The organism is Ectothiorhodospira variabilis, assembly GCF_022227625.1.
Classification (GTDB): domain Bacteria; phylum Pseudomonadota; class Gammaproteobacteria; order Ectothiorhodospirales; family Ectothiorhodospiraceae; genus Ectothiorhodospira; species Ectothiorhodospira haloalkaliphila.
On the sequence record NZ_JAJNAO010000011.1, the window covers coordinates 1 to 57671 of the forward strand.

Below are 57671 nucleotides of genomic sequence, written 5' to 3' on the forward strand. Positions count from 1 at the left end.
GTCGGGGAGAAGGGCCGGGGATGAGGGGGAACGGCGGGCACCACGCCTCACTTCACCTGCCGCTCCAACGCCCACACCACATGCTCCCGCACCATCGCCGAAGGATGCCCCGCCCGGGCTTCCAGGGCGGCCACCACCTCCCCGGAAGGTCCGGCATTCCCCAGGGCCACGGCCAGGTTGCGCAGCCAGCGCTCATGGCCGATGCGGCGGATCGCGGAGCCTTCGGTGCGCTTGAGGAATGTGGCCTCATCCCAAGCGAATAGATCCACCAGCGAGACATCATCCAGCCCGTGGCGAGCCTCGAAGTCCGGTTCCACCCCCAGCGCGGCGCGGCGGTTCCACGGGCAGACCAGCTGGCAGTCATCGCAACCATAGATGCGGTTGCCCAGGAGTGGTCGCAGGGGCTCGGGGATCGACCCTGAGTGCTCGATGGTCAGGTAGGAGATGCACAGCCGCGCATCCAGTTCAAAGGGCGCCACGATGGCGCCGGTGGGGCAGGCGTCCATGCAGGCGCGGCAGCGGCCACAGTGCTCGGATCCCGGCGGGTCCACCGGTAGCGGCAGGTCGGTATAGAGTTCCCCCAAAAAGAACCAGGAGCCCGCCTCGCGACTGAGCAGGTTGGTGTGTTTGCCAATCCATCCCAGGCCGGCCTTCTCGGCCAGGGCCTTCTCCAGCACCGGGGCACTGTCCACGAAGGCGCGGTAACCAAAGGGGCCGATGGCCTCTTCGATGCGTGTGGCCAGGGTCTGCAGACGCCGGCGCATCAGCTTGTGATAATCCCGCCCCAGGGCATAGCGGGTGATGAAGGCCGCCTCGGGTTGTTCCAGCACCTCCCAGGCATCCCGGGCCCTGGCCGGCAGGTACTGCATCCGTACCGAGATGATTCGCAGGGTGCCCGGCACCAGTTCCGCAGGGCGCGAACGCAGGGTACCGTGGCGCTGCATGTAGTCCATGGTGCCGTGACGACCGCGTTCGAGCCAGTTGATCAGATGCGTTTCGTGTTCACCCAGAGCCGTGTCACTGATGCCCACGGCATCGAAGCCCAGTGCCTGGCCCCAGTTCCTGATCTGATTGGCGAGGCTCTGGGGAGAGATGTGAGGGGGCAGGGGCATGGCGCAGGCCGGGCGAAACGACTGTACGCACAGGATACGCCATGAGAGAACCCGCGATACAGTTGGTTTGCGGCGTGGCGCTCGCCGGCCCTACCATTGAGCCCGTGCCCACGAGAGTCATCCCGATGCTTCCCATAGCCTTGTACACCGCCGAACAGGTGCGCGACATGGACCGCTGCGCCATCCAGGATCATGGCATTGCCGGTTATACCCTGATGGAGCGCGCTGGTGCCGCCAGCCTGTCGGTGCTGCGTGCGCAATGGCCAGCGGCCCATGTGATCACCGTGGTCTGCGGCCCCGGCAACAACGGAGGGGATGGCTATGTGGTGGCCCGCCTGGCCCAGGAGGCGGGGCTGGGAGTGCGCGTGGTGGCGGCCACGGATCCCAAGGCCCTTAAAGGCGATGCCGCGCGGGCCTGGCAGGACTGGCAGGCCTGTGGCACTCCCCTTGCGGCAGATGCGGCGGGAGCCTTGCGGGGAACCGATGTGATTGTGGATGCCTTGCTGGGTACGGGGCTGGGGCGACCCGTGGAGGGGGGCATGGCGGAGCTGATCGAGGCCATGAATGCCTCCGCAGTCCCGGTGCTGGCCCTGGATATCCCCTCGGGCCTGAACGCGGACACCGGTGCGGTGATGGGCTGTGCCGTCGAGGCGCAGGCCACCGTGACCTTCATCGGATTGAAGCAGGGCCTGTTCACCGGTTCAGGCCCCGAGCAATGCGGACGCATTCATTACAGTGACCTGGATGTGCCCGCCGCCGTGCACCAGTCCCAGGTTCCCGGCGCCTGGCACCGGGATGAGGGCACCCTGAGATGCCTGGGCCCGCGTCGCCGTGGTGCCCACAAGGGGCACTTCGGTCACGTGCTGTTGGTGGGCGGCGATGCGGGCATGCCGGGCGCGGTGCGCCTGGCGGCCGAAGCGGCGGCGCGGGTTGGGGCGGGGCTGGTGAGCGTGGCCACCCATCCGGCCCACGCGGCCCTGATTCCCATGGCGCGCCCGGAACTCATGTGCCATGGCATCGAGAATGTCCCGGACCTGGATGCCCTCCTGGACAGGGCTTCGGTGGTGGCCGTGGGCCCGGGTCTGGGGCAGGGGGTCTGGGGGCGCGCCCTGTGGCAACGGGTATCGCAATGGGGCGGTCCCTTGGTGGTGGACGCCGATGCCCTGAACCTGCTGGCGGCCGGACCGCTGCGCAGGGACGACTGGGTGCTGACGCCCCACCCAGGGGAGGCGGGCCGACTTCTTGGCCTGGACAGCGCCCGGGTACAGGGCGATCGTCCCGCCGCCGCCGCCTTGCTGGGCCAGCGCTACGGGGGCACCTGTGTACTCAAGGGTGCCGGTACCCTGGTCCACGGGTCAGCCGGCCTGCAGATCTGTGATGCGGGCAACCCGGGCATGGCCAGTGGCGGCATGGGCGACGTGCTGACCGGGGTCATCGCCGGTCTGGTGGCCCAGGCACTCCCTGAGGCGGGCATGTCTCAAGGCGGGGCCTTGTCACATCTGGAAGCTGCGGCCACCCTGGGCGTGTGTGTCCATGCCGCCGCGGCGGATCGGGCTGCCGTGGCGGGCGAACGGGGCCTGCTGGCGACAGATCTTCTGGATGCTCTTCGATTCACGGTGAACCCATGATGCAGGAACTACCCGATGAACAGGCTACCCGGGCCTTCGGTGCCCGCCTGGCCGCCACCTGCCCGCTGCGGGGGCTGGTCTTTCTCCAGGGGGATCTGGGGGCCGGCAAGACCACCCTGGTGCGTGCCTTCCTGCGGGCCCTGGGGCATGTCGGCCCGGTGAAGAGCCCCACTTACACCCTGGTGGAACCTTATGAGATCGGCGGGCGTCGTATCCTGCACTTCGATCTGTATCGTCTGGCCGATCCGGAAGAACTGGAGTACCTGGGGGTGCGGGAGGACATGGACGACGCCACCCTCAATCTGGTGGAGTGGCCCAGCCAGGGAGAGGGTTGGCTGCCTGTCCCGGATCTGGTGCTGAGCCTGTCGGCCAGCGGCGAGGGTCGGCGCCTTGAACTGTCGTCCGGTACCGATGCCGGCAGGGAATGGGTGGCACGCATCCTGGAGAATCCACCCGAAAATGAACGCTTATCTGGCTAATATTGCAGATCTTTCGGGCTTGCAATCGGCCCTGTTTCAGCCACACTATAGTGTGGAAGTGTTTCCTCATGGGGGTCAGGGTTGTGACCGGTTCGATCAATCAGGCCAGACGGCGGCGGTTCTTGCAGTGCCTTTTGTACGCCTCGGGTGCGACCATCGCCGGTGGGTGGTGGCCGGCCACCGTGCTGGCCAGCAGCCAGACGCGTGTCCAGGCCCTGCGCACTTCCATGGATGGCGAAGTCACGCGGCTGGTGTTTGACCTCTCGGGGCCGGTGGACCATGCCCTGTTCACCTTGAGCGACCCGGATCGGGTGGTCATCGACCTGCGTCAGGCCCGTCTGACCGGGGAGTTGCGTTTGCGGGACGAGGCCAAGGGCCCCCTGGAGGGCTTGCGTCATGCCACCCGCAATGACGAGGATCTGCGTGTGGTGCTGGATCTGAGCCGCCCTGCCAACCCCCGCAGTTTTCTGCTCCGCCCCACCGATGACAGCGGTCATCGCCTGGTGATCGACCTGCAACAGGAGGGAGCGGGCACGCCCGATGCCTCTCCAGCCGTGGGCGAGGAGAGGCCACGGTCCCGGGAAGTGATCGTGGCGATCGATGCCGGTCACGGGGGCAAGGATCCCGGCGCCATCGGTCCGGGAGGCACCTACGAGAAGGACGTGGTGCTGGCCATCGCCAAGCGGCTTGAAAAGCTGGTGGAAAAAGAGCCGGGTATGAAGCCGGTGATGATCCGCACCGGTGACTATTTCCTGCCCCTGCGGGAGCGTATTCGCCGCGCCCGCCAGAATCATGCCGACGTGTTCATTTCCATCCACGCGGATGCGGCGCCGGATTCCCGGGCCCAGGGTTCCTCCGTGTACATGCTCTCCGAACGAGGCGCCACCAGTGAGGCGGCCCGCTGGCTGGCTCAGCGGGAGAACGAGGCCGACAGCCGGCTGGGTGCCGTGCCCATCAGCGACAAGGACGACGTTCTGGCTTCGGTGCTGCTGGATCTCTCCCAGACCGCCACCCTGGAGGCCAGCAATACCCTGGCGGACTCCCTCATCGGTGAGATGCATCGGGTAGGCAAGGTGCGTCGTGCCCGCGTGGAACGGGCCGGTTTTGCCGTCCTGCGCTCCCCGGATGTGCCCTCCGTGCTGGTGGAGGCGGCCTTCATCTCCAACCCCCAGGAGGAACGCAAGCTCAAGACGGCGGCGTTCCAGCAGTCCATGGCCGAGGCCCTGCTGGGTGGCTTGAGGGATTATTTTTCCAGCCACGCGCCGCCCGGGACGATCCTGGCGGAGAACCGCCGTGGCCGCCATGTGATCCAGAGCGGCGAGACCCTGTCGGCCATTGCCAGTCGTTACCAGGTGTCGCTGACGCAGCTGCGCCGCCATAACAACCTGAACAGTGATGTGATCCGCGTCGGGCAGGTGCTGGAGATCCCGCGAGGGGGCTGAAGGGATCATGCCCATCCATGAACTCCCCCCGCAACTGATCAATCAGATCGCCGCCGGTGAAGTGGTGGAGCGTCCGGCGTCCGTGGTCAAGGAATTGCTGGAGAACAGTCTCGATGCCGGAGCGCGGCGCATTCAGTTGGACGTGGAGCAGGGTGGGGCGCGGCGTATCCGGGTGCGGGATGATGGCTGCGGTATCCCCCGGGAACAATTGTGCCTGGCCCTGTCACGCCACGCCACCAGCAAGATCGCCAGCCTGGATGACCTGGAACGGGTGGGCAGCCTGGGCTTCCGGGGCGAGGCGCTGCCCAGCATCGCCTCGGTATCGCGACTGACCCTCACTTCCTCCGTGGCGGGCGAGGACAGCGGCTGGGCCCTGCAGGGGGATGGCGGCGACCGCTTCGAGGCCCCCGAGCCAGCACCCCATCCGGTGGGTACCACCATCGATGTGCGGGAGTTGTTCTTCAATGTTCCGGCCCGGCGCAAGTTCCTGCGCACCGAACGCACCGAATACGGCCACCTGGAAGAGGTGGTTCGCCGCCTGGCCCTGTCCCGCTTCGACGTGGGGTTTGATCTCAACCACAATCGCAAGTCCACCCTGCGCCTGCCCGCGGCCGAGGATGCCGCGACCCGGGATCGCCGTGTGGGGCAGATCTGCGGTGAGGCCTTCCTGGAACAGGCGGCCTTCATGGAACAGGAGGGGGCCGGGCTGCGTCTGTGGGGCTGGATGGGGTTGCCCACCTTTTCCCGCAGTCAGGCCGATCTGCAGTATTTCTACGTGAACGGCCGCATGGTGCGGGATCGGCTGGTCACCCATGCGGTGCGCCAGGCCTATCAGGATGTCCTCTACCACGGTCGGCATCCGGCCTATGTGCTGTTTCTGGAGCTGGACCCGGCCCTGGTGGATGTGAATGCCCACCCGGCCAAGCATGAGGTGCGGTTTCGCGAGTCCCGCCTGGTGCACGACTTTCTCTTTCGCAGCCTGCATCGGGCCCTGGGGGAATTGCGACCCGGTGCATCGTCGGCACCCACCGGGCCCGCCGCGGAAGCGGAAGCAGTTTTATCCACCGGGGTATCGGGCGTCGACCAGGCCGGACAAGCGGGCCAGGCCCAGGTGCCCGGGGCCCATGGCCTCGACGAGACACCGGCCCCTGCCGGGTCTCGGACGGATCATGTCCGGCCCTCTGGGGCGGCGCCCGCCTGGGCGGGGCGGCAGGCTCGCCTGCCGCTGAATGTGGCCGAGTCCATGGAGGCCTACCGCCGCCTGCATCCGGATGGGCCGGTCATCGACCCCGCCATGAACGCCGTAACCGGGTCAGAAACGGACGATACGGCCACCGGCACGGAGAAATCCCCCGCCGATGAGCCACCCATGGGCTTCGCCCTGGCCCAGCTCCACGGGGTGTACATCCTGGCCCGTAACCGGGAGGGGCTGGTGCTGGTGGACATGCATGCCGCCCATGAACGCATCACCTACGAGCGCCTGAAAAAGGCCTATTGGGGGGAGGGCGTCAGGTCCCAGCCACTTTTGATACCCGAAACCCTTCAGGTGAGTCGTGCCGAGGCAGATCTGGCCGAGGCCCATCAGGAGGATTTTCGCACCCTGGGGCTGGAGATCGACCGCAGTGGGCCGGAGCAGTTACGTCTGCGGGCGATCCCCAGCCTGCTGGTGGGTGGGGATGCCGCCTCCCTGGTTCGGGATGTGATTGCTGATCTGCACGCCCACGGCCAGTCATCGCGGGTGGAGGAACACATCAATGCCCTGCTGGGTACCATGGCCTGTCATGGGTCGGTGCGCGCCAACCGCACGCTCACCCTGCCGGAGATGAATGCCCTGCTGCGGGACATGGAGGCCACCGAACGCAGCGGACAGTGCAATCATGGCCGCCCCACCTGGGTGGCCCTGTCCATGGGTGAACTGGATCGTCTGTTCATGCGGGGTCGATAGGTGACAGGGACACTGTCTCCCGCCGCACCGCCGGCGATCTTTCTCATGGGCCCCACCGCCACCGGGAAGACGGAGCTGGCGGTGGAGTGGGCGCAACGCCTGCCCTGCGAGATCATCAGCGTGGACTCGGCCATGATCTACCGTGGCATGAACGTGGGCACGGCCAAGCCCTCGCCGGACATCCTGCGGACAGCACCGCATCACCTGGTGGATATCCTGGACCCGTCCGAGACCTATTCCGCGGCGCGCTTTCGCGAGGATGCCCTGACGCTCATGGCGGATATCACCGCCCGTGGGCGAGTGCCCCTGCTGGTGGGGGGCACCATGCTGTATTTCCGGGCCCTGGATTTCGGCCTGGATACCCTGCCCGATGCCGATCCAGTGGTGCGTGCCCGCATTGATGCCCTGGCTGCCGACGCGGGTTGGGAGGGTGTGCATCTGGCCCTGGCCCGGGTGGATCCGGTTTCGGCGGCACGCATCCACCCCAATGACCCGCAGCGACTGCAGCGCGCCCTGGAGGTGTTCGAACTCACCGGGCAGCCCCTGTCCTCGTTTCATGCCCAGCCGCGGGCCTCGCAACTCCCCTATGATGTCCTGCGCCTGGCGCTCATGCCGGCGGATCGCACCCAGTTGCGGGAACGTATCGCCCGGCGCTTTCATGCCATGCTGGAGGCCGGCTTCATGGATGAAGTGCGTGCCCTCAAGGCCCGCGGTGACCTGAACCCGCAGATGCCATCCATACGGGCCGTGGGCTACCGCCAGGCATGGGCCTGTCTGGAGGGTGAACTGGATGACGAGGCCATGGTCTCAAAGGCGATCACTGCCACCCGTCAACTGGCCAAGCGGCAGATGACCTGGCTGCGAAGTTACCCCCAGACCCGTCAGTACGATCCTGAGACGCTGGACCATGAGGGGATCTTTCAGGCAGTGACCGCGCATGTGAACGACCCACGATAACCGTGGGGAGGCGTGTGCTAGAATCAGGGCTCCGACGCTTCGTCGGGCCGACGGCCCGATTGTCGGAACAACAACAAAAGATGACCCAACCCGGGAGCAAGCCATGTCAAAAGGGCAGACATTACAAGAACCCTTTCTCAACACCCTGCGCAAGGAGCGCATTCCGGTGTCCATCTACCTGGTGAATGGCATCAAGCTGCAGGGTCAGATCGATTCCTTCGATCAATTCGTGGTGCTCCTCAAGAACAGTGTGAGCCAGATGGTCTACAAGCATGCCATCTCCACCATCGTGCCATCCCGACCGGTCAAGATGGCCATGGCCGATGATGCCGAACAGGACAGCCCGTCCTGATCACGTTCCGACGGCCTCCTGTGGTGGCCGTTGCCTCCTTTATTGTACTGAGGTTTCAGCGACATCTTGTTTGAAAGACCCCGCAGCGGCGAGCGCGCCGTACTGGTGCACCTGAATCTGCCCACCCAGGATGATGACGAGGACTGCCAGGAGTTCATGGAACTGGTGCGCTCCGCCGGCGCCGAGCCCGTCGGCCTGATCACCGGGAGTCGCAAGTCACCGGATCCGCGCTACTTCGTGGGCAGCGGCAAGGCAGAGGAGGTTCGCGACCTGGTGAAGAGCGAAGAGGCCGAGGTGGCCATCTTCGATCACCCGCTCTCCCCAAGCCAGGAACGAAACCTGGAAAAACTCCTGCAATGCCGCGTGCTGGATCGTGCCGGGCTGATCCTGGATATCTTCGCCCAGCGTGCGCGCTCCCACGAGGGCAAACTGCAGGTGGAACTGGCACAGTTGCGCCATATGTCCACGCGGCTGGTGCGTGGCTGGACTCACCTGGAACGCCAGAAAGGGGGGATCGGCCTGCGCGGTCCCGGTGAGACCCAGCTCGAGACCGACCGGCGCCTGCTGGGTGTGCGCATCAAGCAGATCACCCGTCGCCTGGAGAAGGTGGAGCAGCAGCGGGAGCAGGGCAGACGCTCGCGACTGAGGGCCGAGGTGCCCACCATCTCCCTGGTGGGGTACACCAATGCCGGCAAGTCCACCCTGTTCAACCGGCTTACCCAGGCGGGGGTCTATGCTGCGGATCAGCTCTTCGCCACCCTGGACCCAACCCTGCGGCGTGTGGAGCTTCCCTCGCAACAGGCCATGATCCTCGCCGATACGGTGGGGTTCGTGCGGCAACTTCCCCATGATCTGGTGGCGGCCTTTCGGGCCACCCTGACCGAGACCCGGGAAGCCTCGTTGCTGCTGCATGTGGTGGATGCCCACGACGCCCAGCGGGATGTGTACATGGAGCAGGTGAATCAGGTGCTCGAAGAGATTGGCGCTCGCGAAGTGCCGCAGATCCTGGTGTTCAACAAGATTGACCTCATTCCTGGCGCAACCCCGCGCATCGAGCCGGCCGACCATGGAGAGCCCGCCCGGGTGTGGCTATCGGCCCAGACCGGCGCAGGGGTGGATGCCTTGCTGGAGATGCTGGCCGATCACTATGCCGAGTCCATCGTGGGCGGCTGGCTTGAACTGCCGCCCACGGCGGGTCGCGAACGGGCCGGGTTGTTCGAGATGGATGCGGTGGAGCAGGAAGAGGTCACCGAAAGCGGCGGCTGGCGGCTGCGGATCCGTCTGCCGCAGCGCCGCCTGGATGAACTTTTTCGGGATGCAGGGTTCACACCGAAACTGTCTCAAGACTAGAATGGGCCGCTTGCGTGGCTGGCCGGGGTAGGGACGCCAGGGCCACTCAACCTTTCAGACGAATGATCGCGTTTTCGACGGAGTCAGCACATGCCCTGGAATGAACCAGGAAACAACGGCAAGGATCCCTGGGGCGGCGGTGGTAACCGCGGCGGCGGGAATCAGGGCCCTCCGGATCTCGATGAGGTCCTCAAGAAACTCTCTTCCAAATTCAACGCCCTGTTCGGCGGTGGTAGTGGCGGGGAAGGCGGCGGCGGTGGCGGTCTGGGCAAGCATGCCTCGGCCGGGATCAGCCTTGCGGTCATCCTGGCCCTGGTCATCTGGCTGGCTTCGGGCTTTTTCATCGTGAGTGAAGGGGAGCGCGGCGTGGTGCTGCGCTTTGGTTCCTTCACCTCCGTGGCCACCCCGGGCCCCAACTGGCATCTGCCCTATCCCATCGAACGGGTGGAAATCGTGGATGTGGATAACATCCGTTCCATCCAGCACCGCGCCCTGATGCTCACCGGCGATGAGAACATCATCGACGTGGACATCGCCGTGCAATACCGGGTGATGGATCCGGTGGACTTCCTCTTCAACGTGCGTAACCCGGACTCCACCGCCCGCCAGGTGATGGAATCGGCCATCCGCGAGCGGATTGGCAAGAACCGCCTGGATTTCATCCTGGGTGAGGGGCGCGCGGAAGTGGCCACCTCCGCGCGAGTGGTGATCCAGGATGCCCTGGATTCCTACGGCACCGGCATTGCGGTCACGGCTGTCAGCATGCAGCAGGCTCAGCCGCCTGAGCCGGTGCAGGAGGCCTTCGCAGATGCCATCCGTGCCCGTGAGGACGAGGTGCGTTTCCGTAACGAGGCGGAGGCCTACGCCAACACCATCCTGCCTCAGGCGCGTGGTGAGGCTGCCCGACTGACCGAGCAGGCCGAGGCCTATCGGGAACAGGTGATCGCTCAGTCCGAGGGTGATGCGTCACGCTTCACCCAGTTGCTGGCCGAATACCAGAATGCCCCGGAGGTGACCCGCGAACGTCTGTTCATCGAGACCACCGAGGTGGTGCTGGGCTCCACGGGCAAGGTCTTTCTTGATGTGAGCAGCAGCAACAATCTGATGATGCTGCCCCTGGACAAGATCCTGCGGGGTGAGATGTCCGCCGGACAGGCGGAAGGGGGTTCCCGCTCGGGCGCGTCCAGCTTGTCTACCCGACCGACGACGCCGTTGCCAAGCCTTGGCCAGCGGTCTGGTCCTGATCCCCGTTCACGGGAGGTGCGTTGATGTTTAGGATCGCAGCGATTGTCTTAGCCGTTGCGGCCGTGATTGTGGCCCTGTCCACCTTTACCGTGGATGAACGAGAGCGGGTCATCGTCTTCAGCCTGGGTGAAATCAAGCGTGTGGACCCGGAGCCGGGGCTGCATTTGAAGTTTCCCATCGTCAACAACGTGCGCAAGTTCGATGCCCGTGTACTGACCCTGGATATCCCGCCGGACCGTTTTCTGACCAGTGAGGCCAAGAACGTCATCGTCGACTTCTATGCCAAATGGCGCATCGATGACGTGGGTCAGTTCTTCCGGGCCACCCGGGGGGACGAGCGCAATGCGCAGGAACGCATGACCCAGATCCTTCGGGACGGCATGCGTAACGAGTTTGCCAAGTACACACTGGAAGAAGTGGTCTCCGGTGAGCGCATCACCATCATGGGTGCCGTGCGTCAGCAGGCGCTGGATACTGCAGCGGAGCTGGGTGTGGTGCTGGTGGATGTGCGCATCCGGCGCATGGACCTCCCTGACGAGGTGAGCGAATCCGTGTTTGCCCGCATGCGAGCCGAGCGTGAACGTATCGCCCAGGACTTCCGTGCCCGCGGCCGTGAAGAGGGCGAGCGCATCCGGGCTCGTGCCGACCGTGATCGCACGGTGATCATCGCCAACGCCTATCGGGATGCGGAACGCATCCGGGGTGAGGGTGATGCCGGTGCCGCGGCCACCTTTGCGGAGGCCTATGAGCAGGATGAGGAGTTCTTCGCCTTCTACCGGAGCCTGCTGGCCTACCGCAACACCATGGCGGGCCCGGAGAATGTCTTCGTGCTGGAGCCGGACTCCCAGTTCTTCCGTTACTTCCGGGATCCCTTGGGGAACCAGGCGCGAGCTGGGGATTAATCACGACCCGATCTGACTCGACCTCCCATGTGGTCTGATCTGCTGGCGGCCCTCGCATTGCTGATGGTGATCGAGGGCCTGCTTCCGTTTATCAACCCCGCCGGGCTGCGCCGCACCCTGCTTGAGGTGGCGCAGCTGCCCGATTCGGTGCTGCGCGGCGTGGGTCTCGCCAGTCTGGTACTGGGGGCCTTGTTGCTTTGGTGGGTGCGTGGCTGAACGTCATCCCCAATGCCGCACGCACCCGGAATTTCAAATGACCTTGATTGAGTGACATGACCGATTCCAATCGCTGGCTGCTTCCCGAAGGTGTGGAAGAGGCCCTGCCGCCCCTGGCGGAACGCCTTGAAACCTGCCGACGTCAACTGCTGGATCTCTACCATGGCTGGGGCTACCAGCTGGTCATGCCGCCCTTCATCGAATACCTGGAATCGTTACTGACCGGGACGGGACGGGGCCTGGATCTGCAAACCTTCAAACTCACCGACCAACTCAACGGTCGGCTGATGGGTGTGCGGGCAGACATGACGCCCCAGGTGGCCCGGATTGATGCCCACCGGCTCAAGTGTGAAGCCCCCTCTCGCCTGTGCTACATGGGCACGGTGCTGCACACTCGACCCGACGGCTTTGCCGGTTCCCGCAGCCTGCTGCAGGTGGGCGCTGAGCTGTACGGCCACTCGGGCCTGGACTCGGATCTGGAGATCCTCAGCCTCATGCTGGAGACCCTGGATGTCTGCCAGGTGGATACACCTCTGGTGGACCTGGGGCATGTGGGGATTTATCGGGCACTGGCAGTCCAGGCAGGTATGGACCCGGACCAGGAAATAACCCTGTTTGACATGCTCCAACGCAAGGCACTGCCGGAGATTCGGGAGTATCTTGGCGGACTGGCCATGGAGGATGCGCCGCGCCGTCGCCTCTCGGCCCTCGCGGAACTCAATGGGGGCGACGAGACCCTGGCGCGTGCTCGTGAGGTGCTGGCCGGGGCAGGGGATCTCGTGAGCCGTGCCCTGGACGACCTGGAGCAACTGGCCGAGGGTCTGCGCGCCCGATATCCGGCCGTCCTGCTGCATTTCGATCTGGCCGAATTGCGGGGCTATCATTATCACACCGGCCTGGTATTCGCCGCTTACAGGCCGGGTAACGGTCAGGAAGTGGCACGGGGTGGGCGTTATGACGATATTGGCCGGGTGTTCGGTCGAGCCCGCCCGGCCACCGGTTTCAGTGCCGATCTCAAGACGCTGGTGCGGCTCTCCGGGCAGCCGGAGAGTACCCCGGCACGGGCCATCTTCGCACCGGCAGACCCGGATACCTCCCTGGCAGCGACGGTCACCCGTCTGCGCCGGGAGGGGGAACGGGTGATTCAGGGCTTATCAGGTCAGACGGCGGATGCCGCCGCCATGGGCTGTGACCGGGTGCTGGTCAAATCCAATAATCAGTGGACAGTGGTGGACGCTTGAACATGAGTAAATTCGTGGTGGTCCTGGGCAGTCAGTGGGGCGATGAAGGCAAGGGCAAGGTGGTGGATCTGCTCACCGAGGAAGCCGCTGCCGTGGTGCGTTTTCAGGGTGGGCACAATGCCGGCCATACCCTGGTGATCGACGGTCGCAAGACGGTGCTGCACCTCATCCCCTCGGGCATCCTGCGCGACAATGTGCAGTGCCTGATCGGCAATGGCGTGGTGCTCTCCCCCGAGGCGCTGATGAAGGAAATGGCCATGCTGGAGAAGAACGGCGTGCCGGTGCGTGAGCGCCTGCGCCTGTCCGAATCCTGCCAGTTGATCCTGCCCTACCATGTCATGCTGGACCAGGCTCGTGAAAAAGCCCGTGGCAATGCCGCCATCGGTACCACTGGTCGGGGCATCGGCCCGGCCTACGAGGACAAGGTGGCGCGCCGCGGTCTGCGCCTGGGGGATCTGTTCCACCGGGAGCGCTTCGCCGCCAAGCTGGGTGAGGTGCTCGACTATCATAACTTTGTGCTCAAGCACTATTTCAAGGCCGAGACCCTGGACTTCCAGGCGGTGCTGGAACACTCCCTGGCAGTGGCCGAAGAGCTGGCCCCGATGATCATGGATGTGCCCGAGCGCCTGCGCCAGCTGCGCGAGCAGGGGGCATCGGTCATGTTCGAGGGGGCCCAGGGCACCCTGCTGGACATCGACCATGGCACCTATCCCTTCGTGACCTCTTCCAACACCACTGCCGGTGGCGTGTGCACCGGCAGTGGCGTGGGTCCCCTGGATCTGGATTACGTGCTTGGCATCACCAAGGCCTATACCACCCGTGTGGGCGCCGGTCCGTTCCCCACCGAACTGTTCGATGCCATGGGCGAGCACCTGGCCCATCGTGGCCATGAATTCGGTTCCACTACGGGTCGGCCACGTCGTTGTGGCTGGTTCGATGCCGTGGCCCTCAAGCGCGCGGTGGCCATCAACAGCATCAGTGGCCTGTGCGTCACCAAGCTGGACGTGCTGGATGGTCTGGAAACCCTGCAGGTCTGCGTGGGCTACCGCTGTGGTGACGTCGTGCATACCGAGCCGCCAGCAGGCGCCGATGCCTACGCCGAATGCGAGGCCATCTACGAGGAACTGCCGGGCTGGCAGGAGTCCACCGTCGGGGTCACCGACTATGACCAATTGCCCGCCAACGCCCGGACCTATCTGGAGCGTATCCAGGAGGTGTCAGGGGTTCCCGTGGACATGATCTCCACTGGCCCGGACCGCGGTCAGACCATCCTCAAGCGCCATCCGTTCGCTTAACTCCTTCGTATAGTCCCACGCCTCCCGGGGTGTCATGCCCCGGGAGGTCGTGTGGGTGCGGCCCTGGGCCGCCCATTCTCAAAAGAGTCCCGCCATGTCCGAGGAACAGGAATCCCCCGAGCAGCGCTCCTGGCATCATCTGGAGCCGGAAGACGTCCTGAAGACACTGGAGACACCCGAAGAGGGTCTCGCTGAAGACGAGGTGGAGCGGCGACGCGAGGTCCATGGGTCCAACCGTCTCCCGTCGCCCCGCACCCGGGGTCCGCTGCGCCGTTTCCTGGCGCAGTTCCATAACCTGCTGATCTACGTGCTCATGGGTGCCGCCCTGGTCACGGCGTTGCTGGGCCACTGGGTGGACACCGGCGTGATCCTGGCGGTGGTGCTGCTCAACTCCATCATCGGGTTCGTGCAGGAGGGCAAGGCGGAAAAGGCCCTGGACGCCATCCGCGACATGCTCTCCCCCCATGCCTCGGTGCGTCGCGCAGGTCATCGTTCCACGGTGCCGGCCGAGGAGCTGGTGCCCGGCGATCTGGTGCTGATCGAGCCGGGTGACAAGGTGCCGGCGGACCTGCGCCTGATCAAGGTCAAGGGCCTTCAGGTGCAGGAGGCAGTGCTGACCGGCGAGTCCGTGCCCGTGGACAAGGGCGTCGATCCGGTGGAGTCTGAGGCAGAACTGGGTGACCGGCTGTCCATGGCCTTTTCCGGCACCCTGGTCACGGCCGGACAAGCCACCGGCGTTGTTGTGGAGACGGGCGCTCGCACCCAGATCGGTCGCATCAGCGGCATGCTCTCTGAGGTGCAGACCCTCACCACCCCCTTGATCAAGGCCATGAACACCTTCGCCCGCTGGCTCACCCTGGCCATCGTCATGCTGGCGGCCATGGTGTTCAGCTTCGGTCTGCTGGTGCGCGATTACAGCGCCGTGGAGATGTTCATGGCCGCCGTGGCCCTGGCGGTGGCCGCCATCCCCGAGGGGCTGCCGGCCATCCTCACCGTGACCCTGGCCATTGGCGTGCAGCTCATGGCCTCACGCAATGCCATCATCCGGCGACTGCCTGCGGTGGAGACCCTGGGCTCGGTGTCCATCATCTGTTCCGACAAGACCGGCACGCTCACCCGTAACGAGATGACGGTGCGCTCCCTGGCCCTGGCGGGGGGCTTTTACGAAGTCACGGGTGTGGGTTACGACCCCCATGGGGCCTTTGAGCGAGACGGTGCAGAGGTGGACCCGGATGATGACGCTGCCCTGGGCGAGGTCATCCGCGCCATGGTCCTGTGCAACGACTCCAGTCTGTACAAGCGCGATGACCAGTGGGTGGTGGAAGGCGATCCCATGGAGGGGGCCTTGCTCACCGCCGGCATGAAGGCCGGCCTGAACATGGAACAGCTCAACAAGCACTGGCCGCGCACGGACGTGGTGCCCTTTGAATCCGAACACCGCTTCATGGCCACCCTGAACCATGATCATGACGGCAACGGCATGATCTATGTGAAGGGGGCCCCGGAGCAGATTCTGGAGATGTGTTCCCGGGTGTCCGGAGAAGAATCGCTTGACAAGGATCACTGGCTGGCCAAGGTGGACGAACTGGCCAATCGGGGGGAACGGATCCTGGCGGTGGCGCGGCGCAAGAGTGATAACGGTCAGCGGGAAATCAAGTTCGACGAGCTGGGCTCTGAATTCGAATTCCTGGGACTGTTCGGCTTGATCGATCCGCCCCGCGAGGAGGCCATCACCTCGGTGGCAGAGTGCCAGCAGGCGGGTATCCGGGTGAAGATGATCACCGGTGACCACGCCGGCACGGCCCAGGCCATCGCCCGGCAGTTGGGCCTGGCCCATGCCGATGAGGTGCTCACCGGCCGGGATATCGACAGCATGGACGACGAGGCCCTGCGCGAGGCCGTGCCTCGGGTGGATGTGTTCGCCCGAGCGGCGCCCGAGCACAAGCTGCGCCTGGTTCGCGCCCTGCAGTGGCATGGCTACGTGGTGGCCATGACCGGCGATGGAGTCAATGACGCCCCGGCCCTCAAGCAGGCGGATGTGGGCGTGGCCATGGGGCGCAACGGCACCGAAACGGCCAAGGAGGCCTCGGAGATGGTGCTGGCGGATGACAATTTTGCCTCCATCGCCCATGCGGTGCGCGAAGGGCGGCGGGTCTACGACAATCTCAAGAAGGCCATCACCTTCCTGCTGCCCATCAACGGCGGAGAGTCGGGTTCCATCATTGCTGCCATCATGCTGGGCATGGCCCTGCCCATCACGCCCCTGCAGGTGCTGTGGGTGAACATGGTCAGTTCGGTGGGCCTGGCCATGGCCCTGGCCTTCGAGCCGGCCGAGAAGGATGTGATGAGCCGGCCGCCGCGCAAACCCGGGGAGCCGATACTCTCCCTGTTCCTGGTGTGGCGCATCCTGTTCGTCTCGGTCCTGTTTCTGGCCGGTATCTTCGGCATGTACCTGTGGTCCATCCAGGCCGGCTACAGCATCGATGCGGCCCGCACCCATGCAGTGAACACTCTGGTGATCATGGAGGTGTTCTACCTGCTCAGCGTTCGCTCCCTGAAGGTGCGCTCCCTCACCCTCAAGGGGCTCATCGGTACCCGTGCCGTGGCCATCGCGATCCTGGTGGTGGTGACCCTGCAGATGATCTTCACCTACGCGCCGTTCATGCAGTTCTTCTTCGACAGCACGGCGGTGGGTCTGTACGCCTGGGGCATCATGCTCGGCGTGGGTGTGGTGCTCTTCATCATCCTGGAACTGGAGAAGGCGGTGCGCAACCGTATCGCCCAATCCAGAAGCTAGGTGTTGCCTCCCGCAATGGACGATTTCCGACTGCCTCCTGGACCCCATTCCGGGTCCGGGGCGTTCGGGAACGTGGCGGATACCCAGGGTGGCGTCTGAAGTGTATGGTTCGGAGAGGAAGGGCAGGGGGGTGCGCCGGCACGGGCATGCCCCGCATGGCGCTGGGAATTACCGGACAAAAGGCGTACAATTCGCCCCTTCAAACGAAAACGGCCCGCTTTCGCGGGCCGTTTCATCACAAAGATGGTGCCGAGGAGAGGACTTGAACCTCCACGGGGTCTCCCCCACTAATACCTGAAACTAGCGCGTCTACCAATTCCGCCACCTCGGCCTGAGGCAGGTGTGTCCTGCATTTCAGATGAGCGCGCATTCTAAACGATCGGGGATGTTTGTCAACACCCCAGCTTAAAATTATTTGGCGACTACATGACAAGAAAGAAAAAAACGATTCCCCAGGACCCCAACTTCGACAGAGAGGCCAGGAAGTACGAACGCCCCATCCCCAGCCGTGAACTGATCCTCCAGGTGATCGAGGATGCGGATGGGCCCATCAACTTCGAACCCCTGGCCGAGCGGCTGCAGCTCCAGGAAGACGTGGATCTCGAGGCCCTGACGCGTCGTCTGCGTGCCATGGAGCGGGATGGCCAGCTGGTGTGCAACCGGGCTGGCGGCTGGCTGCCGGTGAACCAGTGCGATCTGGTACGTGGTCGGGTCTCCGCTCACCCGGACGGCTTCGGCTTTCTGATCCCTGACGAAGGCAAGGACGATCTGTTCCTCTCTCCCCGGCAGATGCGGGCCCTGATGCATGGTGACCGGGCCGTGGCCCGGGTGATCGGCATCGACCGCCGCGGCCGCCGGGAAGGGGCTGTGATCGAAGTGCTGGAGCGCAACACCCAGCAGATCGTCGGGCGTCTCACGGTGGAAGGGGGTATCGGCTTTGTGGACCCGGACAACAAGCGACTGCCTCAGGATGTCCTGATACCGCCGGAATGCCTGGGCGGTGCCGAGCCGGGTCAGATTGTCGTGGTGCATATCCGCGAACAGCCTTCCAAGCGCACCCGTCCCATTGGCCAGATCGTTCAGGTGCTGGGCGAGCACATGGCGCCGGGGATGGAGATCGACATTGCCGTGCGCAACTACGGTCTGCCCTTTGAATGGCCGGAAGAGGTGACCGAGGCAGCCGATGCCTTCGGCGCCCAGGTGGCGGAATCCGCCAAGAAGGCTCGTCTGGATCTGCGCGAGATGCCGTTGGTCACCATCGACGGCGAGGACTCCCGGGACTTTGACGATGCCGTGTATTGCGAATCCCTTGGGCGACGCGGCTACAAGCTGTGGGTGGCCATCGCCGATGTCTCTCACTACGTGCAGGCAGAGGATGCCCTGGACAAGGAGGCCTATAACCGGGGCACTTCCGTGTACTTCCCGGATCGGGTCATTCCCATGTTGCCGGAAGTGCTCTCCAACGGCCTGTGTTCCCTGAATCCGGATGTGGATCGTCTCTGCATGGTCTGCGAAATGACCATCAATTCCCGAGGCCGCATCACGGACTACGATTTTCACGAGGCGGTGATGCGCTCCCATGCCCGGCTCACCTATACCGACGTGGCCCGGGTGCTGGTGGATCGTGACCCCAAGGCGGTGGAGCGTCATGAGGCCGTGGTGCCGCACCTGGAAAACCTCTACGGCCTCTACAAGCTGCTGCGCAAGGCTAGGGACAACCGGGGCACCATCGACTTCGAGAGCACCGAGACCCGCATCATCTTCGGTGAGGATCGCAAGATCGAGCGCATCGTGCCCTACGAGCGCAACGACGCCCACAAGATCATCGAGGAGTGCATGATCGCGGCCAACGTGGCCACGGCGAAGTTCCTGCGGCGGCATCGCATGCCCACACTTTTCCGGGTGCACGAAGGGCCGCGCGCCCAGAAGCTCAACGATCTGCGTGAATACCTGGGTGGCCTGGGTCTGTCCCTGGGCGGGGGTGATGAACCCAGCCCGGCAGACTTTGCCGAACTGCTGGACTCGGTGAAGGAGCGGCCCGATGCCCACCTGGTGCAGATGGCGCTGCTGCGCTCTCTGTCTCAGGCCGTGTACAGCCCGGAGCGGCTGGGTCACTTCGGTCTGGCCCACGAGGATTATCTGCACTTCACCTCGCCGATTCGCCGGTATCCGGACCTGCTGGTGCACCGGGGTATCCGCCATGTGCTTCAGGGCGGCAAGCCCAAGGAGTTCACCTATACCAAGGCGGATATGGTCGCCATGGGTGAGCACTGCTCCATGGCAGAGCGTCGTGCCGACGAAGCCTCCTGGGACGTGGAGGCCTGGCTCAAGTGCGAGTACATGCAGGACCGTGTGGGCGAGGCGTTCGATGGCGTGGTCAAGACCGTCACCTCATTTGGTCTGTTCGTGGAGCTCAAGGACATCTACGTGGAGGGCCTGGTGCACGTGACGAGCCTCTCCAACGACTATTACCACTTCGACCCGGCCACCCACTGTCTCAAGGGTGAACGCAGCGGCCGTCGTTACCGCATGGGTGATCCCATTCGTGTGCAACTGGCCCAGGTCAATCTGGATGACCGCAAGATCGACTTCATCCCCGCGCCGGGTGAGGAAGAGCCCGGAGATGGCAAGGGAGGCGGCAAAGGCGGCAAGAGTCGTGGCCGCAGGAAGGACAAGGCCGAAAAGGCGGCTGCCACGGCCCACGAGGAGGGTAAGTCGAAGGACAAGGATAAGGGCAAAAGCAAGAGTCGTTCCGGTCGGCGCCGCAGCCGCAAGCGCAGCGAGGCCTAAGGTCATGGCGGCTCATGACGAGGTCTTCGGGCTTCACGCGGTGGAGGCCCTGCTGCGCCAGTCCCCCGGGCGGGTGGAATCCCTGCGGGTGCAGTCGGGGCGCGTGGATGCCCGCATGCAGGCCATCCTGGATCAGGCGGACCGGGCGGGCATCCCGGTCACGCGCCTGCCCCGTCGGGATCTGGATGCCCAGGCCGGCGGCGCCACTCACCAGGGGGTGATCGCCCGGGCGCAGCCCGTGGCCTCCCTGGGGGAGAAGGATCTGCCGGATGTGGTCATGGCCCCCCGGGAAGGGGCCCCCGTGCTCCTGCTGGTGCTGGATGGCGTGACCGATCCCCATAACCTGGGGGCCTGCCTGCGCACCGCCGATGCCGCCGGCGTGACCGCGGTCATCGCCCCCCGGGACCGGGCCGTGGGCCTCACCCCGGTGGTGCGCAAGGTGGCCTGCGGGGCGGCCGAATCGGTGCCCTTCATCCAGGTGACCAACCTGGCGCGCACCCTGGATCTGCTCAAGGATCTGGGGGTGTGGACGGTGGGCACCACGGGCGAGGCCGACACGGGCTTGTATGACGCGGACCTGACGGGCCCCACGGCCCTGGTGCTGGGTGCCGAGGGCAAGGGCATGCGCCGCCTCACCGCCGAGCGTTGCGACGCGCTGGTGCGTCTGCCCATGCGTGGGAAGGTGGAGAGCCTGAACGTGTCGGTGGCGGCGGGGGTATGCCTGTACGAGGCGGTCCGGCAGCGGGGGTGAGGGGTGAGGGTCGCCGCGCCCCGGATCATTGCAGCAGCCGGACATCCCGCCGCTTGAACACGAACAGCAGCGCCACGCCGGCGGCAAACCCGGCCACGTGGGCCAGAAAGGCCACCCCAGGCTGATCCGGCGGTGTGAGCAGCGCCTGAAACAGCTGGATCACGAACCACAGCACCAGCACGGCCGCCGCCGGCAATCGCGCCGGATACAGGATCAGGCCCAGTGGGATCAGCACCGTGATCCGCGATGACGGATGCAGCAGCAGATAGGCCCCCAGCACCGCCGAGATGGCGCCGCTGGCGCCGATCATGGGCACCTCCGAACCGGGGGCGAACAGGCCGTGCCCCAGGGCCGCCACCGCGCCGCCCAGCAGATAGAACACCAGAAAACGTCCGTGACCCATGGCGTCTTCCACGTTGTTGGCAAACACATACAGAAACAGCATGTTGCTGATCAGGTGCAGCCAGCCCCCATGCAGGAACTGGCTGGTGAAGACCGTCATCCAGGGGGCCACCACCTGCACGTCCTCGGGCAAGCGGGCCCCCTGCAGCAGCACCGCCGGCACGAAGCCCAGGCCGTAGACCACGTGGAGCAGGGCCTGGGAGTCCAGGGTGAGTTGCCAGAAGAACACCAGCACGCAGCCGATCAGCAGGGTCCAGGTGATCAGCGGCGGTCGTTCGGTGGGGTTCTCGTCATTGATGGGGATCATCCGTCCGTCCCTTTTGCATGCACTGCTCGCGCCGATTGCTTAGAGCCGCCCAAGCGGTTAAGATTCCGCCTTTTGCCGGGCCTGCCCGGCGTCTCTCCTTGCCTCACCGGATCGCCGGGAGGCTGATACCCGAAAGGAAAATCACAATGCGTCATTACGAAATCGTCTTCATGGTCCACCCGGACCAGAGCGAGCAAGTGCCCGCCATGATGGAACGCTATCGGGGGATCATCGAATCCGCCGAGGGTGAGATCCACCGCCTGGAAGACTGGGGCCGTCGCCAGTTGGCCTATCCCATCCAGAAGCTGCACAAGGCCCACTATGTGCTGATGAACGTGGAATGCCCTGAAGCTGCCCTGGAAGAACTGGTCAGCGCCTTCCGCTTCAACGATGCCGTGATCCGTCACCTGGTGATGTCCATGGATCGTGCCTTCACCGACGTCTCCCCCCTGGCCAAGAACCGGGACGACGACGACAGCGACAGCAGCGCCCGGTCCTCTGACGACGACGACAGCGACGACGACTCCAGCCGTTCCGCTTCCGCCGACTGATCATCTCCCCGTTCCAACGTATTCCGAGGTAAGACCATGGCCCGTTTCTTCCGCCGTCGCAAGTATTGCCGTTTCACCGCCGAGGGCGTTGAGTTCATTGACTACAAGGACCTCAACACCCTGAAGAACTATGTCACCGAAACCGGCAAGATCGTTCCCAGCCGGATCACCGGTACCAGTGCCCGTTATCAGCGCCAGCTGGCCACCGCCATCAAGCGGGCGCGCTTCCTGGCACTGCTGCCTTACTCCGACAACCACTGAGTTGGCTGGCCGTCCGGTACCCTCCCTGGGTACCAGTGGCAGGATCCCATGAAGCCTTTGGCGTCATTCATCATGCAGGGCCGCTTGCGGGCCGCCACGGCCACCGCCGGATTCGGTGTGGCTGGTCTGTTGCTCCCGCCGCTGGCCCTGGTCAGCAGCTCGGCTGTCTCCCTGGTGACCTTGCGTCTGGGCGCGGCCCAGGGCGTGGCCGTGGCGGCCCTGGCCGCCCTGGTGCTTGCGCTGATCGCCTGGGTGGCGGGTCTGCACCCCGCTGTGGGGATGATCACTGCCCTGGTGCAATGGCTGCCGGCCCTGGTGCTGGCCGAGGTGCTGCGCAGGACGTTCTCCTGGGCCATCACCCTGTCGGTGGGTATCGGCATCGGTTGCGGCGTCATTCTGTTGTTGCACGCGACCGTGCCCAACCTGCCGCAGATGTGGCTGGCGGTGCTGGAGCAGGCTGTGGGTCCGTTGTTCGAGCAGTCGGGGGTGACCGGCAGTGAACGCCAGCAGGCCTTCCTGCAGGCGGCCTCGCTGATGACCGGCATGCTGGCGGCGGTATCGCTGCTGGCCCTGAGCGCGGCACTCATCCTGGCCCGTTACTGGCAGGCGGTGTTGTACAACCCCGGTGGTTTCAGGGAGGAGTTTCATGCCCTGAGCCTGGGCCGTGTGCCGGCCATGATGCTGGTGGGGCTCTTGCTGGTGGCGTGGCTTGCCGATTCCTACCTGCTGTTCGAGTTGTCGCTGGTGTTCTTGATGGCCTTCTTCCTGCACGGGCTGGCGGTCATCCATGGCACCAATGCCCGGATGAATTTGAGCCGGATCTGGCTGGTGTTCACCTACGTGTTGCTGGCGCTGGCCCTGCCGCAGATGGTGATCCTGCTGGCTACCCTGGGGGTGATGGACAGCTTCCTGAACCTGCGCGGCCGACTGACCCGGGCCCAGCCCGAAGACAAGTCCGACGATACCTGATGCCCGACCTCTCGGCGGGCAACGCATTTGATTCTTGATTGAGGTAAAAACCGATGGAAGTCATTCTCCTGGAAAAGGTGGAAAACCTGGGCAACCTGGGTGACAAGGTGCGCGTGCGTGCCGGGTATGCCCGTAACTACCTGCTGCCCCAGGGCAAGGCCAAGTTTGCCACCGAAGCCAACCTGGCCGAGTTTGAGGCTCGCCGTGCCGAACTGGAAAAGGCCGCCGCCGAGTCGCTGGCTGCCGCCGAGTCCCGTCGTGACAAGCTGGAGGCCATGACGGTCACCGTGACGGCCAAGGCGGGTGGTGAAGGCAAGCTGTTCGGCTCCGTGGGTACCGCCGACATCGCCGATGCAGTGACCGCCGCTGGCGGTGAACTGGAAAAGCGCGAAGTGCGCATGCCTGATGGCCCGCTGCGGGTGGTGGGCGAGTACGAGATTGCCCTGCAACTGCACACCGACGTGAAGGCCACTTTGAAGGTCGTGGTGGCAGGCGAAGAATAAGCACTGCCATGCCACGCCCCACCGGTGTCTGAGGCAGGGACGTGGTGACGGAAGTGTCTCGCGTGGGAGCGGCCCCGGGCCGCGAAGGGATGGCTTGGCCCCGACCGGGGGCCGTTTGCTGCCTTCGCGGTCCGGGGCCGCTCCCACATGGGGTGGCCTCGAAATCATGCTATTGTTTCGATGAGGCACCGCCCATCCGTGCTTCGGTTGCTCGACTCCTTCCGGTAGAACTCCATGTACGAAACACCCCCACCGCCCCATTACGACACCGATACCTCTTCGCTCAAGATTCCACCCCATTCCATTGAGGCAGAGCAGGCCGTTCTCGGCGGCCTCATGCTCGAGAATGAGGCCTGGGACACGGTGGCCGACGCCGTGGCCGAGGTGGACTTCTATCGACACGATCACCGGCTGATCTTCCGCGCCATCGCCGAACTGGCGGGCCGCAATGCCCCCTTCGACGTGGTGACCATCTCCGAACGTCTGGAATCCCGCGGCGAGCTTGAGGAGGCGGGTGGGCTGGCCTATCTGGGCCTGCTGGCCCGCGACACGCCCAGCGCCGCCAATATCTCCGCGTATGCGGCGATCGTGCGCGAACGGTCGGTGGTGCGCCAGCTGATCAGTGTGGGCACCGGCATTGCCGATAGCGGCTTCAAGCCCGAGGGCCGTGACAGCCAGCAGCTGCTGGATGAGGCGGAACAGAAGGTCTTCAAGATCGCTGAACAGGGCCAGCGTTCCCGTCAGGGTTTTCGCGGCATGCGCACCCTGCTCAAGTCCACGGTTGAGCACATCGAAATGCTCTTCGAACAGGACACCCCCATCACCGGTCTGCCCACCGGCTATGATGAGTTTGACGAGATGACCTCCGGCCTGCAGCCGGGCGACCTGGTGATCATGGCGGGGCGCCCCTCCATGGGCAAAACCTCCTTTGCCATGAACATGGCCGAATATGCCGCCCTCAAGCAGCAGTATCCGGTGGCCGTTTTCAGCATGGAGATGCCCGGCGAGCAGCTGGCCATGCGGCTGCTGTCATCCCTGGGACGCATCAATCAGCAACGCCTGCGCACCGGTCGCCTGGAGGATGATGACTGGCCCCGGTTCTCCAGCGCCGTGTCCATGCTCTCCGAGGCCCAGCTCTACATTGACGACAGTCCGGCCCTGTCGCCCAACGACCTGCGCGCGCGCGCGCGACGACTCATGCGCGAGCACAAGAAGCTGGGGCTCATCGTTGTGGATTATCTGCAGCTCATGCAGGTGCCGGGCAGCGCCGAGAACCGGACCAACGAGATTTCGGAAATCTCCCGCGGGCTCAAGGCTCTGGCCAAGGAAATGAACGTGCCGGTGATCGCGCTCTCCCAGCTCAACCGCAGCCTCGAGCAGCGCCCCAACAAGCGCCCGGTGATGTCGGATCTGCGCGAATCAGGCGCCATTGAGCAGGATGCGGACCTGATCGTCTTCATTTATCGGGATGAGGTCTACAACGAGGACAGCCCCGACAAGGGCACGGCGGAGATCATCATCGCCAAGCAGCGTAACGGTCCCATCGGCGTGGTGCGGCTGACCTTCCTGGGGCAGTACACCCGGTTCGAGAACTACGTGCCGGAAATCTATTCCAACGAGGCCTTTTCGTGAAGCGCGCTGCCCGGGCGCATCTGCGGCTGGGTGCCCTGGAACATAACCTGGGGCGGGTGCGGGAGGCTGCGCCGGGACGGCGTGTGATGGCCGTGATCAAGGCCGAGGCTTATGGGCACGGTCTGCTGCGAGTGGCCCATGTGCTGGCGCCGCTGGCGGATGGGTTTGCCGTGTCCTGCATGGACGAGGCGGAGGCCTTGCGTGGCGCCGGTTTTCGTCTGCCTCTGCTGGTGATGCAGGGCTTCAAGAATGACCGGGAACTGCGCCAGGCCGCGCGTGAAGATATCACCGTGGTGGTCCACGACGAGAGCCAGCTTCGCCTCCTGGAAACCACGCCGCTTTCCAGCCCACTGCAGGTCTGGCTCAAGCTTGATACCGGCATGGGGCGCCTGGGTTTCTCTGCCACGCGCGCCGCCGCCTTGCATGGAGGGCTGCAGCGATGTGCCCAGGTGGTGCAACCACCGGTATGGATGACTCATCTGGCCTGTGCCGATGAGCCCGAACGTCCGGAGAACGCTGCCCAGTTGAACCGCTTCGAAGCGGCCACCCAGGGGCTGTCAGGTCTGCGCAGTCTGGCCAACTCCGCGTCCATCCTCGCCCTGCCACGAAGTCACGGGGACTGGGTACGCCCCGGCATCATGCTCTATGGGGCGTCGCCCCTGGCCGACCGGGACCCCGCCCGGCATGGCCTTGAGCCGGTGATGCACCTGCAGGCACCCCTGGTGGCAATCCAGGATCGGTCTCTGGGGGATACCGTGGGCTATGGCGCCACCTTCCAGTGCCCGAGGCCTACCCGGGTGGGTGTGGTGGCCATTGGCTATGCCGATGGTTACCCCCGGCATGTGCCCAATGGCACCCCGGTCCTTGTGGGCGCAAGTCGTGCCCCGTTGATCGGCCGGGTTTCCATGGACATGATCACCGTGGATCTGACCGACCATCCCCAGGCGGCGGTGGGCGATCCCGTCACCCTGTGGGGCGAGGGCCTGCCGGTGGATGAGATCGCGGCGGCCGCCGAGACCATCAGCTACGATCTGCTTTGCGCCGTGGCCGATCGCGTGCAGGTGACCACGCAGCCCTGAACCGGGGCCATCCGACTTTTCCGAGGACCCGCTTGCTGATAGCCTGTAGACCACCCAGGGGAGGGCAGGCATGGACCCAGCACGGCATCTTGAAACGGGCACCTACATCGCCCGGCAACCGATTTACAACCAGCAACTGGGCGTCCACGCCTACGAGTTGCTATTCCGCACGGCCACCTCCCCGGACAGTGCGACAGCCAGTGATGCCGCCACCTCCCATGTGATGCTCAGTGCCTTCGGCGAGATCGGCCTGGATGCGCTGGTCGGCAGTCGCCTGGCTGCCATCAACATGACCTGGCGCCTGATGGAGGAATTACGGGAGTTGGCCGTCCCTGCGGGTCGCATGATCCTGGACCTCCCGCCCTCGTTGCCCTGCGATGAAGACGCGGTGCAATTGCTGCGCGGGCTCTCCGGACAGGGCTATGTGCTGGCCCTGGATGACTATGTCCCCGGTACATCCCGGGATGCCCTGCTGCCCGTGGTGCATCAGGTGAAGATCGACACGGCCAGCTCCCGGCCGGATGACCTGCGTCTCATCTTCAGGGGGCTGAAGACGACCCAGGTGGAAAAAGTGGCCAAGAAGGTGGAGACCCTGGAAGATTATGAATTCCTTCGGGACCTGGGTTTCGATTATTTCCAGGGCTACTTCCTCAGCCGGCCCCGGGTGTTTCGCGCGGTCAACCTGCCCACCGGCAAGCTCACCGTGCTTCGTCTGCTGGCGCGTTTGCAGCAGCCGGAGATGGATGTCCACGAACTGCAGCATCTGATCGCACAGGATCCGGGGCTGGCCTTCAAGCTGCTCAAGCTGATCAACTCTCCCTTCTTCGGCCTCAACCGGCAGGTGGACTCCCTGGCCCGGGCCATCCTCATCCTGGGGCATCGCAAGCTGGTCACCTGGGCCTGTATGCTGGTGCTCAGCGGCCTTGAGGACCGCCCCGCCGGACTCGTGCACCTGTGCCTGCAGCGCGCCGGCCTGTGCGAGCGCATCGCCCGCATGGCCGGTCGTCGCCCGGTGGAGCGTTATTTCACGGCCGGTCTGTTCTCGGCCCTGGACCTGGTGATGGAGCGCCCCTTGCCTCAGGTGATCGGCCCCTTGCCCCTGGACGATGAAATCAAGCGAGCCTTGCTGGAGGGGGAAGGCGAACTGGGTGAGGTGGTGGCTTGTGCCCGGGCCTGTGAAACCGACCAGGTGGAGAGCGTGGTCTTTGCCGATCTGCTCCGGGAAGACATCATGAACGCCATGCTGGAGGCCGGTCAGTGGGCGGATGAGGTTCAGTCAGTCTCCATCTCCGGCACGGTGCGGCGTTGACAGCAACATGTGAGCCTCTTAAATTGATAAAGGTCAGTCAGCGCCAGGCGCTGACACTCTGACGGCGCCGATTTGATCCAGCTTGCGGGCGCCTTAAAAATACGGCTAAAGCGGGTGACGACCCGTTTTGGCGGGTTTTTTTGTGCCCGACGGGGCGGGTGAGGGCAATACAACCATGGAACATCCCCTGAACGATCCCGGCGATCCCAGCGAGGGCTTTGATACCCGGGCCGTCCGCGCCGGCCAGCGGCGTGGACCCGAGCAGGAACATTCCGACCCCATCTATGCCACGTCCAGTTTCGTGTTCTCCAGTGCCGCCGAGGCCGCAGCGCGTTTTGCCGGTGACGAGCCAGGCAATATCTACGCCCGATTCACCAACCCCACGGTGCGAACCTTTCAGGATCGCCTGGCGGCGCTGGAAGGGGGGGAGGCCTGCGTGGCGACGGCCTCTGGCATGTCGGCCATCCTGTCCACCTGTCTCTCCCTGCTCAAGGCTGGTGATCACATCGTCTCTTCGCGCTCGGTATTTGGTTCCACCACCAACCTGTTCAGCAATTACCTCACCCGCTTCGGTATCCGGGTAACCTACGTCCCGCTGGGAGACCTTAAGGCCTGGGAGGCCGCCATCCGGCCCGAGACCCGCCTGTTGTTCGCGGAAACCCCCTCCAACCCCCTCACGGAACTGGTGGATATCCGCGCCCTGGCGGACCTGGCGCACGCCCATGACTGCCTGCTGGCCATGGACAATTGCTTTTGTACCCCGGCCCTGCAACGCCCGCTGGACCTGGGGGCCGACCTGGTGATTCACTCCGCCACCAAGTACCTGGATGGCCAGGGACGATGCGTGGGGGGTGCAGTGGTGGGCGATGCCGAGCGGGTGGGTAAGGAGGTATTCGGCTTCTTGCGCACCGCCGGCCCCACCATGAGCCCCTTCAATGCCTGGGTGTTCCTCAAGGGCCTGGAAACACTGCGGTTGCGCATGCGGGCCCACTGTGAATCCGCACTGGCCCTGGCCCAGTGGCTGGAGGCGCAGCCGGGTGTGGCGCGCGTCCATTATCCTGGCTTGGCGTCCCACCCGCAGCATGCCCTGGCCACCCGCCAGCAGGCCGCCTTTGGCGGTATCGTCGCCTTCGAGGTGAAGGGAGGGCGGGAACAGGCGTGGCAGGTGATCGACAGTACACGCCTGCTCTCCATCACCGCCAACCTGGGGGATGCCAAGACCACCATCACCCATCCGGCCACCACCACCCACGGGCGCATCAAACCAGAGCAACGGGAGAGCCAGGGGATCAGTGAATCACTGATCCGTGTAGCGGTGGGGCTTGAGGACATCGAGGACATCCAGCGGGATCTGGCACGCGGGCTCGATCGGTTCCCCTGAGGGGGAAGGGGGGGTTGTAGCTGAACCTTGGTTCTCTCACGTCGATGATAGTAATAATCTATTGGATTCATCCATACCCTCCATTTGAATTTATCACGCCCATCCCCTATAACTATAAGGGCCAAGCGGTTGAACGATCGGCAGGCTCTCCCCCTCCAAGGGAGTGTCTGCCAGGCACCTCAGGAGCCGGGCGTCGGATGCGATGCGGGCCAGCCGGGGTGACGGTTCAGTACACAACCATCTCGCAATAAACGGAGGAAAAAATGGGCGGAAATGACGTCAAGAGTGCAGGCAAGTGCCCCATCATGCATGGTGGCAATACCGCAACCGGTAACGACAATATGGATTGGTGGCCCAACGCACTGAACCTGGATATCCTTCACCAGCACGACACGAAGTCCGACCCAATGGGGGAAGACTTCGACTACGCCGAGGAATTCAAGAAACTGGACCTGGCGGCGGTCAAGCAGGACTTGCGCAACCTGATGACCGAGAGCCGGGACTGGTGGCCGGCGGACTGGGGCCATTACGGCGGTCTGATGATCCGCATGGCCTGGCATGCCGCGGGTACCTACCGCATTGCAGATGGTCGTGGCGGTGCCGGCACGGGCAACCAGCGCTTCGCCCCCATCAACAGCTGGCCGGACAACGGCAATCTGGACAAGGCCCGCCGTCTGCTGTGGCCCATCAAGAAGAAATATGGCAACAAGCTGTCCTGGGCCGATCTGATCGTGCTCGCCGGCAACGTCGCCTACGAGTCCATGGGGTTCAAGACCTTTGGTTTCGCCGGTGGGCGGGCCGACATCTGGCATCCGGAAAAGGACACTTACTGGGGTTCCGAGAAGGAGTGGCTGGCCGAGAGTTCCAGCCGCTATGAAAGCGACGATCGCGAGAGCCTGGAAAACCCCCTGGCCGCCGTGCAGATGGGCCTGATCTATGTGAACCCGGAGGGTGTGGACGGTAACCCCGATCCGCTGAGAACCGCCCAGGACGTGCGCACCACCTTTGCGCGCATGGCCATGAACGACGAGGAAACCGTGGCCCTCACCGCCGGCGGTCACACCGTGGGCAAATGCCATGGCAATGGCGATGCCTCCAAGCTGGGCCCCGACCCGGAAGGCGCCGATGTGGAAGAGCAGGGCCTGGGCTGGCGCAACCCGCAGGGCAAGGGCTGTGGACCCGACACCATCACCAGCGGTATCGAAGGTGCCTGGACCACCCATCCCACCCAGTGGGACAACGGCTACTTCAAGATGCTCTTCGAGCACGACTGGCAGTTGAAAAAGAGCCCCGCCGGTGCCTGGCAGTGGGAGCCGGTGAACATCAAGGAAGAAGACAAGCCGGTGGATGTGGAAGATCCTTCCCGCCGCTACAACCCCATCATGACCGACGCCGACATGGCCATGATCAAGGATCCGGAGTACCGCAAGATCTCCGAGCGGTTCTACAACGATCCGGAGTATTTCAACGAGGTCTTCGCCCGCGCCTGGTTCAAGCTGACCCACCGTGACCTGGGACCCAAGAGTCGTTATCTCGGCCCTGAAGTGCCCCAGGAAGACCTGATCTGGCAGGATCCGGTGCCCAAGGTGGACTACACCCTGAGCGATGCCGAGGTGGCGGACCTGAAGGACAAGCTGCTCAACAGCGGTCTGAGTGCTTCGGAATTGATCAGCACCGCGTGGGACAGCGCCCGCACCTTCCGTTATTCCGACTACCGGGGCGGTGCCAACGGTGCCCGCATCCGTCTGGCCCCGCAGAAGGATTGGGAGGGCAATGAGCCCGAGCGACTGAAGAAGGTGCTGGGTGTGCTGGAAGACATTCAGTCCGGCCTGAGCAAACCGGTGAGCCTGGCCGACCTGATCGTCCTGGGCGGCACGGCCGCGGTGGAAAAGGCTGCCCGTGATGCCGGCTTCGACGTCACGGTGCCCTTCGCGCCGGGTCGCGGCGATGCCACCGAGGAGATGACCGACGCCGAATCCTTCGACGTGCTGGAACCCCTGCACGATGGCTATCGCAACTGGCTGAAGAAGGACTACGTGGTCTCTGCCGAGGAGATGATGCTGGATCGCACCCAGCTGATGGGGCTGACAGCACCCGAGATGACCGTGCTGGTGGGCGGCATGCGGGTACTGGGCACCAACCATGGTGGCACGAAGCACGGGGTCTTCACGGATCGGGAAGGGGTGCTGACCAACGACTTCTTCGTGAATCTGACCGACATGGCCAACACCTGGAAGCCCAAGGGCAACAACCTCTACGAGATTGTCGATCGCAAGAGCGGCAACGTGAAGTGGACGGCCACCCGGGTGGATCTGGTCTTCGGGTCCAACTCCATCCTGCGTTCCTACGCCGAGGTGTATGCCCAGGACGATTCGAAGGAGAAGTTCGTCAAGGACTTCGTGAAGGCCTGGACCAAGGTGATGAACGGCGATCGTTTTGATCTGAAGTAAGTCGTTCTCCTACCTGAAAACCCCCTCCCGATGGCGGGAGGGGGCGAATCAAAGGGCGGATGAGGATTGCACCATGCAAGCTCATCCGCCCTTTTTTGTGCCCTGTCTTTCTGTCCGCCAGGCACGGGATTGTCGCAAAGCCTACACGCGTCGCCCGGTGGAATCCTGCCGGTTCCCCATTCGAAAACAGGTGATTAGCCGATAGAGTTCGGCCTGGCCCCGAACCTGCATGATCCATTCGCGGCGGGCAGCGGATTTTCCCGTTGGCACGTCATGCGGTATATACGGGGCAACAACACGAGAGCCGGCAACGACATGATCACGAAAATCCGACTGACCCACTGCCTCATTACGGTGCTGTGTCTGCTTGTCCTTTCTCCTTTGGCGACCGCAAGCGATTTGAGAATTGCCACCGCCGCCAACTTTCTGGGCACGCTTCAGGAACTCACCGCCCGCTACGAGGAACAGACCGGGCATCGCTTCAGCATCAGCAGCGGGTCATCCGGGGCGCTGTACGCGCAAATCACCAATGGAGCGCCCTTCGATCTGTTCTTCTCCGCCGATGTGCTGCGTGCCCAAACCCTGGTGAGTGACGGGTTGGCGCATGAAGACTCCCGGTTCACCTATGCTCTGGGGGTGCCGGTCCTGTGGTCCAGCCGGCAGGATTGGCTGCAGGACCCGGAAGCGGTACTGACGGAGGGAGAGTATCGTTTTCTTTCCATCCCGAATCCGCGTAATGCGCCCTATGGGGTTGCGGCTCAGCAGATCCTGGAAACCCTGGGTGTCTGGGACAGGTTGAACGCAGAGGGCCGTCTGATCCGTGCACAAAATCTCACGCAGGTCTACGCCCAGACCGGATCCGGCGCCGCTGAGCTGGGATTCCTGGCGCTTTCACAGGTCAAGGATGCCTCGGGGAACATCCCCGGTTCCTACTGGATTCCACCGGCGGAACTGTTCGATCCCATTGAACAGCAGGCCGTCATCCTGAAGCGGGCGGGCGATCTGGAGGTGGCCCGGGACTTCATGGCCTGGATGCGGGGCGAGGATGCCGCCCGGATCATCGAAGCCGCCGGCTACGCGGTCCAGTGATTCGGCCAGAGGGAGCGCAACGGCATGTTCGGCATCAGCGACAGTGACCTGACCGCCCTGTGGATCACCCTCAAGCTGGCGGTGATCAGCACCAGTATCCTCATGGTGCTGAGTGCCCCGCTGGCCTGGTGGCTGGCCCACACCCGGTGGCGGGGCAAGGTGATGATCGAGGCGCTGGTGGCCATGCCGCTGGTGCTGCCGCCCACGGTGATGGGCTTTTACCTGCTGGTTCTGCTGGGGCCGCGGGGCGCCGTGGGGGGCTTTCTGGAGGATATCGGGGTGGGGCATCTGGCCTTCACCTTCACCGGTCTGGTGATCGGCTCCATGATCTATTCACTGCCGTTCGTGGTGCAGCCCCTGCAGAATGCCTTTGCTGCCACCGGGGGGCGCGTACTGGAGACGGCGGCCACCCTCAGGGCCAGTCCCCTGGACCGTTTTCTGACGGTGGTGCTCCCCCTGGCGCGACGGGGCATCCTCACCGCAGCGGTGCTCTCGTTTGCCCATACTCTTGGGGAATTCGGCATGATCCTGATGATCGGCGGCAACATCCCTGGCCAGACGCAAGTGGCCTCCATCGCCATCTACGATCACGTGGAGGCCATGGACTATGCCTCGGCCCATGCCCTGTCCCTGCTATTGGTGGTGCTGGCGTTCCTCCTGTTGATGAGCGTGTATGGGCTTAATCGACGCTTCAAGGTCGTGGGGGTGGCGTGATGAGCATCCATGCACGATTTTTCCTGGATCGCGGCGACTTCACCCTGGATGTGGACCTGGAGATCCCCGGACGAGGCGTGACCGCCCTGTTCGGTCGCTCCGGTTCCGGCAAGACCACGGTGTTGCGCTGTCTGGCGGGTCTGGAACGTATTCGTGAGGCCCGACTCACCTTCAACGGCGAGACCTGGCAGGATGACACTCAGTGGTTGCCCGTACACAAGCGACCCCTGGGTTATGTCTTTCAGGAGGCCAGTCTTTTCCCCCATCTCAGGGTACGGGACAACCTGCTCTACGGCTTCAAGCGCCTGGCCCCCGAGCAGCGCCGTCTGGAGCTGGACGAGGTGGCGAACCTGCTGGGTCTTGCGGATCTGCTGGCACGCTATCCGGATGAGCTTTCCGGAGGTCAGCGTCAGCGAGTTTCGATTGGCCGGGCGCTGCTCACCAGCCCGCGGTTGTTGCTCATGGATGAGCCCATGGCCTCACTGGATGTGACCAGCAAGGGGGAGATCCTGCCGTATCTGGAGCGGCTGCGGGATGAGTTGTCCATCCCGGTGGTTTATGTGAGCCACTCCATCGAGGAGGTGGCCCGCCTGGCGGATCACATGGTGCTGATGGAGAATGGGCGCGCCCTGGCACAGGGACCGTTGCAGACCCTGCTCACCCGCACGGACCTGCCCCTGGCCCACAGCGAGCAGGCCTCGGCGGTGATCCAGGGCACGGTGGCTGCCCATCACGCGGATGATCACCTCACGGAGCTGGCCTTTTCCGGCGGCCGGCTGTTGGTCTCCCAGCAGGACCGGCCCATCGGTGCCCCCTTGAGGGTGCGCATCCTGGCAAGGGATGTGTCCGTGGCCCTGGATCGCCCGGATTCCAGTAGCGTGCTCAACCCGATTCCGGTCAGGATCGCGCAGATCAGTGACGATCCCCATCCCGGACATGTCATCCTGAACCTGGTGGTGGGGGATTATCAGTTGTTGGCCCGGATCAGCGCGCGCTCTCGCAGGCAACTGGATCTGTCCCCCGGACAGTCCGTGTGGGCGATGGTCAAGGGGGTTGCTGTCGCATGAGTGTCGCGATCCCATTATCCATGACCGAAGGGGCTCTGGAATCAACCAGGGCCGACGAGGTTCCGTCATGACTTCAACCTCTCAAGTGCATGCCCGCCCCGACACTCAAAGACGTGACCGCTTGCTGGCATTGCCCGGGCGGGGCGATCCGTTCGACCGTCATGTGCTGTCCTGTGCCCTGGTGGTGGCCATGGAAGACGTGGAGCAGGCACAGGCCTCTTGCCTGCACGCCAGCCTGGGGTTGCATGCCGACAGCCTGAGCCGCCTGCTGGATCAGTGTTTCCCCGGCCTGGACGCACTGGAGCCAGCGGTTACCCGGGAAGGTGATGCGGGCGAGGGCGCCATCGAGGAGACGGACCTTCGCTGCCTGCTGCTTGAGCATGCTTCGCATCAGGGCGAGGTGACCACGTGGCTGGCGCATATCGTCGCGCGTCGCGCCCTCAAGCCAGGGCATCTGTGGCAAGGTCTGGGGCTTGACGAGCGCTCGGAGCTCTCCCGGTTGATGACACGACATTTTGCTACCCTGGCACAACAGAATATCCACAACATGCGCTGGAAGAAGTTCTTCTATCGTCAGCTATGCGGCCGGGAAGGCATACCCATCTGCAAGTCCCCCGTGTGTGGTGATTGCCCGGATTACCGGGCGTGTTTTGTGTGCGATGAGTAGTCCCAGGTTCCCATGAATCCCCATCGAGACGTCCTGCTGCATTGTTTCCGCGAGGCCCTGGAGGCCGTGAACGGCGAGGAAGTCGTGCGGCGGCAGTTGGTCATCAACAAGCCGAAGGGTGCGGTGCATGCGGTGGCCATCGGCAAGGCGGCCGCCGCCATGGCTCAGGGGGCACGGGCAGGGCTGGGTGGCAAACTCAAGCGAGCACTGGTGATCACCCGTCATGGGCATGGTGATGAAGCCCTGTCTCGTGATGGGCGTTTCTTGTGCCTGGAATCAGACCACCCGCTGCCCGGTGAGGCCAGCCTGGCGGCGGGGGGGCGGCTGCTGGCGTTCATCGAGGAAACGCCGCCCGATGCATGCCTGTTGTTTCTCATCAGCGGCGGCACGTCCAGCCTGGTGGAGGCGTTGCCCGAGGGGATGACCCTGGCGGACTTGCAACGCCTCAATGGCTGGCTACTGGGATCCGGGCTGGACATCCAGGCCATGAACCGGGTGCGAAGCGGGGTCTCCCGCATCAAGGCCGGCCGTTTACGGGAGTATCTGGGGCCGCGTCCCGCCGAGGTCTGGTTGATCTCGGACGTGCCCGGCAATGACCCCGCGGTGATCGGCTCGGGCCTGCTCACGCCGCCCCGGGAATCCTCGCCGTTGCCCACCCTGCCCGCCGGTCTGTCGGAGATGGTGCACCGGGCGATGGCCGCCCATGCCACGCCGTCACCTTCCGCCCCCTCGGTGCCCGCCCGGGTGCTGGCCAACCTGGAGGATGCCTGTCGCGCAGCCGGGGATGCGGCACGCCAGCGGCATTGTCCTGTCACCGTTCATGGCGAGTTCCTGAAGGGTGAGGCCGCCGAGCGAGGTGCGGCTCTGGCCCACTGGTTGATGCACGAGGGCAGGGCCACTCCCGGGGTGCATGTCTGGGGTGGCGAGACCACGGTCACCCTGCCGGAGAACCCAGGGCAGGGCGGGCGCAATCAGCATCTGGCCCTGGCGGCGGCAAGGGTGTTGTCCGGTTGCCCGTATGTGACCCTGTTGGCGGCGGGCACGGATGGCTCTGATGGCGTCACGAGTGCCACCGGCGCCCTGGTGGACGGTGGCACCTGGGAGCGCATCCGCGCTCACGGCCTTGATCCGGACCAGGCCCTGTCCACCGCCAACGCCCACCCCTGCCTCCAGGCCTCAGGCGACCTCATGGAGACCGGTCCCACCGGCACCAACGTCATGGACCTGGTGATCGCCCACATCTCCTGAGCCTTTGTGGGAGCTTACGCCCTTTGTGGGAGCGGCCCTCATTGGGGGCGCGGGGGGTATCAGATTTCCTGCAGTGCCATCCCCTGCGGCGTGCAGGCCAGTACGCCACCATCGCCGTACCAGTCCGGGAGCACGATGCGGCGGGCCGGGTGGCCGTCCAGTTCGAAATCGTGCACGGCGGGGCGGTGGGTGTGGCCGTGGATGAGGGTGTGTACGCCGTTGCGGCGCAGGGCATCCTCGACTGCGCCCGGATTCACGTCCGTGATCCGGTCGGACTTGCTTCGGGTGGAGGCCTGGCTCTGGGCGCGCATGGCCTCGGCCTCCGCATGGCGCTCTGCCAGTGGGCGGGCCAGAAAGGCCGACTGCCACTGACAGGTGCGCACCATGCGACGAAATTGCATGTATTCCTCATCGTCGGTGCACAGGCTGTCGCCGTGCATCAGCAGCACGGGAGTGCCATAGAGATCCACGACGGTCTCCGTCTCCAGCAGCGTGCAGCCGCAACGCTCGGCAAAGGCCTCGCCCACCAGGAAATCCCGGTTGCCATGGGCGAAATACACCGGCAGATCCTCACGGCTCAGCCGATGCAGGATGTCGAGAATTTCATCCAGGTGCGGCGCGGGATCATCATCGCCGATCCAGTATTCGAACAGATCACCCAGTATATAAAGCGCGTCAGACCCGGGAGCCCGCTCGGTAAGAAACCGGGCGAACTGCTCCAGGGTGCGTGGACGATCCCTGTCCAGGTGCAGATCGGAAATGAACAGCGTTTGAGGCACCGGGCAGGCTTACTGCTCGGTCACGCTATTGAGCACGATGGGCTCCTTGGGCACGTCCTGATGCATACCCTGACTGCCGGTGGGCACCGCCACGATACTTTCGACCACGTCCATGCCCTCCACCACCTTGCCGAACACGGCATAGCCCCAACCCTGGGGCGTCTCGGCGGTGAAGTCCAGGAAGCGGTTGTGCTCCACGTTGATGAAGAACTGCGCCGTGGCGGAGTGGGGGTTGGGGGTGCGGGCCATGGCCAGCGTGCCCACCTCGTTGCTCAGGCCGTTATTGGCCTCGTTGCGAATGGGATCGCGGGTGGGCTTTTGCTGCATGTCCGGGGTGAAGCCGCCACCCTGCACCATGAACCCAGGGATCACCCGGTGAAAGATGGTGCCGTCGTAGAAGCCGTCGCGCACATAGGCCAGGAAGTTCTCGACCGTTTCGGGTGCCTTGTCCGCGTAGAGTTCCAGGACCAGGGTGCCCTTGGTCGTTTCAATCTGGACCTTGGGGTTGTCGGTTTCGGCCATCACTTGGTTTCCCATGGTTAAGGACAGCAGCGCCAGGAGCGCTACACACTGTCGGATCATTGATTTCATGCGATTTTGTCCGTCGGGGTTACCCGTTGGTGTTCGGTGATGATAGCCGTTGCAGGCGTCCCGGGAAAGTTCGCCCCGCCCGGACGGGGTGTGGAGCGGTCCTTACCGGGCTTCGCGGCCGGCCTTTCTGGTGTATCGTGGGGCTTGGTATGCTTTGCTGCCTGCCCCATTCTGATCTGCCAGACCTGTGACATGCTGAACATATACAACACCCTCACCCGCCGCAAAGAACCCTTCAAGTCCATGGAAACGGGCCGGGTGCGCATGTATGTGTGTGGCATGACCGTGTACGACTACTGCCACCTGGGCCACGCGCGGGTCCTGGTGGTCTTCGATATCGTCTATCGCTACCTCAAGGCCCTGGGCTATGAGGTGACCTATATCCGCAACATCACGGACATCGACGACAAGATCATTCGCCGCGCCGCGGAGAACGGGGAGGGGATCGAAGCCCTCACGGATCGGTTCATCCAGGCCATGCACGAGGACGCCGAGGCCCTGGGGGTGTTGCGGCCCACGGCCGAGCCACGAGCCACGGAGCACGTGCACGAGATCCTGCACATGATCCAGCGCCTCATGGAACGCGGCTACGCCTATCAGGGCGATAATCGGGACGTGTACTACAGCGTGTCCCGCTTCGAGGATTACGGCAAGCTCTCCGGCAAGCGCCTGGAAGACCTGCGCGCTGGCGAGCGGGTGGCTCAGGATGAGGCCAAGCGCGACCCCATGGATTTCGTTCTGTGGAAGGCGGCGAAACCCGGTGAGCCCGCCTGGGACTCGCCCTGGGGCGCGGGGCGTCCGGGCTGGCACATCGAGTGCTCGGCCATGTCCACACATTTCCTTGGCAATCACTTCGACATCCACGGCGGCGGGCAGGACCTGCAGTTCCCCCACCACGAGAACGAGATCGCCCAGAGCGAAGCGGCCACCTGCGAGCACTTCGTCAACTACTGGATGCACAACGGCTTTGTGCGGGTGGATGAAGAGAAGATGTCCAAGTCCCTGGGTAATTTCTTCACCGTGCGCCAGGTGCTGGAGCACTACCGGCCCGAAGTGGTGCGGTATTTCATCCTGGGCAGCCATTACCGTAGCCCGCTGAACTACAACGACGAGGCCCTGGAAAGCGCCCGCAACGGCCTGTCGCGTCTGTATACGGCCCTGAGAGGGGTCCCGGTCCAGCCGGTTGAAGATGGCGGCGCCGAATACCGTGCCCGTTTCCATGCGGCCATGGCCGACGACTTCAACACACCCGTGGCCCTGGCGGTGCTGTTCGATCTGGCCCATGAGATCAACCGGCTGCGCCAGGAGCAGTTGGATGAGGCGGCCAGTCTGGCTGGGCTGCTCAAGGAATTGGGCGCCACGCTCGGCATTCTGGAGTCGGACCCGGAGGCATTCCTCAAGGGGGGCGGTTCCGATGAGGGTCCCGACGAGGCCGGGATTGAAGAGCGCATCCAGGCCCGCCTGGAGGCCCGCAAGCGCAAGGATTTTGCCGAGGCGGATCGCATTCGCGACGAACTCAAGGCCCAGGGAGTCATCCTGGAGGACGGCCCGGGCGGGACCACCTGGCGTCGCGAATGATGGGCACGCGAAGCCCGGGTCGGGATGGTTGGACTAGAGCGCCATAGAATGGGAAAATCGCAGCAACACTCCCACCCCCCAGGATGACCCCCGATGCCTGCGCAGATCATCGATGGCCGCGCCATTGCCAAAACCGTTCAAGAAGAGGTCCGCCAGGCGGTGGAGGTGCGCGTGGCAGCAGGCCGTCGCGTACCCGGCCTCGCGGTGGTGCTGGTGGGGGAGGATCCGGCCTCACATGTCTATGTGCGCAACAAGCGCCGCACCTGCGAGGCCATTGGCATGGTCTCCCAGTACTTCGAGTTGCCGGACAATGTTTCGCTGGGCGATCTGCTGGACGTGATCGATGACCTCAATGCCGATCCCAATATTGACGGCATTCTGGTGCAGTTGCCGCTGCCCCGGCACATCGACCCCGAGCAGGTGATCGAGCGCATCGACCCCGCCAAGGACGTGGACGGGTTTCACCCCTACAACATGGGCCGTCTGGCCCTGCGTGTGCCCCGGTTACGGCCCTGTACTCCTTACGGTGTGAAACGACTGCTGGACGAAACCGGCGAGACCTACAAGGGGCGTCACGGCGTGATCATCGGGGCCTCCAACATCGTCGGTCGCCCCATGGCCCTGGAGCTGATGCTGGCCGGGGCCACGGTCACGGTGTGTCATCGCTTCACCCACGACATGCAGTTGCATGTGGGGCGGGCGGATATCCTGGTGGCCGCTGCGGGGCGTCCGGGCCTGATTCAGGGCGACTGGATCCGCGAGGGTGCCACGGTGATCGACGTGGGTATCAATCGCCAGGAGGATGGCAGCCTGGTGGGGGATGTGCAGTTCGAGGCGGCGGCGGAGCGTGCCGCCTGGATCACGCCCGTGCCAGGTGGGGTGGGTCCCATGACCGTGGCCATGCTCATGAAGAACACCCTGCAGGCCTGTGAGGCCTCGGAGAAGGCGGGTATCTGTTTCTCGTGAAATCCCGAGGTCATCACTGGGGCTTTGCATCGGCGCAAGGGCTTTGCTACAGTCATGACCAAGAGGAATCGAAACACATGCGCCATCCCCAAGCACAATCCGGCCACCTCGTGAGCGTCCCGCCCCGGGACGCTTCGCTGGACCGTGCTTCCTGCCTGCCTCTGCTGACCCTGCTGCGACTGCCGCGCTAGCGGCGACTCACTTCGCCTGGCGAGGCCAAAACGCACCCCAACGCAGGAAAGACCGGCCCCAACCAGGGCCCGGGTCAGTGTAGAATTCCTACCCAAACACGCGGACGGCAGCGGCCGTTCCCTGGGAGTTCAGAGACATGGCAGGCAAAGAAAAACTCTTCATTTTCGACACCACCCTTCGCGACGGCGAACAGAGCCCCGGGGCTTCCATGACCCGGGAGGAAAAGGTCCGCATCGCCAAGGGTCTGGAAAAGATGCGCGTTGACGTGATCGAGGCGGGCTTCCCGGCCGCCAGTATCGGCGACTTCGAATCCGTGCAGGCAGTGGCCCGGGCGGTGAAGGACAGCACGGTCTGTGGTCTGGCCCGTGCCAAGGAAGCGGACATTGATCGAGCCGGTGAGGCCCTGCGCGATGCCAACTCCGCGCGCATCCACACCTTCCTGGCCACCTCGCCCATCCACATGGAGCACAAGCTCAAGATGACCCCCGGTCAGGTGGTCGAACAGGCCGTACTGGCCGTTCAGCGTGCCCGCCAATGGACGGACAACGTGGAGTTCTCCCCCGAGGATGCCGGCCGTTCCGAGCTCGACTTCCTGTGCCGCGTGATCGAGGCGGTGATCGATGCGGGCGCCACCACCATCAATATCCCGGACACCGTGGGCTACAACATCCCCCAGCAGTTCGGGGAATTGATCAAGAATCTGCGCGAGCGGGTGCCCAATGCCGACAAGGCCGTCTTTTCCGTGCACTGTCACAACGACCTGGGTGTGGCCGTGGCCAACTCCCTGGCCGCCGTGCTCAATGGGGCCCGCCAGGTGGAGTGCACCATCAACGGCCTGGGCGAGCGGGCCGGCAATGCGGCCCTGGAGGAGGTCGTCATGGCGGTACGTACCCGTCAGGATGTCTTCCCCTGCGATACCACCCTGGACACCACCCAGATCGTGCCTTGTTCGCGGCTCGTCTCCACCATCACCGGTTTCCCGGTGCAGCCCAACAAGGCCATCGTGGGCGCCAATGCCTTCGCTCACGAGTCGGGCATCCATCAGGATGGGGTGCTCAAGCACCGTGACACCTACGAGATCATGCGCGCCCAGGATGTGGGCTGGTCGGACAACCGCATCGTCCTGGGCAAGCACTCGGGTCGCAACGCCTTCCGCACCCGCCTCAAGGATCTGGCCATCGATTTCGAGTCCGAGGAGGAATTGAACGAGGCCTTTGCCCGGTTCAAGGAACTGGCGGACAAGAAACACGAGATCTACGACGAGGACCTTCAGGCCCTGGCCACCGAGGCGGCCATTGCCATGGAACATGAGCGCGCCAAACTGGTGTCGCTGCGGGTGTGCTCGGAGACCGGTGAGACGCCGGTGGCCCAGGTGACGGTGAACGTGGAGGGTAAGGAACTCCATGGCGAGTCCGAGGGCAGTGGCCCGGTGGATGCCGCCTTCAAGGCCATCGAAACGGTGATGCACAGCGGCACGCAGCTGCTCCTGTACTCGGTGAACAACATCACCAGCGGTACCGACGCCCAGGGCGAGGTCACCGTGCGTCTGGAGAAGGCCGGGCGCATCGTCAACGGTCAGGGGGCCGATACCGACATCGTCATCGCCTCTGCCAAGTCCTATCTCAACGCCCTGAACCGTCTTGTGACCCCGGATCACCGGGCCCATCCTCAGCGCGGAGATGTCTGATCAAGGCCAGGCCATGGACGAAGCCCGGCGACGGCAGTACCTGAAAGCCATGGGGATACAGGTCTGGGTGCCGCGCCGGGAGCCGGAGGCGGGCCTGGATCTGTCACCTCCGGAGTCCGTGGCCGTGGCACCCGGGGCAGAGGAGGTTGCCGGGGCGATGACGGCCACAGCGGTGGATGCGGGCGCCGTCCCTGATCCGACACCCGTGCCGGAGCAGGCGCCCGCCGTCGAGGCACCGCCCGTGGTCGTGGATGCCTCCGTGGGGCGTGAACCGCCCCCGGAGCCGGAGATGCCGCCCTGGCTGGACGAAGCGCCCTGGCCCGACGATGGATACGAGCCGGTGATGTCCTCGGGAGAGGGATACGACGATCCCGACCTGCCTGAACCCGACGATGGAGTGTCCACCCTGGATTGGGATGGCCTGGCCGCCCGGGTGGCCCAGTGCACCCACTGCAGCGAGCTTTCACAGGCACGCACCCAGACCGTATTCGGCGTGGGCGACCGTCAGGCCGATTGGCTGTTCATCGGCGAGGCCCCCGGTGCCGAGGAGGATCGCCAGGGCGAGCCCTTCGTGGGCCGGGCCGGCAAGTTGCTGGATAGCATGCTCTCCGCTCTGGGCAGGAAACGGGGGGAGGGGGTCTACATCGCCAACATCCTCAAGTGCCGTCCCCCGCGCAATCGGGACCCCTCCCCCGAGGAAGCCCATGCCTGCCGGCCCTATCTGGATCGCCAGATCCAGTTGATTCGCCCCAGGGTCCTGGTGGCCCTGGGGCGGGTGGCGGCCCAGAATCTGCTGGAGACCAGCGACGCCCTGGGCACCCTGCGAGGTCGGGTGCGGACGTACCGGGGTATCCCGGTGGTGGTGACCTATCACCCGGCCTATCTGCTCAGGCGACCACTGGAAAAGCGCAAGGCCTGGGAGGATCTGTGTCGGGCCATGGATCAGATACAAGCCGGACAGAAGGGATCATGAACGCAGTCACCGCGCCCAATCTGGAATTGCGGCCCATGATGCGCAACGACGTGTCACGGGTGATGGAAGTGGAGCCCCGTGCGTATCCGTTCTCCTGGACTGAGGCCATCTTCCAGGACTGCCTGCGAGTGGGCTACTCCTGTTGGGTGCTGGAGGATGCGAAAACCAGCCATCTCATTGGTTACGGGGTGATGTCCATGGCGGTGGGGGAATGTCATGTGCTCAACCTGACCGTGCGTCCGGAGATGCAGGGACGGGGTTTTGGCCGGCATCTTCTAAGGTGCTTCCTTGAAGTGGCCCGGGAGCGACATGTGGAAACGGTATTCCTGGAGGTGCGCCCCACCAACGCCCCAGCCCTGGAACTGTATCGCACCGAGGGCTTCAATGAAGTCGGTCTGCGTCGCGGCTACTATCCCGCCATCCACGGCCGCGAGGATGCCCTGGTGATGGCCCGGCACCTGAAGTAGGGCAAAAGAACTCAGGTCTGGGTCTGGGTCTGGGTCTGGGTGTGTCAACGCCAGTGGCGCTGGTGCGTATTACCCCGTGAACACACCGAAAACACCCCATGGGGAGACACATCATGAATCGCAAGCCGACTCGCCAACCCAGCCTCATCCTGACCCGTTCCTTGCTCGCCGGGGCTGTGGCCCTTTCACTGGCCTTTGGCGGCATGGGCATCGCTTCGGCACAACCGACAGGCATGGATCAGCCCCGCGCCGAACGGGGCGCCCCCTGGGGCGGGAAGGACAGGGCCGATTTCCGCCGGGACATGTCTCAGGAAGAGCGTCAGGCGCTGCGTGAACGCAAGCAGGAACGGCGCGCGGCCTGGGAAGCCATGAACCCGGAAGAGCGCCGCGAGATGCGTGAGAAACTTCGGGGCATGGACCCACAGGAGCGCCGTGAATGGTTTCAGCAGAAACGTGGTTGACGCGGAGGCATGATGTCCGCGCCCCTGGAAGCCTGGTCCATGGATGATGGGGCGGTGCCCACCACCGCCCCCAGACCCAAACCGACGGATGGCAGGGAAGCCTTCCCCGTGGCCAGCACCCTGGATGAATTCCTGGAAGGGGTGCAGGGCCGTGCCGTGCGCATGGCGGCTCTGGCCCTGGGGGAGCGAGAGGCCGCCCTGGACCTGGTGCAGGATGCCATGGTGGCCTTGATCGACCGCTACCGGGACCGGCCACCGGAGGCCTGGGGGCCACTCTTCTGGCGTATTCTGCAAAGCCGTATCCGCGACACCTATCGGCGTCGCCGGGTGCGTCAACGGGTCCTGGCGGTCCTTGGCTGGTCGGCAGAAGAAGACCAGGAGGATCCGATGAACACCCTGCCGGATGCGTTCACCCCCGGGCCGGACCAGGCCCTGACCGATGGTCGGTTCGCCCGGGATCTGGAGTCTGCCTTGCGCGCCTTGCCCCTGCGGCAACAGCAAGCCTTCCTGCTGCGCCATTGGGAGGGTCTGGACACGGCGGCCACGGCCGCAGCGCTGGGCATCAGTGAAGGGAGCGTGAAGACCCATTTGTACCGAGCCCTGCAAAGCCTGCAGGGACATCTGGAGGCCTACCGATGAGCCCCGAACGGCATTCCCCTGCCCATCCCGCCCCGGACAATGATTCCAGGGAAGGGGTTGATGATTCCGCCGCCCTGCTGGAGCGGGTGTGCCACACGCTGGACGCTCAGGCCACACTGACCCGCTCCGAGCAGGCTCACCTGCGCCAGGCCCGCCGTGACGCACTGGCCGCGACCCGGTCGGCCGCACCTGCTCGCTGGTTTCCCGCAGGTGGGCTGGCCCTGGCGGCCTCGCTCATGCTTACGGTGGCTGTATGGTTTGCCCTGGCACCGGGCACCGGTCATGAGCCCATGCCGGTGGCCCTGGCCGAGATGGAAGACATGGACTGGCTCATGGAGAGTGACGACCCCTTCTGGGTGGTGGATCTGGATGATCCGGCGTTCGTGCTCTGGGCCATGGAGGAGGGGCAGTGATGAGAACCCTCCTGATCCTGCCCTGTCTTGTCCTGTGCCTGGCCTGGCCGGTCACGTCCATGGCCGAAGATGCACCGCCGGAGGCACCCGCATGGTCCGAACTCAGCCGCGACCAGCAGTCGGTGCTGGAACCCTTGTCCGAAGAGTGGAACGATCTGCCTGAGAAGCGCCGAGCCCACCTGTTGGGCATGGCCGAGCGCTGGAAGGGGATGGACGCAGACGAGCGGGCCGCCCTGACCCACAGGCTGGAACGATGGCAGTCCATGTCGCCCGAGGAGCGGGAACGGATCAAATCCCGCGCCCAGCACCTGCGCTCCCTGAGCCCCGAGGAGCGCCAGGAACTGCGGCAACGCTGGGAGCGTTATCGGGATCTGCCCGATGAGAAACAGGAGCGTTTGAGGGAGCGCTGGCAGGAGATGACGCCGGAGGAGCGTGAGGCGTGGCGGGAGCGGCGGGGGCGTCATCATTGAAGGGGGGAGGCGCCAGGGCCCGGGTCAACCACTCACCCATTACAGTCCCCCTCCCACATCCCGTACAATGCAGGGTTTTACCCAGGTCGATCCTCACTCATGCCCTCCAGACACACCACGGAAACCGCCCGGCGGCGCACCTTCGCCATCATCTCCCACCCGGACGCCGGCAAGACCACCGTCACCGAAAAGCTGCTGCTGTACGGGGGTGCCATCCAGATGGCGGGCACCGTGAAGGGGCGCAAGTCGGATCGTCATGCCACCTCCGACTGGATGGAGCTGGAGAAGCAGCGCGGCATCTCCGTCACCTCGTCGGTGATGCAGTTCCCCTACAGGGATTGCATCGTCAACTTGCTGGACACCCCGGGTCACCAGGACTTCTCCGAGGATACCTACCGCACGCTGACCGCCGTGGACTCGGCGCTGATGGTCATCGACGTGGCCAAGGGCGTGGAGGAGCGCACCATCAAGCTGATGGAGGTGTGCCGCCTGCGCGACACCCCCATCATGACCTTCATCAACAAGCTGGACCGGGAGGGTCGCGAGCCCATCGAGCTCATGGATGAAGTGGAGGATGTGCTCAAGATCCCCTGCGCGCCCATCACCTGGCCCATCGGCATGGGCAAGCGTTTCAAGGGGGTGTATCACCTCAAGCGCGACGCGGTACACCTGTTCTCGCCCACCCATGGGGGCAAGATGAAGGCTGGCGAGGTGATTCAGGGGCTGGACAATCCGCGTCTGGACGAGGTGCTGGGCAGCCAGGCCGACGAGTTGCGCGAGGAACTGGAACTGGTGATGGGGGCCTCCAACGAGTTTGACCTCGAGGCCTACCTGGAGGGGCGTCTCACGCCGGTGTTCTTCGGTTCGGCCATCAACAATTTCGGCCTGCAGGAATTGCTGGATGACTTCGTGGAATACGCCCCGCCGCCGCGCCCGCGGGCCACGGAGTCCCGGGAGGTGATGCCTGAGGAAGAGAAGTTCTCCGGATTCGTGTTCAAGATTCAGGCGAACATGGACCCCCAGCACCGGGACCGGATCGCTTTCATGCGCATCTGCTCCGGCAGCTTCAAGAAGGGCAGCAAGCTGCACCATGTGCGCATCGGCAAGGATGTGCGCATCGCCGACGCCCTGACCTTTCTCGCCTCGGACCGGGAACATGCGGAGGAGGCCTTCCCCGGCGACATCATCGGCATCCACAACCATGGCACCATCCGCATCGGTGACACCTTCACCGAGGGCGAGAAGCTGGCCTTCACCGGCATTCCCAACTTCGCCCCGGAGCTGTTCCGCCGCGCCCAGTTGCGTGACCCGCTGAAGATGAAGCAGTTGCAGAAGGGCCTGCAGCAGCTCTGCGAGGAGGGCGCCACGCAGTTGTTCAAGCCGCTGAACAACAATGACCTGATCCTGGGCGCCGTGGGTGTGCTGCAGTTCGATGTGGTGGCCCACCGCCTCAAGAACGAGTACAACGTGGATGCCGGTTTCGAGAACGTGAACGTGCAGACGGCCCGTTGGGTGACGTCCGATGACGAGCGCAAGCTGGAGCAGTTCAAGGACAAGGCCTCCAGCAACCTGGCCATCGACCACGGCGGCGATCTGGTCTACATCGCCCCGACCCGGGTGAATCTGCAGATGGCTCAGGAAAAATGGCCTGAAATCGAGTTCAGCGCCACCCGGGAGCACGGTATCGCCAGTTGAAACAAGGGTGGGGGCGGATGTTCCATCCGTCCTCCCGACTTACCGATCCTGCCTTAGCTGATCCAATCCCTGATCTGCTGGTGAATCCGGGCCAGGGCGCTTTTTCTGATCTCATCGGGCATGGGAGTGGATCCCATCTGGATGCCGATGATGTGTACGGTCGGAGGCAGGACCCCCATGGCCTTGCCCAGGGCCAGTGCGCCCACGACGCCCAGGTTGTGACTGGAGACGGTGGTGTCCGGGTGGACCAGGTCGTCCATGGACAGGGCATGCACCGCGCCTGGTGGTCCGCCGGCATCCATGGCGTCCACCAGGATCACGGTGTGCTGCTCCTTCATGGCCTCGATCAGACCGGCGCCGGGGCGGTCCAGTGTCAGGGTGTTCACGCCGGAAATGGGGGGCAGGGTCTCCACGGCTTCCCATCCCAGGGTGTCCTCACCAAAGGGGGAGCCGATACCGATGACGAGTACCCCCATCCTTACCCCTCTCCCCGATCCACCCGCACCTTCAGAAAATGCGTTGCACAGGAGATGCACGGATCATAGTTACGGATCACCATCTCCCCCCGCAGCCTCAGGGCGTCATCGTCGTGGTGCAATCCAAAGGCCTCCAGCGACTGGCGCAGATCCTCCTCCATGCGGGCCTGGTTCTGTGAGGTGGGGGGCACGATGCGGGCGGTGACCACCTTGCCCTCATCGTCCACGCGGTAGTGATGCCATAGGATTCCCCGGGGGGCCTCGGTGGCGCCGAAGCCCTCTCCGGCCCGGGGTTCCACCTGAGCATAAGGCGTGTCCGTGGGGGCATAGGCCTCCAGAAGACGGCGGGCCTCCTGCAGGGCCTCCAGCAATTCCACGGCGCGGGCCACCAGGGAGTGAAACATGTTCCGGCTGGGCCAGTTAAGGCCCGTGGCATCCAGTGCGGCCCGGGTGCGGGGGGAGAGGCGATCCAGATTCAGGTTCAGCCGGGCCAGCGGCCCCACCAGATAGGGCTGCCCATCCAGGTGAGAATACAGCGCCGTGGAATGGGGTACGTGGCTCTCCACGAAATGATCCGCATAGTCATCCGCCGATATGTCCAGACCCTGATCCGATACGATGCGCCCGGCATACATGGGGTAGTCATCGTCATGTCGCAGGGCCACGTTGGTGAAGCTCTGCTCATCCACCGGCAGGTCCAGGCCGGCGGTGAATCCCACCAGGGCCTCGGCATCGTCCACGGCCTGATCCAGCCGATCCCCCAGGGCCCGCGCATCCTCCAGTGAGGGAGCATGATGGAAGCCGCCCACCCGCACACCCACCGGATGCACCGAGCGACCCCCCAGGAAACGGATCAAATCATTACCCAGTTTCTGCAGGCTCAGTCCCCGGTGCACCGCCTCCGGGTGGTCCTTGGCCATGGCGATGGCATTGTCATAGCCCAGGAAGTCGGGCAACGCCAGCAGGTGCACATGCAGGGCATGGCTCTGAATCCATTCGCCGCAGTACATCAGGCGCCGGTTGCGGATCACCCATTCGGAGGGCGTCAGGCCGAAGGCCTGTTCCAGGGCCTGCACGGCGCTCATCTGATAGGCCACCGGGCAGATGCCGCAGATGCGCGCCACGGTGTCGGGCACCTCGCGCCAGCTACGAGCTTCCAGGAATTTCTCGAAATATCGGGGTGGTTCGAAGATGCGCAGGCGCAACTCCTCGATGCGGCCCTCCCGGGCCCGAAGCTCCAGGGCGCCTTCCCCTTCCACCCGGGCCAGCACCGGAACCTCGATACGGATGTCCCGCATGTGGGGTGCGTGCTCACTCATGGCGTGCCCTGATCCCAGTTGCGGCCTTCCTCGAGAAATCCGGGGGCCTGGCTGTTGATGAAGTGAAAGCGCCGGGCGATGTCCTCGGGCATCAGCCCCAGCCCCTGAAAGCGCCGGGACAGTGGCGCCGTGTTGGGGTTTTCCGCGGGCCCGAAGCAGCCGTAGCAGTCACGGCCGAAGGCGGGGCAGATGGCGCCGCAGCCGGTGCGGGTGACCGGCCCGAGGCAGGGTGTGCCCCGGGTCACCAGGACACAGACGATGCCCTGGCGCTTGCAGGCCTGACAGACCTTCTCGTTGTCCACGAAGGGCAGGGCGCCGAACAGCAGTCGGCGGATGGCGGTGAACACCTGCTGGGCATTCACCGGGCAGCCCCAGAGTTCCAGGTCCACCTTCACCTGGTCGGAGATGGCGCTGGCCTTGTCCAGGCTCTCGATGAATTCCGGGCGGGCATAGATGGCCCGGGTCCAGTCATCCACCCCCTGGGCGTTGAAATTGCGCAGGGCCTGCAATCCCCCGGCGGTGGCACAGGCGCCGATGCTGATCAGATAACGGGCACTCTCCCGCACCCTACGGATGCGCACCGCCTCTTCCTGGGTGGAGATGCTGCCCTCCACGAAGGCGATGTCCACGGGGGCATCCGGGTCCATGGGGCCGGCCTCGGCAAAATGCACGATGTCCACCAGCCCGGCCAGTTCCAGCAAGGCGGGGCCGGCATTGATGAAGGCCAGCTGACAGCCGTCGCAGGAGCTGAATTTGTGGACCGATACCCTGGGTTTCATCAGAAGCCCTCCCGGTCGATCCAGTCGGCGATATCCGGATAACGGAACACGGGTCCGTCCTGGCAGATGAAGTGAGGCCCCACCTGGCAATGGCCACAATGACCGATGCCACACTGCATGTTGCGCTCGATGCTCAGCCAGATATGGAAGGGGTCCACACCCCGCTCCAGCAGTCGGGGGATGGCCGCCTTCATCATGGGCTCCGGTCCGCAGAGCACGGCCACCGTGTCCTCCGGAGGGATGTTCGCCTTCTCCAGCAGCACCGTGACATTGCCCACGCTGAAGGGCCATTGGGGGCCGCCCTGGTCCGCCGCCAGCAGCACCTGCACGTCGCGGATCTGCTCCCATTCCTGGTACTGGCGTCGCCAGATCAGGTCGTTGCTGTGCTTCACTCCCTGGAGGATGGTGATCTGGCCATGGTCATCGCGCCGGCGCAGCATGTAGCGGATCATGGAGACCACCGGTGCGCAGCCCAGTCCGCCGCTGATGACCACCACGTTGCGGCCCTGGGCCGCCTGCAGGGGCCAGCCCCGGCCATAGGGGCCTCGCAGGCCCAGGGTGTCGCCCACCCGCAGGCGCTCAAGCCCGTGCGTGACCCGACCCACGGCACGGATGGTGTGCTCCAGCGGGCCGTTGTCCTCGGGATCGGACACGATGGAGATGGGCACCTCGCCCACCCCGAACAGATAAAGCATGTTGTACTGCCCTGGGTAGGAGCGGTAGGCGTCACGAATCTTCGGGTCCACCAGCTCCAGCTTCACGGAGAAGATGTCCCGGGTCTCCTGCACACGGCTGGTGATGCGGGCAGCCCAGGGCAGGTCGGTGGGCTCACGCATCGGGGGCCTCCTTCAGCAGGGCATGGGCCTCGGCGGTGATGTCGATGCCCACCGGACACCAGGTGATGCAGCGGCCACAGCCCACGCAGCCGCTGCGACCATATTGCTCGTGCCAGCTGCCCAGCTTGTGGGTGAGCCATTGGCGGTAGCGCAGCCGGGTGTCGGAGCGCACCACGAAATGTCCCATGAAGCTGTGTTCGGCATTGAAGCAGGAGCTCCATTGTCGCAGATGCTCGGAACTGTCGCCGCCAAGGGCCGGTTCGTCCATTTCCATGTGACAGAAACAGGTGGGGCACACCGCCGTGCAGTTGCCGCAGGACAGGCAGCGCTCGCCCACATCTTTCCAGTGCCCGGCCTGAAGCCGTTCATACAGGCCCTGCTTGAGATGGCGACCGGGCAGGGTGCGGCGCTGGCCCATGGCGGCCTGGTGGGTTTCCTTTTCAACCGTACGCCGCTGCGCCGCCGTGGCCGCATCCAGGTCGAGACGTTCCAGCAGGGTTTTCCCCGCCTGGGTGCCGGCCCAGAGCAGATACCCCTCGTCCAGCTCGGCCATGCCCAGATCATGACCCCGGCTGATGGCCGGACCATCACCGGTGGAGGCGCAGAAACAGGTCTGCGCCGGGTGTGCACAGGACATGCCCACCAGGAATAGCGCCTCGCGTCGCCTGCGGAACCAGGGGTCGGGAAAACGCCCGTGCATGAAATGCCGCTCCTGCAGGTCCAGCGCGGCCAGATCGCAGGCACGCAGGCCGATCAGTGCCGTGGGCTCCGGATCTTCCTGAGTGGACTGAAACGACAGTTGTCCATCGGCGGATCGCTGCGCCCGCCAGATGGGCTCCCGTGGGCGGAAGGTCAGGGGCTTGAGCGCCTGGGGGCCATTGGCCCAGGCGAAGCAGCGGGGGGTGTCCTGCTCCTGGAGGCGATAACGGCCGGGCTGCTGCACGTCGCGGACACCCGCGGGCAGATCATCCCAGCGTCTCAGCGGCTGGAACAGCAGGGTACCCTCCCGGGCCACCGGACCCAGGATGCGACCGAAGCCGGCGCCCCGCAGGGCCTCGAGAAGGCGGTCGGCCTCGGCGCGCGGCAGGAAGACGGTTTGCTCGTCCATGATGAGAGGTTAGCGCAGGCCTTGCTACGCGGGGATGACAAATGCCGCAGGCACGATCCAGGTCAATATCCATGGCCCCCGGGTACGCCTTGATGCGGGTCAAGGAGGGGCGGGCCTCCCGATCCGGATACTGCGGCCCTCGAGCCTATTCCCTGGAGCATCACCATGAACTGCAACCAATGCGAACAGACCTTCCGGCAGACTGCCTGCGTGACCTCCCCGGGCACCTGCGGCAAGGACGAGGACATGCACTCCCTGCAGGAGTTGCTGATTTACGGCCTCAAGGGCATGGCGGCCTACGCCCATCATGCCCGTCGCCTGGGGCAGTCGGATGCGGAAGTGTCCGCATTCATGGAGGAAGCCCTGTTCGCCACCATGACCAACGTGAACTTCGACATGGACTCCCTGCTGGAACTGTGTCTGCGCTGCGGTCAGATGAACCTCAAGGTGATGGAGATGCTGGACCGGGGTCACGTGGAGACCTTCGGTCAACCGGCCCCGGCTACCGTGAAGGAAGGCACCCAGGCCGGCCCCGGCATCCTGGTCACCGGCCACGACCTGCTGGATCTGTGGGATCTGCTCAAGCAGGTGGAGGGCACCGACATCAAGGTGTACACCCACGGTGAAATGCTGCCGGCCCACATGTACCCCAAACTGCACAACCACCCGAACCTGGCCGGTCATTTCGGCGGCGCCTGGCAGATGCAGAAGCGGGAGTTCGACCAGTTCCCGGGGCCGGTGCTGGCCACCACCAACTGTGTGCTGATTCCGCCGGCCAGCTACCGTGACCGCCTGTTCACCACCCGCGCCACGGCCGTGCCGCAAGGTCAGCGCATCACCCACGAGGACTTCTCCGCGGTGATCGAGGCGGCGCGTCGCTGTGCGCCCTGTGTGGATCAGCCCAAGGGTGAATCCACGGTGGGCTTCCACCACAGCGTGCTGCTGTCCCATGCCGATACCCTGGTGGAGGCGGTCAAGGCCGGCAAGATCAGTCGCTTCTTCGTCATCGGTGGGTGCGACGGCGCCGCCAAGGGCCGCAACTACTTCAGCGATTACGCCGAAGCGACCCCCGACGACAGCTTCATCCTCACCCTGGGCTGCGGCAAGTACCGCATCCGGGATCAGGAATACGGCGAGCACCTGGGCTTCCCCCGTCTGCTGGACATGGGACAGTGCAACGACGCCTACGGTGCCATCCGTGTGGCCCTCGCCCTGGCCGAGGCCTTTGAGTGCGAGGTGAATGAACTGCCCCTGAGCCTGGTGATCAGCTGGTTCGAGCAGAAGGCCGTGGCGGTGTTCCTCACCCTGCTGAGCCTGAACGTGAAGGGCATCACCCTGGGGCCGAATCCGCCGGCCTTTGTGTCCCCGAATGTCTTCGCATTGCTCCAGGAACGTTACGACCTGAAGCTGACGGGGAGCGACCCCCAGGGTGACGCGGCCCGCGCCGTGGCGACGACCTGATCATGCTGCGCCTCGGGGAAGGCAGCGCACCACTGGTGTTGCGCCTTTCCCGGGGCAGGATTGCAGGCCCGCAAAGGACCATGAATCCGGGATATCGGCCCCAAATCCCTGTGATAAACTTCACACCCTGTTGATCGAAGGCCTGTCCCATGAGCACCCACGTGGCCGGGGCCGTCCCGGAAAAGAAAACCCTGGCGGAGTGGACCGTCGCGCTGCGTGAGCGTGACATGCCGGTCTTTTCCAATACCGTGCAGGCCATCAACACCATCATCGAGGATGAGAAGAAGGGGGCCATGGAAATGGCCACCGTCATCTTGCAGGACCCCAACCTCACTGCGCGAATCCTCAAGCTGAGCAATAGCAGCTATTTCAACCCCGGCCGCCGCAAGATCATCACCGTCACCCGCGCCATCGTCATCATCGGCATTGATGTGATCCGCGAGATGGTGCTGGCCTGTGCCTTCTTCGAGGCCATCCTGTCCGCCAGCAACAAGAATCGTGCCCACGAGGAGATCGCCCGCGCCATCCACTCCGCGGTGCAGGCCAAATACCTGGCCATCGCAACCCAGGATCCGTTTCCTGAAGAGGTGTTCATTGCCGCCCTGCTGCAGAACATCGGTCACATTGCCTTCTGGTGTTTCTCGGGCGAGGAGGGTGACCGACTCCGGGACCTGCTGGATGAGGGCACCATGAACCAACAGGCCGCAGAGCGTGAAGTGCTGGGCTTCAAGCTGACCGATCTGGATGTGGCCCTGTGCAAGAGCTGGAACCTCAAGGGGCTGATCGAGGAGACCGTGAGCAAGCATGGCCGCGTGCGCGAGCCAAGGGTCAAGCTCGTTCATCTGGGGTGCGAGGTGGTGAATGTGCTCAAGGACGGCGAGGAGTCAAGGCAATACCCCGCCTGTCTGGAAAAGATTGCTTCGCTGACCGGGCAAACCCGGGCCGATATCGAGGCCCAGCTGCAAAAAAACACTGAATCGGCCGCCAGCATCGCCCGACAGTTTGGCGCCACGGAGGCCGCCGAGTTGATTCAGCGCAAGGCCCGTGAACTGATCGATCATGAGGGAGCACTGGCATCCCAGATGGATCGCAGTGAGCTGCAGGTACAGGTCCTGCGGGATATATCGGGCATCCTTTCCACCCGGCGGCTGGATATCAATCTGCTGCTGGAAACCATCATGGAAGGCATCCAGCGTGGTCTGGGCATGGATCGGACCCTGTTCGCCGCACTGTCGTCCGATCGCTCCATGCTGCAGGAGAAGGTCGCCCTGGGGTGGCGCGACAAGCGCTATGCCCACCGGTTCACGCTGCCTCTGGTGGCCTCGCCCCCCAATCTGTTTCACAAGGCCATCTTCAGTCCCGAGGCTCACTGGTTCACCCCCGAAGGTCAGCCGGCCCTGTATTCGCCTGCCGACGTGGACCGCATCGGTCGCCACCCCTGCTTCGTGATGTCCCTGCACTCGGGTGACAAGCCTGTGGGGGTGGTCTACGCCGACCGTGCCTACAGCGAGGAACCGTTGTCCCAGGAAGCATTCCGGGCCTTCGAGCACTTCGTGCAGCAGGGGAATATCGGTCTGACGCTCTATCGGCTGCAAGGATCCTGAGCGGTGCCAGACCAGCCCCGATGATGGCACCGCCGTTCATGGTCGACAGCCAGACGACTTGAGCAATCCCTCCCAAAGGCGAACCATGGGCTCCTGATGGCCTTTCGACCCGCGGGCCGGGGGGCGTGAATGATGCGAGGGGGTTCACATGGTCGGGATCAGGGCGGGTTGGACGGGTTCGGTGGCTGCGGGTCTTCTACTGGCGGCTGGGCTGGCGTCCGCGCAGGAGCTTTCCCAGGGGCGTTATCAGGTTCTGGAACTGGAGGGCGAGCTGGAATGGGCCTCGGGCCCCTCCGAACTGATCTCCATGGAATCCCGGGAACAGGTGACCCTTCGGGCCCTGCGGGCCTTCGGTCGACTCCCCGAAGAGTTTTCACGCCTTGCCCTGGACCTGCGGGGCCAGGGCGTGGACCTGTTCTCCGCAGGTCCTGCGGAGGTGCGCGAGCTGCTGGAACGGGCCCGGTCCGGCGATCTCCGGGCCGACCCCGCCACACTGGAGGCCCTGCTGGTCCTGCTGGAGGATCGGGACTACCTGGACTGGGAGCCGTTGAGGCCCGGCGAGGCACTCACCCTGACCGATGAGACCCGTTTTCGGGGCGAGGGCCAGTTGGTGCTGGAGGATGCTTCGGGTGAGCGTCAACGAGTGGCCACCCGGGACGACGCTCGTCATGGGCTCAGGGTGATGCCGGCTGACGAGCATGGACTGCAGCCAGAAGAGGGCCCCGCATTGCCCGAACGGGTGGCACAGTGGTGGGCAGATTGGAACCAGCGTCTTGAAGCCCTGCAGGGGCCGCTTCAGGTGGACGCACCGCAGCAACTGGTGCCCTTGGGCGACGGACGCTTTCAGACCAGCCTGACTTCCGTGGCGGTGATGGCTCCCTGGCCCACGGTGGGCATGTCCACCTCCTGGGTCCCCCTGGATGACCTGACCGTCACGGTGGGGCCTTTCGCGGACGAACGCATTCCCTTCCACGTGAGCCTGCCCTCCGAGGTGTCGGTGCTCACCGAGGATGGCGAGCGCCTGGCCCGGGTGGACTTCACGGCGCCCCGTCTTGAGGGGGTGTGGGCGGATGACCTGGGGGTGATGCTGGAAACCCGCTTCACCATGGGACCTTCCTCCATGACCGTGGGTTATGGACGGTCCCCGGATGCCCCGGTGGATCATCCACAAGATCATGGCCAACGCTTCGATCCGGAATCCCCCCGACGCATTGCCCTGGATGCCATGGACATGACGCTGAATCTTCAGGACACCGGGGCCGGCATCTTCAGCGGTCCGCTGACCATGGAGATCAAGGGCCTGGACGTGCTCAGCATGGCAGATCAGGCGATGGTGAAGCTGGGTCGGCTGGCATTCAACGCCGACTACCAGGGGATGGATCTGGCCACCCTGGCGAAACTGAGCGATCAGGCGGCCGCGCCCGAGCAGTTGATGGCACAGGATCCGGCAGACCTCCTGGCCAGTACGCTCAAGGCCATGGGCGGGTTCGAATCGACCATGGAGGTGTCGGATCTGTTCATCAACGGGCCGGAGGATTATCAATTCTTCCGTCTTTCCCAGGGGCGGGCCCGAACCGGTTTCGTGCCTTCCGAACAGGGTGAATTGCATCGGGATCTGTGGGCCGGCGTGGGGGTGGAAGGCTGGTCCTTCGGGGACGGCGATCGACGCGAGCAGGTGCGGTTCGAGATGAAATCCGCCTCCATGGAGGGGCGGCTGAACGGATTATCCTCCATGGCCCTGCTGCACCTGGGCATGCAATCCATGATGACCGGGCAACTGGAGGATGAAGTGTTGCTGGGAATGGCTCGCGAGATCCTGGGCGGTGTGAGCGTGAACATGAGCCTGGATGATGCCCGGGGCGTTCTCGTGGATGGTAGGAACGGGGCCCGGGAGGAGGCCGGTGTGGACCGTTTCCATCTGAACCTGGCCCTGGAGGAACTGGATGGGCCCGCACCCCACCTGAGCGTGGACTATGCCCACGCAGGGGTTGTGCCGTTCGATGGCCTGGTGCCGCCCGAAATGGAAAGCCTGATGCCGGAAGGGGTGGCCCTGGAACTGAAAGCCCAAGGTCTGCCAACGGGCTTCCTGACCGATGCCGGCGTGGTCGAGGGCCTTCAGACGGGCCGCCTGGACCCCATGGTGGTGCTGCTTGAGCAATTGATCGGAAATGACTCGCGACTGGATATCCCCAATGTGACCCTTGGATTCCCCGAGGGGCAGATCCTTGTCAGCGGCCGGGGATGGGCCGAGAAGGCGGACGAAGCCGGGCCGGATCGGGTGTCCGGTGAATGGGACCTGAGCATCCACAACCTGGATGCCCTGGTGAAGCCGTTGCTGGCCATGGCGGGCGAGGATGAACGTCGGCAGATCAACGCCACGGTCGTGATGCTCAAGATGCTGGCGGAAACCCCCGAATCCGAGGGCCCTCATACCGTCCATCAGTATCATGTTCAGGCCGACAGCCTGGGCCAGATACTGATCAACGGAAACGATCTGGCTCCGTTACTGGATGGTCTGAATCGCTGATGCCGGACTGGCGAACCATCTCCACCAGTTGGTGGCGCCTGCATGCACCGGTCTTCAGATAGATCCGGTGCATGTAGGTCTTCACCGAAGACTCGGAAATGGCCAGGTTGGCGGCGATCTCCCGGTAGGTCTTGTCCTCCAGAACCTGTTCCAGCACATGCTGTTCCTGTTCGGACAGCAACTGGGCAATGCTGGGGGGGACCAACGGAATGCCGGCTGCTGCTGCCTCCGTGCCCAATGGTTCAGGTTCCCGACGCGTGAACGGGATATGCAGCAGCAGGGCGGCCAGATTCAAGACGATCAGTGCCGCGAAGGCCAGCACCTCCGCGGCGCCACCCACACTCATGGCCAGCCACTTGCCCAGGATGATGCCCCCGCAAAGGGCACCCACACCATATCCATAGGCCGTACTCACCGGGTGGTGCCTGAGGATTCGGGAGAGCAGGAACAGGTCCACCAGCCCGGCGGCGATCATCATGGCGAACATGGCACCATGGATGCCCGGGGCGTGCGGGGCGA

General features: G+C 64.5%; 52 protein-coding genes, 1 tRNA gene and 1 riboswitch (1 of these 54 running past the window's edge). Of the genes, 42 read left to right on the top strand and 11 right to left on the bottom strand.

Features of this window, described 5'->3' with window-relative positions; translation table 11 throughout:
• Positions 1–47: 47 nt before the first annotated feature.
• Positions 48–1112 carry a tRNA epoxyqueuosine(34) reductase QueG gene (gene queG, locus LPW30_RS11300; protein ID WP_239680892.1) on the bottom strand — a complete coding sequence of 355 codons (1065 nt, stop codon included), beginning with the start codon at positions 1110–1112 and terminating at the stop codon, positions 48–50.
• A 125-nt stretch (positions 1113–1237) separates the two neighbouring features.
• Here queG and LPW30_RS11305 point away from each other — a divergent pair, with 125 nt between their 5' ends.
• The 13 genes from LPW30_RS11305 to LPW30_RS11365 all read left to right on the top strand — a co-directional run bounded on the left by LPW30_RS11305 (position 1238) and on the right by LPW30_RS11365 (position 16961).
• A complete protein-coding gene (locus LPW30_RS11305) occupies positions 1238–2740 on the top strand; it encodes an NAD(P)H-hydrate dehydratase (RefSeq protein ID WP_239680893.1) in 1503 nt (500 codons plus the stop codon).
• Entirely contained in the window at positions 2737–3219 is a 483-nt protein-coding gene (tsaE, locus tag LPW30_RS11310; RefSeq protein ID WP_239680894.1) for a tRNA (adenosine(37)-N6)-threonylcarbamoyltransferase complex ATPase subunit type 1 TsaE, read from the top strand. The genes LPW30_RS11305 and tsaE overlap by 4 nt, the downstream gene beginning before the upstream one ends.
• Before the next feature lie 68 nt (positions 3220–3287).
• The gene (locus LPW30_RS11315; protein WP_238624131.1) at positions 3288–4661 is read left to right on the top strand and encodes an N-acetylmuramoyl-L-alanine amidase; all 1374 of its coding nucleotides are present in this window, start codon (positions 3288–3290) and stop codon (positions 4659–4661) included.
• 7 nt (positions 4662–4668) lie between these two features.
• Positions 4669–6606: a DNA mismatch repair endonuclease MutL gene (gene mutL / locus LPW30_RS11320; RefSeq protein ID WP_239680895.1), complete on the top strand. Its 1938-nt coding sequence runs from the start codon at positions 4669–4671 to the stop codon at positions 6604–6606.
• 45 nt (positions 6607–6651) lie between these two features.
• Positions 6652–7563, top strand: a complete 912-nt coding sequence (gene miaA / locus LPW30_RS11325) for a tRNA (adenosine(37)-N6)-dimethylallyltransferase MiaA (RefSeq protein WP_338018818.1) — start codon at positions 6652–6654, stop codon at positions 7561–7563.
• A 103-nt stretch (positions 7564–7666) separates the two neighbouring features.
• A complete protein-coding gene (hfq, locus tag LPW30_RS11330; RefSeq protein ID WP_025280791.1) occupies positions 7667–7915 on the top strand; it encodes an RNA chaperone Hfq in 249 nt (82 codons plus the stop codon).
• 66 nt (positions 7916–7981) lie between these two features.
• Entirely contained in the window at positions 7982–9265 is a 1284-nt protein-coding gene (gene hflX, locus LPW30_RS11335; RefSeq protein ID WP_025280792.1) for a ribosome rescue GTPase HflX, read from the top strand.
• A gap of 90 nt (positions 9266–9355) precedes the next feature.
• Positions 9356–10534 carry an FtsH protease activity modulator HflK gene (gene hflK / locus LPW30_RS11340; RefSeq protein WP_025280793.1) on the top strand — a complete coding sequence of 393 codons (1179 nt, stop codon included), beginning with the start codon at positions 9356–9358 and terminating at the stop codon, positions 10532–10534.
• Positions 10534–11412: a protease modulator HflC gene (hflC, locus tag LPW30_RS11345; RefSeq protein ID WP_025280794.1), complete on the top strand. Its 879-nt coding sequence runs from the start codon at positions 10534–10536 to the stop codon at positions 11410–11412. Before hflK ends, hflC begins: the two co-directional genes overlap by 1 nt.
• A 27-nt stretch (positions 11413–11439) precedes the next feature.
• Entirely contained in the window at positions 11440–11628 is a 189-nt protein-coding gene (locus LPW30_RS11350; protein WP_025280795.1) for a DUF2065 domain-containing protein, read from the top strand.
• A gap of 56 nt (positions 11629–11684) precedes the next feature.
• Complete coding sequence (locus tag LPW30_RS11355; RefSeq protein ID WP_025280796.1) at positions 11685–12869, top strand: ATP phosphoribosyltransferase regulatory subunit; 1185 nt, start codon at positions 11685–11687, stop codon at positions 12867–12869.
• Positions 12870–12871: 2 nt separating this feature from the next.
• On the top strand, positions 12872–14164 hold the full coding sequence (locus LPW30_RS11360; protein WP_025280797.1) for an adenylosuccinate synthase: 1293 nt from the start codon (positions 12872–12874) through the stop codon (positions 14162–14164).
• Between the two features lie 94 nt (positions 14165–14258).
• A complete protein-coding gene (locus LPW30_RS11365) occupies positions 14259–16961 on the top strand; it encodes a cation-transporting P-type ATPase (protein WP_025280798.1) in 2703 nt (900 codons plus the stop codon).
• 244 nt (positions 16962–17205) lie between these two features.
• On the opposite strand, the gene LPW30_RS11370 is transcribed toward LPW30_RS11365, so the two are convergent.
• Positions 17206–17292: transfer RNA gene (locus tag LPW30_RS11370), tRNA-Leu, on the bottom strand.
• A 95-nt stretch (positions 17293–17387) separates the two neighbouring features.
• Here LPW30_RS11370 and rnr point away from each other — a divergent pair.
• Both rnr and rlmB read left to right on the top strand, forming a co-directional pair.
• A complete protein-coding gene (rnr, locus tag LPW30_RS11375) occupies positions 17388–19751 on the top strand; it encodes a ribonuclease R (protein ID WP_239680896.1) in 2364 nt (787 codons plus the stop codon).
• Positions 19752–19755: 4 nt separating this feature from the next.
• On the top strand, positions 19756–20502 hold the full coding sequence (rlmB, locus tag LPW30_RS11380; RefSeq protein ID WP_239680897.1) for a 23S rRNA (guanosine(2251)-2'-O)-methyltransferase RlmB: 747 nt from the start codon (positions 19756–19758) through the stop codon (positions 20500–20502).
• A 25-nt stretch (positions 20503–20527) separates the two neighbouring features.
• On the opposite strand, the gene LPW30_RS11385 is transcribed toward rlmB, so the two are convergent.
• A complete protein-coding gene (locus LPW30_RS11385; protein ID WP_025280801.1) occupies positions 20528–21211 on the bottom strand; it encodes a rhomboid family intramembrane serine protease in 684 nt (227 codons plus the stop codon).
• 146 nt (positions 21212–21357) lie between these two features.
• On the opposite strand from LPW30_RS11385, the gene rpsF reads away from it, so the two are divergent.
• The 14 genes from rpsF to LPW30_RS11455 all read left to right on the top strand — a co-directional run bounded on the left by rpsF (position 21358) and on the right by LPW30_RS11455 (position 36131).
• Positions 21358–21762 (top strand): 30S ribosomal protein S6, encoded by a 405-nt coding sequence (rpsF, locus tag LPW30_RS11390; RefSeq protein WP_025280802.1) that lies wholly within the window; start codon positions 21358–21360, stop codon positions 21760–21762.
• A gap of 36 nt (positions 21763–21798) precedes the next feature.
• A complete protein-coding gene (gene rpsR, locus LPW30_RS11395; protein ID WP_025280803.1) occupies positions 21799–22023 on the top strand; it encodes a 30S ribosomal protein S18 in 225 nt (74 codons plus the stop codon).
• A 48-nt stretch (positions 22024–22071) separates the two neighbouring features.
• Positions 22072–22992: a DUF2232 domain-containing protein gene (locus LPW30_RS11400; RefSeq protein ID WP_025280804.1), complete on the top strand. Its 921-nt coding sequence runs from the start codon at positions 22072–22074 to the stop codon at positions 22990–22992.
• Positions 22993–23045: 53 nt separating this feature from the next.
• Positions 23046–23495 carry a 50S ribosomal protein L9 gene (rplI, locus tag LPW30_RS11405; RefSeq protein ID WP_025280805.1) on the top strand — a complete coding sequence of 150 codons (450 nt, stop codon included), beginning with the start codon at positions 23046–23048 and terminating at the stop codon, positions 23493–23495.
• 234 nt (positions 23496–23729) lie between these two features.
• The gene (gene dnaB, locus LPW30_RS11410) at positions 23730–25127 is read left to right on the top strand and encodes a replicative DNA helicase (RefSeq protein ID WP_051582635.1); all 1398 of its coding nucleotides are present in this window, start codon (positions 23730–23732) and stop codon (positions 25125–25127) included.
• The gene (gene alr, locus LPW30_RS11415) at positions 25124–26206 is read left to right on the top strand and encodes an alanine racemase (protein ID WP_025280807.1); all 1083 of its coding nucleotides are present in this window, start codon (positions 25124–25126) and stop codon (positions 26204–26206) included. Before dnaB ends, alr begins: the two co-directional genes overlap by 4 nt.
• A gap of 70 nt (positions 26207–26276) precedes the next feature.
• Entirely contained in the window at positions 26277–27515 is a 1239-nt protein-coding gene (locus LPW30_RS11420) for an EAL and HDOD domain-containing protein (protein WP_239680898.1), read from the top strand.
• Positions 27516–27569: 54 nt separating this feature from the next.
• Positions 27570–27645, top strand: a riboswitch (SAM riboswitch).
• A 45-nt stretch (positions 27646–27690) separates the two neighbouring features.
• The gene (locus tag LPW30_RS11425; protein ID WP_239680899.1) at positions 27691–28896 is read left to right on the top strand and encodes an O-succinylhomoserine sulfhydrylase; all 1206 of its coding nucleotides are present in this window, start codon (positions 27691–27693) and stop codon (positions 28894–28896) included.
• Positions 28897–29159: 263 nt separating this feature from the next.
• Complete coding sequence (katG, locus tag LPW30_RS11430) at positions 29160–31346, top strand: catalase/peroxidase HPI (protein ID WP_025280810.1); 2187 nt, start codon at positions 29160–29162, stop codon at positions 31344–31346.
• Between the two features lie 315 nt (positions 31347–31661).
• Positions 31662–32435 carry a molybdate ABC transporter substrate-binding protein gene (gene modA / locus LPW30_RS11435; protein ID WP_238624139.1) on the top strand — a complete coding sequence of 258 codons (774 nt, stop codon included), beginning with the start codon at positions 31662–31664 and terminating at the stop codon, positions 32433–32435.
• A gap of 24 nt (positions 32436–32459) precedes the next feature.
• Positions 32460–33149 (top strand): molybdate ABC transporter permease subunit, encoded by a 690-nt coding sequence (gene modB / locus LPW30_RS11440; protein WP_239680900.1) that lies wholly within the window; start codon positions 32460–32462, stop codon positions 33147–33149.
• Entirely contained in the window at positions 33149–34216 is a 1068-nt protein-coding gene (gene modC, locus LPW30_RS11445; protein ID WP_239680901.1) for a molybdenum ABC transporter ATP-binding protein, read from the top strand. The genes modB and modC overlap by 1 nt, the downstream gene beginning before the upstream one ends.
• Positions 34217–34283: 67 nt before the next feature.
• Entirely contained in the window at positions 34284–34883 is a 600-nt protein-coding gene (locus tag LPW30_RS11450; RefSeq protein ID WP_239680902.1) for a nitrogen fixation protein NifQ, read from the top strand.
• Between the two features lie 12 nt (positions 34884–34895).
• Positions 34896–36131 (top strand): glycerate kinase type-2 family protein, encoded by a 1236-nt coding sequence (locus LPW30_RS11455; RefSeq protein ID WP_239680903.1) that lies wholly within the window; start codon positions 34896–34898, stop codon positions 36129–36131.
• 59 nt (positions 36132–36190) lie between these two features.
• Here LPW30_RS11455 and LPW30_RS11460 read toward each other — a convergent pair whose 3' ends face one another.
• Positions 36191–36910, bottom strand: a complete 720-nt coding sequence (locus LPW30_RS11460) for a UDP-2,3-diacylglucosamine diphosphatase (RefSeq protein WP_239680904.1) — start codon at positions 36908–36910, stop codon at positions 36191–36193.
• Positions 36911–36919: 9 nt separating this feature from the next.
• Positions 36920–37432, bottom strand: a complete 513-nt coding sequence (locus LPW30_RS11465; protein WP_274520797.1) for a peptidylprolyl isomerase — start codon at positions 37430–37432, stop codon at positions 36920–36922.
• A 261-nt stretch (positions 37433–37693) separates the two neighbouring features.
• Here LPW30_RS11465 and cysS point away from each other — a divergent pair, with 261 nt between their 5' ends.
• The 10 genes from cysS to LPW30_RS11515 all read left to right on the top strand — a co-directional run bounded on the left by cysS (position 37694) and on the right by LPW30_RS11515 (position 47042).
• The gene (gene cysS / locus LPW30_RS11470; protein ID WP_025280818.1) at positions 37694–39079 is read left to right on the top strand and encodes a cysteine--tRNA ligase; all 1386 of its coding nucleotides are present in this window, start codon (positions 37694–37696) and stop codon (positions 39077–39079) included.
• A 93-nt stretch (positions 39080–39172) separates the two neighbouring features.
• Complete coding sequence (folD, locus tag LPW30_RS11475; protein ID WP_025280819.1) at positions 39173–40045, top strand: bifunctional methylenetetrahydrofolate dehydrogenase/methenyltetrahydrofolate cyclohydrolase FolD; 873 nt, start codon at positions 39173–39175, stop codon at positions 40043–40045.
• Positions 40046–40373: 328 nt separating this feature from the next.
• The gene (locus LPW30_RS11480; RefSeq protein ID WP_025280820.1) at positions 40374–41924 is read left to right on the top strand and encodes a 2-isopropylmalate synthase; all 1551 of its coding nucleotides are present in this window, start codon (positions 40374–40376) and stop codon (positions 41922–41924) included.
• 157 nt (positions 41925–42081) lie between these two features.
• Entirely contained in the window at positions 42082–42897 is an 816-nt protein-coding gene (locus LPW30_RS11485; RefSeq protein WP_420797720.1) for a uracil-DNA glycosylase, read from the top strand.
• Complete coding sequence (rimI, locus tag LPW30_RS11490; RefSeq protein WP_025280822.1) at positions 42894–43364, top strand: ribosomal protein S18-alanine N-acetyltransferase; 471 nt, start codon at positions 42894–42896, stop codon at positions 43362–43364. Before LPW30_RS11485 ends, rimI begins: the two co-directional genes overlap by 4 nt.
• A 113-nt stretch (positions 43365–43477) precedes the next feature.
• Complete coding sequence (locus tag LPW30_RS11495) at positions 43478–43825, top strand: hypothetical protein (protein WP_239680905.1); 348 nt, start codon at positions 43478–43480, stop codon at positions 43823–43825.
• Positions 43826–43834: 9 nt separating this feature from the next.
• On the top strand, positions 43835–44464 hold the full coding sequence (locus LPW30_RS11500; RefSeq protein WP_239680906.1) for an RNA polymerase sigma factor: 630 nt from the start codon (positions 43835–43837) through the stop codon (positions 44462–44464).
• Positions 44461–44877, top strand: coding sequence for a hypothetical protein (locus tag LPW30_RS11505; RefSeq protein WP_239680907.1), 417 nt, complete (start codon positions 44461–44463; stop codon positions 44875–44877). Before LPW30_RS11500 ends, LPW30_RS11505 begins: the two co-directional genes overlap by 4 nt.
• Positions 44877–45347: a DUF3106 domain-containing protein gene (locus tag LPW30_RS11510; protein WP_239680908.1), complete on the top strand. Its 471-nt coding sequence runs from the start codon at positions 44877–44879 to the stop codon at positions 45345–45347. Before LPW30_RS11505 ends, LPW30_RS11510 begins: the two co-directional genes overlap by 1 nt.
• Before the next feature lie 99 nt (positions 45348–45446).
• Positions 45447–47042 (top strand): peptide chain release factor 3, encoded by a 1596-nt coding sequence (locus LPW30_RS11515; RefSeq protein ID WP_239680909.1) that lies wholly within the window; start codon positions 45447–45449, stop codon positions 47040–47042.
• A gap of 53 nt (positions 47043–47095) precedes the next feature.
• Here the strand turns inward: LPW30_RS11515 and LPW30_RS11520 are convergent, their stop codons facing one another.
• The 5 genes from LPW30_RS11520 to LPW30_RS11540 are packed head-to-tail and all read right to left on the bottom strand — an operon-like array spanning position 47096 to position 51560.
• Positions 47096–47518 (bottom strand): hydrogenase maturation protease, encoded by a 423-nt coding sequence (locus tag LPW30_RS11520; RefSeq protein ID WP_239680910.1) that lies wholly within the window; start codon positions 47516–47518, stop codon positions 47096–47098.
• A gap of 2 nt (positions 47519–47520) precedes the next feature.
• Positions 47521–48816, bottom strand: coding sequence for a Ni/Fe hydrogenase subunit alpha (locus tag LPW30_RS11525; protein WP_239680950.1), 1296 nt, complete (start codon positions 48814–48816; stop codon positions 47521–47523).
• Positions 48817–48833: 17 nt separating this feature from the next.
• On the bottom strand, positions 48834–49616 hold the full coding sequence (locus tag LPW30_RS11530) for an NADH-quinone oxidoreductase subunit B family protein (protein WP_025280830.1): 783 nt from the start codon (positions 49614–49616) through the stop codon (positions 48834–48836).
• Positions 49616–50452, bottom strand: a complete 837-nt coding sequence (locus LPW30_RS11535) for an FAD/NAD(P)-binding protein (RefSeq protein WP_025280831.1) — start codon at positions 50450–50452, stop codon at positions 49616–49618. Before LPW30_RS11535 ends, LPW30_RS11530 begins: the two co-directional genes overlap by 1 nt.
• Complete coding sequence (locus tag LPW30_RS11540) at positions 50445–51560, bottom strand: 4Fe-4S dicluster domain-containing protein (RefSeq protein WP_025280832.1); 1116 nt, start codon at positions 51558–51560, stop codon at positions 50445–50447. The genes LPW30_RS11535 and LPW30_RS11540 overlap by 8 nt, the downstream gene beginning before the upstream one ends.
• Positions 51561–51725: 165 nt before the next feature.
• Between LPW30_RS11540 and hcp the strand changes: the two genes are divergently transcribed.
• From hcp to LPW30_RS11555, 3 genes are all read left to right on the top strand, one after another.
• Positions 51726–53021, top strand: coding sequence for a hydroxylamine reductase (gene hcp, locus LPW30_RS11545; protein ID WP_025280833.1), 1296 nt, complete (start codon positions 51726–51728; stop codon positions 53019–53021).
• 149 nt (positions 53022–53170) lie between these two features.
• Positions 53171–54625: an HDOD domain-containing protein gene (locus LPW30_RS11550; RefSeq protein WP_239680911.1), complete on the top strand. Its 1455-nt coding sequence runs from the start codon at positions 53171–53173 to the stop codon at positions 54623–54625.
• A gap of 148 nt (positions 54626–54773) precedes the next feature.
• Positions 54774–57152 carry a hypothetical protein gene (locus tag LPW30_RS11555; RefSeq protein WP_239680912.1) on the top strand — a complete coding sequence of 793 codons (2379 nt, stop codon included), beginning with the start codon at positions 54774–54776 and terminating at the stop codon, positions 57150–57152.
• Here LPW30_RS11555 and LPW30_RS11560 read toward each other — a convergent pair.
• On the bottom strand, positions 57106–57671 hold the 3' end of the coding sequence (locus tag LPW30_RS11560; protein WP_239680913.1) for a helix-turn-helix transcriptional regulator. Its footprint extends 754 nt past the window's final position; 566 of the gene's 1320 nt are visible here — the last part of the coding sequence; the start codon falls outside the window, past its right edge; the stop codon is at positions 57106–57108. The genes LPW30_RS11555 and LPW30_RS11560 overlap by 47 nt on opposite strands.

Coding starts and splice junctions, on each gene's coding strand:
- queG (WP_239680892.1), bottom strand. CDS start 1,112: ATGCCCCTGCCCCCTCACATCTCTCCCCAGAGCCTCGCCAATCAGATC.
- LPW30_RS11305 (WP_239680893.1), top strand. CDS start 1,238: ATGCTTCCCATAGCCTTGTACACCGCCGAACAGGTGCGCGACATGGAC.
- tsaE (WP_239680894.1), top strand. CDS start 2,737: ATGATGCAGGAACTACCCGATGAACAGGCTACCCGGGCCTTCGGTGCC.
- LPW30_RS11315 (WP_238624131.1), top strand. CDS start 3,288: ATGGGGGTCAGGGTTGTGACCGGTTCGATCAATCAGGCCAGACGGCGG.
- mutL (WP_239680895.1), top strand. CDS start 4,669: ATGCCCATCCATGAACTCCCCCCGCAACTGATCAATCAGATCGCCGCC.
- miaA (WP_338018818.1), top strand. CDS start 6,652: ATGGGCCCCACCGCCACCGGGAAGACGGAGCTGGCGGTGGAGTGGGCG.
- hfq (WP_025280791.1), top strand. CDS start 7,667: ATGTCAAAAGGGCAGACATTACAAGAACCCTTTCTCAACACCCTGCGC.
- hflK (WP_025280793.1), top strand. CDS start 9,356: ATGCCCTGGAATGAACCAGGAAACAACGGCAAGGATCCCTGGGGCGGC.
- hflC (WP_025280794.1), top strand. CDS start 10,534: ATGTTTAGGATCGCAGCGATTGTCTTAGCCGTTGCGGCCGTGATTGTG.
- LPW30_RS11350 (WP_025280795.1), top strand. CDS start 11,440: ATGTGGTCTGATCTGCTGGCGGCCCTCGCATTGCTGATGGTGATCGAG.
- LPW30_RS11355 (WP_025280796.1), top strand. CDS start 11,685: ATGACCGATTCCAATCGCTGGCTGCTTCCCGAAGGTGTGGAAGAGGCC.
- LPW30_RS11360 (WP_025280797.1), top strand. CDS start 12,872: ATGAGTAAATTCGTGGTGGTCCTGGGCAGTCAGTGGGGCGATGAAGGC.
- LPW30_RS11365 (WP_025280798.1), top strand. CDS start 14,259: ATGTCCGAGGAACAGGAATCCCCCGAGCAGCGCTCCTGGCATCATCTG.
- rnr (WP_239680896.1), top strand. CDS start 17,388: ATGACAAGAAAGAAAAAAACGATTCCCCAGGACCCCAACTTCGACAGA.
- rlmB (WP_239680897.1), top strand. CDS start 19,756: ATGGCGGCTCATGACGAGGTCTTCGGGCTTCACGCGGTGGAGGCCCTG.
- LPW30_RS11385 (WP_025280801.1), bottom strand. CDS start 21,211: ATGATCCCCATCAATGACGAGAACCCCACCGAACGACCGCCGCTGATC.
- rpsF (WP_025280802.1), top strand. CDS start 21,358: ATGCGTCATTACGAAATCGTCTTCATGGTCCACCCGGACCAGAGCGAG.
- rpsR (WP_025280803.1), top strand. CDS start 21,799: ATGGCCCGTTTCTTCCGCCGTCGCAAGTATTGCCGTTTCACCGCCGAG.
- LPW30_RS11400 (WP_025280804.1), top strand. CDS start 22,072: ATGAAGCCTTTGGCGTCATTCATCATGCAGGGCCGCTTGCGGGCCGCC.
- rplI (WP_025280805.1), top strand. CDS start 23,046: ATGGAAGTCATTCTCCTGGAAAAGGTGGAAAACCTGGGCAACCTGGGT.
- dnaB (WP_051582635.1), top strand. CDS start 23,730: ATGTACGAAACACCCCCACCGCCCCATTACGACACCGATACCTCTTCG.
- LPW30_RS11420 (WP_239680898.1), top strand. CDS start 26,277: ATGGACCCAGCACGGCATCTTGAAACGGGCACCTACATCGCCCGGCAA.
- LPW30_RS11425 (WP_239680899.1), top strand. CDS start 27,691: ATGGAACATCCCCTGAACGATCCCGGCGATCCCAGCGAGGGCTTTGAT.
- katG (WP_025280810.1), top strand. CDS start 29,160: ATGGGCGGAAATGACGTCAAGAGTGCAGGCAAGTGCCCCATCATGCAT.
- modA (WP_238624139.1), top strand. CDS start 31,662: ATGATCACGAAAATCCGACTGACCCACTGCCTCATTACGGTGCTGTGT.
- modB (WP_239680900.1), top strand. CDS start 32,460: ATGTTCGGCATCAGCGACAGTGACCTGACCGCCCTGTGGATCACCCTC.
- modC (WP_239680901.1), top strand. CDS start 33,149: ATGAGCATCCATGCACGATTTTTCCTGGATCGCGGCGACTTCACCCTG.
- LPW30_RS11450 (WP_239680902.1), top strand. CDS start 34,284: ATGACTTCAACCTCTCAAGTGCATGCCCGCCCCGACACTCAAAGACGT.
- LPW30_RS11455 (WP_239680903.1), top strand. CDS start 34,896: ATGAATCCCCATCGAGACGTCCTGCTGCATTGTTTCCGCGAGGCCCTG.
- LPW30_RS11465 (WP_274520797.1), bottom strand. CDS start 37,432: ATGGCCGAAACCGACAACCCCAAGGTCCAGATTGAAACGACCAAGGGC.
- cysS (WP_025280818.1), top strand. CDS start 37,694: ATGCTGAACATATACAACACCCTCACCCGCCGCAAAGAACCCTTCAAG.
- folD (WP_025280819.1), top strand. CDS start 39,173: ATGCCTGCGCAGATCATCGATGGCCGCGCCATTGCCAAAACCGTTCAA.
- LPW30_RS11480 (WP_025280820.1), top strand. CDS start 40,374: ATGGCAGGCAAAGAAAAACTCTTCATTTTCGACACCACCCTTCGCGAC.
- LPW30_RS11485 (WP_420797720.1), top strand. CDS start 42,082: ATGACGGCCACAGCGGTGGATGCGGGCGCCGTCCCTGATCCGACACCC.
- rimI (WP_025280822.1), top strand. CDS start 42,894: ATGAACGCAGTCACCGCGCCCAATCTGGAATTGCGGCCCATGATGCGC.
- LPW30_RS11495 (WP_239680905.1), top strand. CDS start 43,478: ATGAATCGCAAGCCGACTCGCCAACCCAGCCTCATCCTGACCCGTTCC.
- LPW30_RS11500 (WP_239680906.1), top strand. CDS start 43,835: ATGATGTCCGCGCCCCTGGAAGCCTGGTCCATGGATGATGGGGCGGTG.
- LPW30_RS11505 (WP_239680907.1), top strand. CDS start 44,461: ATGAGCCCCGAACGGCATTCCCCTGCCCATCCCGCCCCGGACAATGAT.
- LPW30_RS11510 (WP_239680908.1), top strand. CDS start 44,877: ATGAGAACCCTCCTGATCCTGCCCTGTCTTGTCCTGTGCCTGGCCTGG.
- LPW30_RS11515 (WP_239680909.1), top strand. CDS start 45,447: ATGCCCTCCAGACACACCACGGAAACCGCCCGGCGGCGCACCTTCGCC.
- LPW30_RS11520 (WP_239680910.1), bottom strand. CDS start 47,518: ATGGGGGTACTCGTCATCGGTATCGGCTCCCCCTTTGGTGAGGACACC.
- LPW30_RS11525 (WP_239680950.1), bottom strand. CDS start 48,816: ATGCGGGACATCCGTATCGAGGTTCCGGTGCTGGCCCGGGTGGAAGGG.
- LPW30_RS11530 (WP_025280830.1), bottom strand. CDS start 49,616: ATGAAACCCAGGGTATCGGTCCACAAATTCAGCTCCTGCGACGGCTGT.
- LPW30_RS11535 (WP_025280831.1), bottom strand. CDS start 50,452: ATGCGTGAGCCCACCGACCTGCCCTGGGCTGCCCGCATCACCAGCCGT.
- LPW30_RS11540 (WP_025280832.1), bottom strand. CDS start 51,560: ATGGACGAGCAAACCGTCTTCCTGCCGCGCGCCGAGGCCGACCGCCTT.
- hcp (WP_025280833.1), top strand. CDS start 51,726: ATGAACTGCAACCAATGCGAACAGACCTTCCGGCAGACTGCCTGCGTG.
- LPW30_RS11550 (WP_239680911.1), top strand. CDS start 53,171: ATGAGCACCCACGTGGCCGGGGCCGTCCCGGAAAAGAAAACCCTGGCG.
- LPW30_RS11555 (WP_239680912.1), top strand. CDS start 54,774: ATGGTCGGGATCAGGGCGGGTTGGACGGGTTCGGTGGCTGCGGGTCTT.